54 protein-coding genes, 2 pseudogenes and 1 riboswitch (1 of these 57 cut by a window edge) are annotated in these 55,158 nt (G+C 67.5%); of the genes and pseudogenes, 25 read left to right on the top strand and 31 right to left on the bottom strand.

Features of this window, described 5'->3' with window-relative positions; genetic code table 11:
* Together pdxR and ACZ3HV_RS26815 are read left to right on the top strand one after the other, a co-directional pair.
* On the top strand, positions 1–1,257 hold the 3' portion of the coding sequence (pdxR, locus tag ACZ3HV_RS26820) for a MocR-like pyridoxine biosynthesis transcription factor PdxR (protein ID WP_465687821.1). Its footprint begins 186 nt before the window's first position; 1,257 of the gene's 1,443 nt are visible here — the last part of the coding sequence; its start codon lies off the left edge, out of view; the stop codon is at positions 1,255–1,257.
* A 51-nt stretch (positions 1,258–1,308) separates the two neighbouring features.
* On the top strand, positions 1,309–2,043 hold the full coding sequence (locus ACZ3HV_RS26815; RefSeq protein ID WP_360366641.1) for a GNAT family N-acetyltransferase: 735 nt from the start codon (positions 1,309–1,311) through the stop codon (positions 2,041–2,043).
* Here the strand turns inward: ACZ3HV_RS26815 and ACZ3HV_RS26810 are convergent.
* Positions 2,033–2,968 carry an MBL fold metallo-hydrolase gene (locus ACZ3HV_RS26810; protein WP_465687819.1) on the bottom strand — a complete coding sequence of 312 codons (936 nt, stop codon included), beginning with the start codon at positions 2,966–2,968 and terminating at the stop codon, positions 2,033–2,035. The genes ACZ3HV_RS26815 and ACZ3HV_RS26810 overlap by 11 nt on opposite strands.
* Before the next feature lie 138 nt (positions 2,969–3,106).
* Between ACZ3HV_RS26810 and ACZ3HV_RS26805 the strand changes: the two are divergent.
* Positions 3,107–3,232 (top strand): annotated as a pseudogene (locus tag ACZ3HV_RS26805) (helix-turn-helix domain-containing protein); the annotation flags it as partial.
* Here ACZ3HV_RS26805 and ACZ3HV_RS26800 read toward each other — a convergent pair.
* On the bottom strand, positions 3,233–3,733 hold the full coding sequence (locus ACZ3HV_RS26800) for a hypothetical protein (protein ID WP_465687865.1): 501 nt from the start codon (positions 3,731–3,733) through the stop codon (positions 3,233–3,235). It abuts the pseudogene before it with no gap.
* 252 nt (positions 3,734–3,985) lie between these two features.
* On the opposite strand from ACZ3HV_RS26800, the gene ACZ3HV_RS26795 reads away from it, so the two are divergent.
* Positions 3,986–4,858, top strand: coding sequence for a serine hydrolase (locus ACZ3HV_RS26795; RefSeq protein WP_465687861.1), 873 nt, complete (start codon positions 3,986–3,988; stop codon positions 4,856–4,858).
* Positions 4,859–4,940: 82 nt separating this feature from the next.
* Here ACZ3HV_RS26795 and ACZ3HV_RS26790 read toward each other — a convergent pair whose 3' ends face one another.
* The 4 genes from ACZ3HV_RS26790 to ACZ3HV_RS26775 form a co-directional block, all read right to left on the bottom strand.
* A complete protein-coding gene (locus tag ACZ3HV_RS26790; RefSeq protein WP_465687817.1) occupies positions 4,941–5,333 on the bottom strand; it encodes a RidA family protein in 393 nt (130 codons plus the stop codon).
* Positions 5,334–5,489: 156 nt separating this feature from the next.
* Positions 5,490–5,969: a hypothetical protein gene (locus ACZ3HV_RS26785; protein WP_360366631.1), complete on the bottom strand. Its 480-nt coding sequence runs from the start codon at positions 5,967–5,969 to the stop codon at positions 5,490–5,492.
* Positions 5,970–6,132: 163 nt separating this feature from the next.
* The gene (locus tag ACZ3HV_RS26780) at positions 6,133–6,900 is read right to left on the bottom strand and encodes an ABC transporter permease (protein WP_465687814.1); all 768 of its coding nucleotides are present in this window, start codon (positions 6,898–6,900) and stop codon (positions 6,133–6,135) included.
* Positions 6,893–7,621: an ABC transporter ATP-binding protein gene (locus ACZ3HV_RS26775; protein WP_465687812.1), complete on the bottom strand. Its 729-nt coding sequence runs from the start codon at positions 7,619–7,621 to the stop codon at positions 6,893–6,895. Before ACZ3HV_RS26775 ends, ACZ3HV_RS26780 begins: the two co-directional genes overlap by 8 nt.
* 95 nt (positions 7,622–7,716) lie before the next feature.
* Between ACZ3HV_RS26775 and ACZ3HV_RS26770 the strand changes: the two genes are divergently transcribed.
* Together ACZ3HV_RS26770 and ACZ3HV_RS26765 are read left to right on the top strand one after the other, a co-directional pair.
* On the top strand, positions 7,717–8,376 hold the full coding sequence (locus ACZ3HV_RS26770; protein ID WP_465687810.1) for a response regulator transcription factor: 660 nt from the start codon (positions 7,717–7,719) through the stop codon (positions 8,374–8,376).
* A 3-nt stretch (positions 8,377–8,379) separates the two neighbouring features.
* Positions 8,380–9,687 carry a sensor histidine kinase gene (locus ACZ3HV_RS26765; RefSeq protein ID WP_465687808.1) on the top strand — a complete coding sequence of 436 codons (1,308 nt, stop codon included), beginning with the start codon at positions 8,380–8,382 and terminating at the stop codon, positions 9,685–9,687.
* Here the strand turns inward: ACZ3HV_RS26765 and ACZ3HV_RS26760 are convergent.
* Positions 9,665–10,735, bottom strand: a complete 1,071-nt coding sequence (locus ACZ3HV_RS26760; RefSeq protein WP_465687806.1) for a dienelactone hydrolase family protein — start codon at positions 10,733–10,735, stop codon at positions 9,665–9,667. The genes ACZ3HV_RS26765 and ACZ3HV_RS26760 overlap by 23 nt on opposite strands.
* Positions 10,736–10,792: 57 nt before the next feature.
* On the opposite strand from ACZ3HV_RS26760, the gene ACZ3HV_RS26755 reads away from it, so the two are divergent.
* On the top strand, positions 10,793–12,673 hold the full coding sequence (locus ACZ3HV_RS26755; RefSeq protein WP_465687804.1) for a DUF6807 family protein: 1,881 nt from the start codon (positions 10,793–10,795) through the stop codon (positions 12,671–12,673).
* Here ACZ3HV_RS26755 and ACZ3HV_RS26750 read toward each other — a convergent pair.
* Both ACZ3HV_RS26750 and thiS read right to left on the bottom strand, forming a co-directional pair.
* On the bottom strand, positions 12,648–13,421 hold the full coding sequence (locus ACZ3HV_RS26750; RefSeq protein WP_465687802.1) for a thiazole synthase: 774 nt from the start codon (positions 13,419–13,421) through the stop codon (positions 12,648–12,650). The two genes, ACZ3HV_RS26755 and ACZ3HV_RS26750, sit on opposite strands and share 26 nt — an antisense overlap.
* A gap of 1 nt (position 13,422) precedes the next feature.
* Positions 13,423–13,629, bottom strand: coding sequence for a sulfur carrier protein ThiS (thiS, locus tag ACZ3HV_RS26745; RefSeq protein ID WP_465687801.1), 207 nt, complete (start codon positions 13,627–13,629; stop codon positions 13,423–13,425).
* Positions 13,620–13,730, bottom strand: a riboswitch (TPP riboswitch). (Overlaps the previous gene by 10 nt.)
* Before the next feature lie 86 nt (positions 13,731–13,816).
* Here thiS and ACZ3HV_RS26740 point away from each other — a divergent pair.
* The gene (locus ACZ3HV_RS26740; RefSeq protein WP_465687799.1) at positions 13,817–14,719 is read left to right on the top strand and encodes a hypothetical protein; all 903 of its coding nucleotides are present in this window, start codon (positions 13,817–13,819) and stop codon (positions 14,717–14,719) included.
* A 23-nt stretch (positions 14,720–14,742) separates the two neighbouring features.
* Positions 14,743–15,750 carry a LacI family DNA-binding transcriptional regulator gene (locus ACZ3HV_RS26735; protein WP_465687797.1) on the top strand — a complete coding sequence of 336 codons (1,008 nt, stop codon included), beginning with the start codon at positions 14,743–14,745 and terminating at the stop codon, positions 15,748–15,750.
* Here the strand turns inward: ACZ3HV_RS26735 and ACZ3HV_RS26730 are convergent.
* Positions 15,747–18,302, bottom strand: coding sequence for a glycosyl hydrolase (locus ACZ3HV_RS26730; protein ID WP_465687795.1), 2,556 nt, complete (start codon positions 18,300–18,302; stop codon positions 15,747–15,749). The genes ACZ3HV_RS26735 and ACZ3HV_RS26730 overlap by 4 nt on opposite strands.
* Before the next feature lie 82 nt (positions 18,303–18,384).
* Complete coding sequence (locus ACZ3HV_RS26725; protein WP_465687793.1) at positions 18,385–19,347, bottom strand: DUF5937 family protein; 963 nt, start codon at positions 19,345–19,347, stop codon at positions 18,385–18,387.
* 135 nt (positions 19,348–19,482) lie between these two features.
* Here ACZ3HV_RS26725 and ACZ3HV_RS26720 point away from each other — a divergent pair, with 135 nt between their 5' ends.
* The gene (locus ACZ3HV_RS26720; protein ID WP_465687791.1) at positions 19,483–19,917 is read left to right on the top strand and encodes a hypothetical protein; all 435 of its coding nucleotides are present in this window, start codon (positions 19,483–19,485) and stop codon (positions 19,915–19,917) included.
* On the opposite strand, the gene ACZ3HV_RS26715 is transcribed toward ACZ3HV_RS26720, so the two are convergent.
* On the bottom strand, positions 19,863–20,738 hold the full coding sequence (locus ACZ3HV_RS26715) for a deoxyribonuclease IV (protein WP_465687789.1): 876 nt from the start codon (positions 20,736–20,738) through the stop codon (positions 19,863–19,865). The genes ACZ3HV_RS26720 and ACZ3HV_RS26715 overlap by 55 nt on opposite strands.
* Positions 20,739–20,796: 58 nt before the next feature.
* Between ACZ3HV_RS26715 and ACZ3HV_RS26710 the strand changes: the two genes are divergently transcribed.
* A complete protein-coding gene (locus ACZ3HV_RS26710) occupies positions 20,797–21,366 on the top strand; it encodes a TetR/AcrR family transcriptional regulator (protein ID WP_465687787.1) in 570 nt (189 codons plus the stop codon).
* 165 nt (positions 21,367–21,531) lie between these two features.
* On the opposite strand, the gene ACZ3HV_RS26705 is transcribed toward ACZ3HV_RS26710, so the two are convergent.
* Together ACZ3HV_RS26705 and ACZ3HV_RS26700 are read right to left on the bottom strand one after the other, a co-directional pair.
* Entirely contained in the window at positions 21,532–23,532 is a 2,001-nt protein-coding gene (locus tag ACZ3HV_RS26705) for a hypothetical protein (protein ID WP_465687785.1), read from the bottom strand.
* Positions 23,533–24,114: 582 nt separating this feature from the next.
* Entirely contained in the window at positions 24,115–24,606 is a 492-nt protein-coding gene (locus tag ACZ3HV_RS26700) for an Hsp20/alpha crystallin family protein (protein ID WP_465687783.1), read from the bottom strand.
* Between the two features lie 216 nt (positions 24,607–24,822).
* Here ACZ3HV_RS26700 and ACZ3HV_RS26695 point away from each other — a divergent pair, with 216 nt between their 5' ends.
* Positions 24,823–25,116: a hypothetical protein gene (locus tag ACZ3HV_RS26695; protein ID WP_465687781.1), complete on the top strand. Its 294-nt coding sequence runs from the start codon at positions 24,823–24,825 to the stop codon at positions 25,114–25,116.
* Positions 25,117–25,528: 412 nt separating this feature from the next.
* Here the strand turns inward: ACZ3HV_RS26695 and ACZ3HV_RS26690 are convergent, their stop codons facing one another.
* The gene (locus tag ACZ3HV_RS26690) at positions 25,529–25,825 is read right to left on the bottom strand and encodes a helix-turn-helix transcriptional regulator (protein WP_465687779.1); all 297 of its coding nucleotides are present in this window, start codon (positions 25,823–25,825) and stop codon (positions 25,529–25,531) included.
* Between the two features lie 125 nt (positions 25,826–25,950).
* On the opposite strand from ACZ3HV_RS26690, the gene ACZ3HV_RS26685 reads away from it, so the two are divergent.
* A complete protein-coding gene (locus ACZ3HV_RS26685) occupies positions 25,951–26,268 on the top strand; it encodes an antibiotic biosynthesis monooxygenase (RefSeq protein ID WP_465687777.1) in 318 nt (105 codons plus the stop codon).
* A 191-nt stretch (positions 26,269–26,459) separates the two neighbouring features.
* Here the strand turns inward: ACZ3HV_RS26685 and ACZ3HV_RS26680 are convergent, their stop codons facing one another.
* Both ACZ3HV_RS26680 and ACZ3HV_RS26675 read right to left on the bottom strand, forming a co-directional pair.
* Positions 26,460–26,633 carry a hypothetical protein gene (locus tag ACZ3HV_RS26680; RefSeq protein WP_465687775.1) on the bottom strand — a complete coding sequence of 58 codons (174 nt, stop codon included), beginning with the start codon at positions 26,631–26,633 and terminating at the stop codon, positions 26,460–26,462.
* A 316-nt stretch (positions 26,634–26,949) separates the two neighbouring features.
* Positions 26,950–27,942 (bottom strand): tyrosine-type recombinase/integrase, encoded by a 993-nt coding sequence (locus ACZ3HV_RS26675; RefSeq protein ID WP_465687773.1) that lies wholly within the window; start codon positions 27,940–27,942, stop codon positions 26,950–26,952.
* A gap of 83 nt (positions 27,943–28,025) precedes the next feature.
* Between ACZ3HV_RS26675 and ACZ3HV_RS26670 the strand changes: the two genes are divergently transcribed.
* Together ACZ3HV_RS26670 and ACZ3HV_RS26665 are read left to right on the top strand one after the other, a co-directional pair.
* A complete protein-coding gene (locus tag ACZ3HV_RS26670) occupies positions 28,026–28,166 on the top strand; it encodes a hypothetical protein (protein WP_465687771.1) in 141 nt (46 codons plus the stop codon).
* A 109-nt stretch (positions 28,167–28,275) separates the two neighbouring features.
* Entirely contained in the window at positions 28,276–28,893 is a 618-nt protein-coding gene (locus ACZ3HV_RS26665) for an Hsp20/alpha crystallin family protein (protein ID WP_465687769.1), read from the top strand.
* 855 nt (positions 28,894–29,748) lie between these two features.
* On the opposite strand, the gene ACZ3HV_RS26660 is transcribed toward ACZ3HV_RS26665, so the two are convergent.
* Genes ACZ3HV_RS26660 through ACZ3HV_RS26650 form a run of 3 tightly spaced genes read right to left on the bottom strand, consistent with a single transcriptional unit; the run spans position 29,749 to position 32,125 of the window.
* A complete protein-coding gene (locus tag ACZ3HV_RS26660) occupies positions 29,749–30,690 on the bottom strand; it encodes an acyl-CoA desaturase (RefSeq protein ID WP_465687767.1) in 942 nt (313 codons plus the stop codon).
* A 27-nt stretch (positions 30,691–30,717) separates the two neighbouring features.
* On the bottom strand, positions 30,718–31,716 hold the full coding sequence (locus ACZ3HV_RS26655) for a fatty acid desaturase family protein (RefSeq protein WP_465687765.1): 999 nt from the start codon (positions 31,714–31,716) through the stop codon (positions 30,718–30,720).
* Between the two features lie 49 nt (positions 31,717–31,765).
* Positions 31,766–32,125: a helix-turn-helix transcriptional regulator gene (locus tag ACZ3HV_RS26650; RefSeq protein ID WP_465687763.1), complete on the bottom strand. Its 360-nt coding sequence runs from the start codon at positions 32,123–32,125 to the stop codon at positions 31,766–31,768.
* A 713-nt stretch (positions 32,126–32,838) separates the two neighbouring features.
* Between ACZ3HV_RS26650 and ACZ3HV_RS26645 the strand changes: the two genes are divergently transcribed.
* The gene (locus ACZ3HV_RS26645; RefSeq protein ID WP_465687761.1) at positions 32,839–33,348 is read left to right on the top strand and encodes a YcxB family protein; all 510 of its coding nucleotides are present in this window, start codon (positions 32,839–32,841) and stop codon (positions 33,346–33,348) included.
* Positions 33,349–33,410: 62 nt separating this feature from the next.
* On the opposite strand, the gene ACZ3HV_RS26640 is transcribed toward ACZ3HV_RS26645, so the two are convergent.
* On the bottom strand, positions 33,411–33,866 hold the full coding sequence (locus ACZ3HV_RS26640) for a GNAT family N-acetyltransferase (RefSeq protein WP_465687760.1): 456 nt from the start codon (positions 33,864–33,866) through the stop codon (positions 33,411–33,413).
* Between the two features lie 163 nt (positions 33,867–34,029).
* Positions 34,030–34,209 (bottom strand): hypothetical protein, encoded by a 180-nt coding sequence (locus ACZ3HV_RS26635; protein ID WP_465687758.1) that lies wholly within the window; start codon positions 34,207–34,209, stop codon positions 34,030–34,032.
* 263 nt (positions 34,210–34,472) lie between these two features.
* On the opposite strand from ACZ3HV_RS26635, the gene ACZ3HV_RS26630 reads away from it, so the two are divergent.
* On the top strand, positions 34,473–34,697 hold the full coding sequence (locus tag ACZ3HV_RS26630) for a hypothetical protein (RefSeq protein WP_465687756.1): 225 nt from the start codon (positions 34,473–34,475) through the stop codon (positions 34,695–34,697).
* Between the two features lie 913 nt (positions 34,698–35,610).
* Here ACZ3HV_RS26630 and ACZ3HV_RS26625 read toward each other — a convergent pair.
* The gene (locus tag ACZ3HV_RS26625; RefSeq protein ID WP_465687754.1) at positions 35,611–35,814 is read right to left on the bottom strand and encodes a hypothetical protein; all 204 of its coding nucleotides are present in this window, start codon (positions 35,812–35,814) and stop codon (positions 35,611–35,613) included.
* A 154-nt stretch (positions 35,815–35,968) separates the two neighbouring features.
* Positions 35,969–37,696, bottom strand: a complete 1,728-nt coding sequence (locus tag ACZ3HV_RS26620; protein ID WP_465687752.1) for a prealbumin-like fold domain-containing protein — start codon at positions 37,694–37,696, stop codon at positions 35,969–35,971.
* Between the two features lie 1,140 nt (positions 37,697–38,836).
* Here ACZ3HV_RS26620 and ACZ3HV_RS26615 point away from each other — a divergent pair.
* Positions 38,837–39,304: a DUF6573 family protein gene (locus ACZ3HV_RS26615; RefSeq protein ID WP_465687859.1), complete on the top strand. Its 468-nt coding sequence runs from the start codon at positions 38,837–38,839 to the stop codon at positions 39,302–39,304.
* Positions 39,305–39,944: 640 nt separating this feature from the next.
* Here the strand turns inward: ACZ3HV_RS26615 and ACZ3HV_RS26610 are convergent.
* The 3 genes from ACZ3HV_RS26610 to ACZ3HV_RS26600 all read right to left on the bottom strand — a co-directional run bounded on the left by ACZ3HV_RS26610 (position 39,945) and on the right by ACZ3HV_RS26600 (position 43,423).
* On the bottom strand, positions 39,945–40,442 hold the full coding sequence (locus tag ACZ3HV_RS26610) for a hypothetical protein (protein WP_465687750.1): 498 nt from the start codon (positions 40,440–40,442) through the stop codon (positions 39,945–39,947).
* Positions 40,443–41,299: 857 nt separating this feature from the next.
* A complete protein-coding gene (locus ACZ3HV_RS26605) occupies positions 41,300–41,776 on the bottom strand; it encodes a hypothetical protein (protein ID WP_465687748.1) in 477 nt (158 codons plus the stop codon).
* 396 nt (positions 41,777–42,172) lie between these two features.
* The gene (locus ACZ3HV_RS26600; RefSeq protein ID WP_465687746.1) at positions 42,173–43,423 is read right to left on the bottom strand and encodes an amidohydrolase family protein; all 1,251 of its coding nucleotides are present in this window, start codon (positions 43,421–43,423) and stop codon (positions 42,173–42,175) included.
* 135 nt (positions 43,424–43,558) lie between these two features.
* On the opposite strand from ACZ3HV_RS26600, the gene ACZ3HV_RS26595 reads away from it, so the two are divergent.
* The 5 genes and pseudogenes from ACZ3HV_RS26595 to ACZ3HV_RS26575 all read left to right on the top strand — a co-directional run bounded on the left by ACZ3HV_RS26595 (position 43,559) and on the right by ACZ3HV_RS26575 (position 46,445).
* Positions 43,559–43,879, top strand: coding sequence for a hypothetical protein (locus tag ACZ3HV_RS26595; protein ID WP_465687745.1), 321 nt, complete (start codon positions 43,559–43,561; stop codon positions 43,877–43,879).
* Between the two features lie 103 nt (positions 43,880–43,982).
* Positions 43,983–44,108, top strand: a pseudogene (locus ACZ3HV_RS26590) (hypothetical protein); the annotation flags it as partial.
* Between the two features lie 19 nt (positions 44,109–44,127).
* Complete coding sequence (locus ACZ3HV_RS26585; protein ID WP_465687863.1) at positions 44,128–44,364, top strand: hypothetical protein; 237 nt, start codon at positions 44,128–44,130, stop codon at positions 44,362–44,364.
* 445 nt (positions 44,365–44,809) lie between these two features.
* Positions 44,810–45,745, top strand: a complete 936-nt coding sequence (locus tag ACZ3HV_RS26580; protein WP_465687743.1) for a hypothetical protein — start codon at positions 44,810–44,812, stop codon at positions 45,743–45,745.
* Positions 45,746–46,028: 283 nt separating this feature from the next.
* Positions 46,029–46,445, top strand: coding sequence for a class F sortase (locus ACZ3HV_RS26575; protein WP_465687741.1), 417 nt, complete (start codon positions 46,029–46,031; stop codon positions 46,443–46,445).
* Between the two features lie 488 nt (positions 46,446–46,933).
* Here the strand turns inward: ACZ3HV_RS26575 and ACZ3HV_RS26570 are convergent, their stop codons facing one another.
* Together ACZ3HV_RS26570 and ACZ3HV_RS26565 are read right to left on the bottom strand one after the other, a co-directional pair.
* A complete protein-coding gene (locus ACZ3HV_RS26570; RefSeq protein WP_465687739.1) occupies positions 46,934–48,790 on the bottom strand; it encodes a hypothetical protein in 1,857 nt (618 codons plus the stop codon).
* A gap of 475 nt (positions 48,791–49,265) precedes the next feature.
* The gene (locus ACZ3HV_RS26565) at positions 49,266–49,658 is read right to left on the bottom strand and encodes a site-specific integrase (protein ID WP_465687738.1); all 393 of its coding nucleotides are present in this window, start codon (positions 49,656–49,658) and stop codon (positions 49,266–49,268) included.
* A 38-nt stretch (positions 49,659–49,696) separates the two neighbouring features.
* Here ACZ3HV_RS26565 and ACZ3HV_RS26560 point away from each other — a divergent pair, with 38 nt between their 5' ends.
* Entirely contained in the window at positions 49,697–50,575 is an 879-nt protein-coding gene (locus ACZ3HV_RS26560) for an alpha/beta hydrolase (protein WP_465687736.1), read from the top strand.
* Positions 50,576–51,029: 454 nt separating this feature from the next.
* Here the strand turns inward: ACZ3HV_RS26560 and ACZ3HV_RS26555 are convergent, their stop codons facing one another.
* A complete protein-coding gene (locus ACZ3HV_RS26555; RefSeq protein ID WP_465687735.1) occupies positions 51,030–51,293 on the bottom strand; it encodes a hypothetical protein in 264 nt (87 codons plus the stop codon).
* 403 nt (positions 51,294–51,696) lie between these two features.
* Here ACZ3HV_RS26555 and ACZ3HV_RS26550 point away from each other — a divergent pair, with 403 nt between their 5' ends.
* On the top strand, positions 51,697–54,162 hold the full coding sequence (locus ACZ3HV_RS26550) for a winged helix-turn-helix domain-containing protein (protein WP_465687733.1): 2,466 nt from the start codon (positions 51,697–51,699) through the stop codon (positions 54,160–54,162).
* Between the two features lie 50 nt (positions 54,163–54,212).
* Here the strand turns inward: ACZ3HV_RS26550 and ACZ3HV_RS26545 are convergent, their stop codons facing one another.
* Positions 54,213–54,560 carry a DUF7144 family membrane protein gene (locus ACZ3HV_RS26545; protein WP_465687731.1) on the bottom strand — a complete coding sequence of 116 codons (348 nt, stop codon included), beginning with the start codon at positions 54,558–54,560 and terminating at the stop codon, positions 54,213–54,215.
* Positions 54,561–55,158: the final 598 nt, after the last annotated feature.

The raw sequence follows: 55,158 nt of genomic DNA, 5'->3' as shown, positions 1-55,158 counted from the left end.
GGCGTCGTTGTCGAGGCCTATCAGCAGCTGGTCGCGGAGGGGTACCTGATCAGCCAGGGTGGCGGCTACACCCAGGTCGCCGATATCGCGGTGGTCGAGGCCACAACTTTGAAGGCTTCGGTGAGTGGTTCGCCGCGGATCGACTTCCGCTACAGCCGGCCGGACGTCTCGCAGTTCCCGCGTGCGGCCTGGCTCCGGTCGATCCGCCGGGTCCTGAACGAGACGCCGTACCGCAGCCTCGCGTACCTCGACGGCCGCGGCACCATCGAGCTCCGTACGGCGCTCGCCGACTACCTGAACCGGGTGCGCGGTACGGCGGCCCGCCCGGAGCACATGCTGATCTGCAACGGGTTCGCTCAGGGATCGCGGTTGCTCCTGCAGGTCCTGGCTGCCCAGGGCTATCGACGGCTCGCGGTCGAGGACCCGTCCGACAACGACCTACGGGACGTCGCGGCGAAGGCCGGCCTCGAGACGGTCGGCGTACCGGTGCTCGAGTCGGGGATCGATGTCGGCGCGCTGGAGCGGTCCGGGGCGGACGTCGTACTGGTGACGGCGGCGCATCAGTTCCCGACCGGGGCGGTGGCGTCGGCCGAGACGCGAGCGGCCTTGGTGGCGTGGGCGGCGCGGGGTGACCGGCTGATCTTCGAGGACGACTACGACGCGGAGTATCGGTACGACCGGGAGCCGATCGGGGCGATGCAGGGGTTGGCGCCGGATCGCGTGGCCTACGCGGGTACGGCGAGCAAGACGCTGGCACCCGGGTTGCGATTGGGGTGGCTGATCCTGCCGGCCCGGTTGGTCGAGCCGATGGCGGACGCGAAGCTGATGGACGATCGTGGTTCGCCGGTGTTCGATCAGCTGGCCTTTGCGGACTTCGTTGCCCGGGGTGAGTTCGACCGGCATCTGCGCAGGATGCGGCCGCGGTATCGCTTGCTGCGGGACACGCTGGTGGACCGGTTGGCGGCGCGGTTGCCGGAGTTCAAGCCGGTCGGCGTGTCCGCCGGGTTGCACGTGATGGCGTTCCTGCCGCCGGATCTGGCCGAGGAACCACTCGAGGCGGCCGCCCGCGAACGCGGGCTCGGGGTCTACGGGCTGGCGCCGTACTGGGTGTCGGCGCCGGGACCGGCGGGGCTCGTCTTCGGGTACGGCTCACTCACTCCGAATGAAGTTGTCGAGGGCATCGATCTGCTGGCGGACACGATCTCGACGCTTCGACGTTCGCCCGCCTCACTCACGCCGCAGGCCGCCTCTGAATAGTTATCCAGTCTATTGCAATTCAATCCGGAGGCTTCTACTCTTGGCTGAGTGATGACCGCTGCTCGGATCAACCATCTGATGAACCAAGGCTGGCCCGCCGCGCACAGCGCGGAACTGGATGGCTGGCTGGTGCGACGCAACTCCGGCGTCACCATGCGAGCGAACTCGGTGCTGCCCGCGCGTGCGCCGTTCGACCTCGGAAAAGCCTTGGATTACGTGGAAAGCCTGTATCTGGCGCACAGCATCACGCCGTGCTTCCAGATCAGCCCGGCTGCTCAGCCGACCGACCTGGACGCTCACCTCGAGGCGCGTGGCTACCAGGTGCGAACGCCGACGCTGGTGCAGTGCGCGGAGATCTCCGAGGTCCTCGCCAACCTTCCCGCATCGACCACCGAAGTGAATATTTCCTCGGAGCCGTCCGATGCCTGGATGGATTTCTGGTGGAGTGGCGACGGCCACGGTGGTGGCCCCGTCGAGCAGGCGGCCGCCCGCCAGATCCTCGACGGTGGCCGGGCCCTGTATGCCCTCGTCCCTGACGTGAAGGCGATCGGGCGGCTCGCCCTGGTCGACGACACCGCCGGGTTGTACTGCCTTGCCGTCGACGAGCAGTTCCGCCGGCAGGGCCTCGCGCTCGCCGTCATCCGTGCTTTGTTGCAGGAGGCAATGACTGGCGGGGTGCGCTGGGTCTGGCTGTCCGTTGTCGAGGACAACGAGCCGGCCCGGGCCCTGTACGACCGCCTGGGTTTCCGGACCGTCTCGCAGTACCACTACCGCGTCAAAGCGTGATCGTCTCCAGGTGATCGAGGACGACGAACTCGGCGCCGGCCTTCTCCACCGACGCGCGGACCGGCGCCAGGTCGGTCCAGGGGACGCTCGGCTTGTCCAGCGGCTTGTCGAAGTCGTCCCAGTGGGTCGCGATGACCTTCTGGACCTTGATCGTCTGCAGCAGCCTGTCGGTGATGCCCGGTTCGCCACCTGGTGCCGCGAAGGCCACGTCGACCTGGAGTCCGCGCAGTGCGTTCGGGTCGAAGTTCGCCGTACTCAGACTGAGGAAGCGCAGGCCGCCGATCGTGATCACGTAGGCGAGCGTGCCGCCCTCGACCAGGTCCTCGATCACCCGCGGGCGAGGCGGTACGGACTCCAATCGGTAGCCCGGGTACGCGTATGTGTGCCGCTTGCCGCTGCACGAGTGGAGCGACGGGAACACCTCGACGGTGAAGCCCTCGAACGGCAGGTACTCGCCGCCGCGCACGGGTGACAGCAGTTCGGCGGGCGTGCGCATCGCGCGCAGCAGGTTGACGTGCGTCTGGGTGCCGAGAACGGTCGCCTGCGTTTTCTGCGCGACGTACGGCACGTCGGCCATGTGGTCGTAGTGCCCGTGGTGGACGAGGATCGCGTCGGCCGTGGTGAGGTGGCGGTCGATCACGTCGGGCTTGATCACCAGCTTGGTCTTCGGGTCCGCGCCCTCGGGGGTGAACGTGCCGGTCTTGAACCGGGTGAGCCAGGGGTCGGTCAGTACGACGCTGTTGCCGGACCGGAGCTCCCACGCGTGGGTCCCGAACCAGGTGATCTCCACTGGCGTCCTTGGTGTGCCCTGGGTTGCTTGGGTGTCCGCCTGTGTTGCTGTTTGGGTGTCCGCCGTGGCTGCCTCCTCGCGGGTCGCCGCACCGATCACGCCGGCTGCTCCGACCGCGGCCGCCCCCGTCAGCATGCCCCTCCGACTCACCTTCACCCTGTCTCCTCTCGTCGTACCGGAGCCCATAGTCAAGGCGAGGCTGCTGGAGGGTGTCGAATATGCTCTTACGCATGCACCGATTGTCTGGAGATATAACCCCAGGTCAGCCGGGTCATGCTAACTGAACGGCATCTGCAGATCTTCATCGCGCTCGCCGAGGAACAGCACTTCGGCGATGCGGCCCGTGTCGTCGGCATCACCCAGCCGCCGCTGTCGCAGGGCCTTCGCCGACTGGAGGCACTAGTCGGCGCCAAGCTGTTCGAGCGCGGCCAGGGCCGGGTCGAGCTGACCTCGGCCGGTGCCGCCCTGCTCCCGTACGCGCGGCGCGCACTGACCTCGATGGAGGAACTGCACCAGGCCGCGGTCGCCCGCGATCCAGAAGGCCCCGAGATCCGGCTCGGCCTCGCCCCGGAGGTCCCACCGTCGGCCGGCGCCGCTGTGGCCGCGGCCAGTGGTGCGGTGATCCCGGGCAGCCGGGTGACGGTCGTGTCCGCGCCGACCAGTTCGCTTGTCGGCCAGGTGTCCGCGGGCCGGCTGACCCTGGCCGTCGTACAGCATCCCGCCGTACTGGACGGCCTCGAAGCGGGCGCGATCACGCTCCTGCCAACCTGGGCGCTGGTACCCACCTCGGCGATCCCAGACGATGGCGCCGATGTGAAGCTCCGCCAGTTGAGTGGTCTCCCGGGTAGCCGTCCGCCCGCGAGCCGAAGCGCCCGCGGCCCGGGATCTCTTCCTGGACACGCTGGCCCTACACCGCCCAGACGGCGGAACAGTCGTAGTCACCGACGAACGAGCCGGCTTGGCAATGGCCGCCGCAGGCCAGGTAATCGTAGTAACAGCCGATCCCGCCCTGTCCGCCCCCGGCGTAGGTCGCCACCGCCTGCTCGACGACCCACTGCCGCTCCGACTCCGACTCGTCTGGTCCCGAACCCGCACCCCCTTCCTCCGCCCAACAGACGCAATGACCCAACTAACCAACGCCCTGGCGACCGCATGAACGCCCGGATCCGCGCGGTCTTCGAGGACGCCGGCGTTCGCGGCTGGTTGCACGCGGTCGCCCTCGACGCACCGGACTCGACGATCGCGGTGGACGCAGATGACGTCGTACCGATGGCTTCGGTCTACAAACTGCCGCTGCTGGCTGGCTTCTGCCGACTCGTGGACGTGGGTGAGGTGGACCCGCGCGAGCGGCTCACGCTGGATCCGTCAACGCGCACAGCCGGCCCGACCGGACTGTCCCTCTTCGCCGATCCGGTCACATTGTCGCTGCGGGACCTGGCGGTATCGATGATGACCGTGTCGGACAACGCCTCGGCAGATGCACTCCTGGACGTCGTCGGATTGCCAAGGCTGGCCGAGCTCCTGAAGTCCTTCGGCCTACAACAAACCTGGGTACGCCGGGGGACCGCCGGGCAACTGCGTCACCTCCAGCGCCAAACCGGCGTGGACAGCGCTGACGCCGCCCTCGCCGTACTCGCCGACAACGACCGCACCGATCCAGCCGGCGTCTACGACGCAGCGAACGCATCGGCGAGCACTACCCGCGACATGACGTCGCTCCTACGGCGATTGTGGGCAGGCGACCTGCTGTCACCCGAGCAAACCGCCTTCGTGCAGGCAACGATGCGGCGCCAAGTGTTCCTCCACCGCCTGGCATCCGGCTTCCCCCACGACGCCGTACGCATCGCCGGCAAAACCGGAACCTACGGAGCCCTCCGCCACGAGGTAGGCGTAGTAACCCTCCCCGGCAACGCAGCCTTCGCCGTAGCCATCTTCACCCAAGCCGCCCGCGGCGACCTCCGCCAACCCCGAGCAGACAAAGCCATAGGCGAAGCCGCCCGCATAGCAGTAGACCTCCTCCGCTAACCCCACCCCGCCGACCGCACCCACCCGCGCTCTCTGGCCTCGAATGCTGCTGGCGGTCGGAAGGTGACGTGGAGGAGTGGGATCAGGCGATTACTGCGTAGGCCTCGACCTCTAGGAGGGCGTTGGGGCTGAAGAGGGCTACCACCTGGACGGCGGTGCTGGCGGGTGGGTTGGTGGTGTCGACGTACTCGTCGCGGGCTGCGCGGATGGCGGGCAGGTAGGCGATGTCGGTGACGTAGAAGTTCAGCTTCACCACGTCGGCAAAGGTCGCGCCGGCGGCCTTCAGGCAGGCGTCCAGGTTCGCGAACACCTGCCGGGCCTGCGCCTCCGGATCACCGACGCCGACGAACTTCCCGTCCGCATCCAGCGCGACCTGACCGGCAATCGCCACCCACTGTCCCGGCCCGGTTACCACATGGCTGTAACCGTTGCCCGGGGCAACACTATCCGGCCGCGGAAACGAAAGCTTGCTCAAGAGTTCCTCCGAAGAGTTGTCGGTTCCCCCATCCTCCCAGGGCGTACCGACGGACGGGAGGTGGTCGGCCGGCGCGGGGACGTCCAGGCGGGAGACAAGGTCGCCGGCCGGCGGTGGTGCCCACCACTACCCGTTCTTCGGTACGGCGGCTACCGGTCACCGTGCTGTTCGGCGGCGGGTTGCGAGGGTGGCGATGGCGAGGAGGGAGGGGACTGCGATGGCGACCGGTAGCGCGCCTCCGGTGTCGAGGGTCTGGCGGCGGGCGACGGTGATCCGGACCGGTGGGCCGGCGACGAGTGGGCCGACAACCGATCGACCGGGGACGGCGGGGCCGGAGGTGGGGATCAGTACGACGTACACGGCGAAGTGGCCGGGGTTGACTGCTTGGAACTCCCAGTCCAGTTGGGTTTCCGGGCCGGCCGGGACCGGTTGGGTGACGTCTTGGGTCCAGTCCTCCAGGTCGACGTACACGCCGTCGAGGCTGACCACGTTGAGGTGGGCGATGGCCGGGCCGGAGGTGCTGACGACCGACTCAACGGTCAGGGTCTGGCCGATCTGGGCGGTCAGTTGATCGTGGTTCATCGTGATCGTCGGGTCGGCGAGCAGGACGGTGGCGATCAGGCTCAGCAGGTCCATCGCGACCCCGCAGTCAGTCGGGCGAGGCGTTGGGTGGCGGTCAGGCTCCGTGACCCCGCAGTTGGTCCTGCGAGGCGTGGGGTGGCGGTCAGGCTCAGGGGGTTCATCGTGAACCCGCTGGCGGTTGGACCGGGGTGCGGGGTGGTGGTCAGGGTCGGGGGGTTCATCGTGAACCTGCGGTTAGTCGGACGAGTCGTGGGCCGGCCGCGAGCAGGGCGGTGACGACGAGCAGGGTGAGCACGAGGGGCGCGGCTAGGTAGGCGAGGTCTTGGGTCCAGTTGCGGTGGTTCACGAGGATTTGGGAGATGTAGTGCAGGGATGAGCCGATCGGGTTGATTCGGGTCAGAGCCTGGCCGAAGCCGGTCTTTGGCAGGGCGGGCAGCTGGGTGGGTGCGAAGAGGACGAGGAGGAGTAACAATCCGCAGGCGAGGCTGGTTTTGTTGGAGTTCGTCCAGGCGCTGAAGAGGAGGCCGAGACCGCCGAGTCCGATCGCGACGAGGGTCCCGACGACCAGGGCGAGGAGCGCGGCTTGCCCGGCGCCCGCTACGCCGCGTCCGAGCACCCATAGGTAGGGGAGCGTCACGATCAGGCAGGCCAGCCACATAGTTGAGGCGGCCGCGAGTTTGCCGACGATGATCGCGCGGCGTGACACGGGAGTGAGCAGCAGGCCCTCGAAGGTGCCGCGTTCGCGTTCACCGCTGATCGCGTCTGCGCTGACCACGACCGTGAGCAGTACGCCGACCGCGAGTCCGACCTGGACCGTGAGGTTGACCGCCTCGCGTTGCTCGAGGAAGTTCATCGCTTGGTTGGTCGCGACCAGGTACGTCATCGCGCTGAGTAGAACGCTGAACCCGAACACCAGCACCGGCCCGCGTCCACCGATCCAGAGGTCCCGGCTCTCCTGCTCGGCGACCACAGTCCACCTATTCACGACCGCCCTCCTCGGTGAGGTTGAGGAAGGCGGCGCTCAGGCTGCCTGCGCCCGCGATGACGTCGGCGAGCGGGCCGGATGCCCGGAGCTTGCCGTGGTCGAGGATGAGCACGGTGCCGCAGACTTGCTCGACCTCGGTCAGGGTGTGGGTCGACAGCACGACCGTTGCCCCGCGCTCCCCGGCGATGTCGGCGATCGTGGCCAGGATCTCCCGCTGGCCGGCCGGGTCCAGGCCGAGGGTCGGCTCGTCCAGGAAGACGACTGTCGGATTGTTGACAAGCGCCCGGGCGATCCCGAGCCGCTGCTTCATCCCCCGGCTGTACGTCGCGATCCGTGCACCCGCCCGATCACCGAGACCAACTTCGGTGAGCAACCGATCGGCAACCGCAGACGCGTCCCGGCGGCTCTGGCCGAACAGCCGCGCCGCGTAGCGGAGGTACTCGGCGCCGGTCTGCCGTCCGGGATAGCCCGCGCTCTCGGGCAGCACACCGATACGTGGCCTGATCCGGTCCGGTTGGTCGCCGGGCACGCCGGCCACGGTGAACGTTCCGGCGGTCGGTTCGAGGATGGTCGTGAGCAGGCGGATCGTGGTCGTCTTCCCGGCGCCGTTAGGCCCGAGCAACCCGATCACCTCGCCCGGCTCCGCGGCGAATGTGAGCCCGTCGAGCGCGTTGCGCGCGCCGTACCGCTTGCTCAGGCCGATCGCCTCGATGCTCGCCATGGCCCGACGGTAGGTCCGCGGTGCTGAATCCTCGCTGAACGGTGCATTCAGCCGGGATTCAGCGACAATGAGAAAGGATCGCCTGGAGGTGGGTGATGCGGGCACTGGTGGTGGAGGACGAACCGTGGTTGGCCTCGGGCCTGCGGAACGGCCTGGAGGCCGAGGGGTACGCCGTTGATGTCGCGCTGACCGGGACGGACGGGCTCTGGTTCGCCCGCGAGCACGGGTACGACGTCGTCCTACTGGACCTGATGCTGCCGGAACTCGATGGGTTCGAGATCTGCGCGACACTGCGGGCCGAACGGGTGTGGACACCGATCTTGATGCTCACGGCAAGGAACGCCGACACCGACCAGGTCCGTGCGCTCGACACCGGCGCGGACGACTACCTGACCAAGCCGTTCTCGTACGCCGTCCTGATCGCAAGGCTGCGAGCCTTGGTACGACGAGGAGCCGCCGAGCGACCGCCCGTGCTGGAGGCAGGCAAGCTGCGGATGGATCCCGCGGCCCGGAAAGCCTGGCTCGGTCAGGTCGAGCTGGTATTGACGGCACGCGAGCTGTCGTTGCTGGAGTTCCTGATCCGGCGGCGTGACCAGGTGGTGTCGAAACGGACCATCCTGGACCACGTCTGGGACTACGACTTCGACGGTGACCCGAACATCGTCGAGGTCTATATCCGTCGTCTCCGCATCAAGCTGGGCGCCGGGTGCATCACCACGGTCCGCGGTGCCGGCTACCGATTGTCCGAGGTGTGAGCCGTGCGTGTGCGGGTGACTCTGGCGGCGGTACTGGTGGTAGGTCTTGCGCTGGTCGCCGGTGCCTTGGTGCTGGTCGCATTGCTCGGGGCGGTGCTCACCGATCAGGTGTGTCAGGACACGCGAGAGCGAGCGGTGCAGCTGGCGTCGAGCGCCACCACCGAGCGGCCTTCCTCGACTAGCACCGAGCTGATCCAGTGGACGGATCGCCCCGGTGATGGCCAGCGGTTGGCCTCGCCAACAACTGACTGTGTCGCGGTCGAACCGCCGGGTCATGGCGAGGATTTCGCCTTCGCCGCGGCCAAGCTGGAGTCGGGCGGCGAGGTGATCGTGGGCCGGCCGCTGGTGGACGTTCTGGACTCGACCCGGTTCGTGCAGCGGGTGCTGGTGGTCGGCGTACCGCTGATGATGCTGATCGTCGGCGGGGTGACCTGGGTGGTGACCGGCCGCGTGCTGGCGCCGGTGACCGCGATCCGGCGGGAAGCCGACGAGATCACCGCGTCCGAGCTGCACCGCCGGGTTCCGGCCACCCGCAAGGACGAGATCGGCCGGCTCGGCACGACGATGAACCGGATGCTCGACCGCCTGCAGCGGTCGCAGGAATCCCAGCAGCGGTTCGTCTCCGACGCCTCGCACGAGCTCCGCTCGCCGATCGCGGCGATCCGTCAGCACGCCGAGGTGGCCCAGACACATCCGGACCGTACGACCGTCGACGAGCTGGCCACGACCGTCCGCGCGGAGGGCCTGCGGATGGAGCATCTGGTCGACGATCTCTTGTTGCTGGCGCGTTCCGACGAGAAGCACACCGACCCGCCGGGTATGCCGGTCGACCTCGACGACCTGCTCTTCGCCGAAGCCCAGAGGTTGCGCTCAGCAACAAACCTGACCGTTGGCACGGCCGGGATCTCCGCCGGTCAGGTCCGTGGTGACGAGGCCGCACTGGCCCGGATGATCCACAACCTCGCCGACAACGCCGCCCGGCATGCCCGGACCGAGATCACCTTCGGCCTCACCGAATCCGACGGCGCCGTCGTACTCACGGTCTCCGACGACGGACCCGGAATCCCCCCGGACGATCAGGCCCGCGTGTTCGACCGGTTCGTCCGGCTCGACCCCGCCCGCACCCGCGACACCCGCGACACCCGCGACACCGGCGACACCGGCGACAACCGCGACACCAGCGGCGCCGGCCTCGGCCTGGCGATCGTTGCCGAGGTCATCGAACGCCACCACGGCACCATCCGCATCACCGACGGCTCCACCTTCGAAGCCCGTCTCCCGAGCGCCGCTAAGTACGCAACGCCGAGCTGAAGAAGTGCTCGACGATCTCCTGCATCTGTCCGTCGAAGCGGTGAGGGCCGGGGAGGAACGTGCCTTGGTACGTGCCCGGGCCGGAGTTGAAGTAATCAGTGAGTTGGCGGTCGGCGTCGCGCATGCCTTGTGGGCTGAAGAGTTCGTCGTCCTCGGCGTAGACGACGAGCTGGTGGTGGGCGGCGCGGCCGGCGGTCAGGGCCGGGTGGTCGAGGTGCCGGGCCAGGCCGGGCGTGGTGGCGAGCCACGAGTGCGCATCGAGGTACGCCGGAACGAGCGAGTCGAAGGTGAACATCATGCAGACCACCGCGGACGCCGCGATCACCGGATCGAGCGCGGTCAGCGCGGCGGCCCGGCCACCGCCTCCGGAGAATCCGAACACGCCGACCCGATCGACGCCTGCGTGCGAACGCAACACGCTCAGCGCGACGAGATCGTCGTACGCGACCATCCCGGCGAACGACGTACCGAGCAGGCCGGCCGCCTTCGCGATCGTGTGTTCGTGGTGACCGGCGGCGACGTCGTACCAGTCGTCGTCGACCGGGACGTCCTTCATCACGTCGCGCAGCCGCCACGGCATCGGGTCGAAGTCGAAGCGGCGGGATCCCCAGGCGAACGTGTCGTGGCAGAGGACCGTGAAGCCGGCGCGGGCGAGTTCGTTCGCGACCGCGCGGTCGCCGTAATGCGCCGTACGTTGCCGGAGAGCTCGTGCGCTGGGCCTTGGGGTGGCGACGAGACGCTCGGCGCCGATCGACTTCACGCCGGCGTGGCAGTGCAGACCGAGCAGCCCCGGACCTGGGGGAGCGTCGGCTGGTCGCACGAGCCAGGCACGCGTCGGCGGACCGAATGGATGACTCCACTCGAGCTCGGATCCTTGGACTCCGTCGGCGTTCCATTCCATGATGGTCCGCACAGTCGGCAGCCCGCCGGGCGACGGTACGCCGAGGAGCCCGGCGACCTGGGTGGTCAGTTCGTCCCCCGTCAGTGCCGGGGTGTCACGGACGAACTCCGGCCAGTCGTCGTACCCGCCCAGTGCGCTCGGTCGCATGGCCCACCGCTCCGATCAGGGTTGAGAAACCGGTTTCCATCGCGAGAAGATACCGCAATGGGCCGGACACCGAAGGACTCGATCACGATCGCCGACGTCGCGCGGGCGGCGGAGGTGTCGCGGGCGACCGTGTCACGGGTGATGAACGGGGCCGCCACCGTCGCGCCCGAGATCGCCGAGCGGGTCCGAGCCGCCGCCGACCTGCTGAACTACCGCCCCAGCGACCTCGCCCGCAGCCTCTCCCTCGGCCGGACGAACATGGTCGCGCTGATGGTCCCGGATCTCGGCAACCCGCTGTTCCAGCAGATCCTGCGCGGGATCACGAACGCCTCCGCCACGGCCGGCTACCGCGTGCTCGTCGCGGAGACCGTCGAGGATCCGTCCGCCGAGGCAACCATCGCGGTGGAGGCGCGGCGGCGGTGCGACGCGCTGATCATGGTGTCGCCACGGCTGCCCGAGGACAGCCTGCTCGAGCTGCTGCCGCAGGTGCAGCCGGTGATCCTGGTCAACCGGCAGGGTCCGCCGGAGGTCTCGTCGGTGGTGGTCGACTACGGGCGCGCGATACGGATCGTCGTGGATCACCTGGTCGGCCTGGGGCATCGGCGGCTGGCGTTCCTGTCCGGGCCGCCGGCGAGCGCGTCCAACGTGGCCCGGTTGCGATCGCTCGAGGTGGCCGAGCGGGAGATCCCCGGGCTGGAGCTGGTCCGGCTCGACTGCGGTTGGTCGATCGAGGACGGGTACGCCGCAGTCGAGCGAGTACTCGAATCACCGGTGACGGCCGTGGTCGCGTTCAACGACCTGGTCGCCTTCGGCTTGCTGGCACGGCTCAACGAGGTCGGCGTCGCCGTACCCGCTGATCTGTCGGTGACCGGGATGGACGACATCGGGTTGTCGCGGTTCGCCGTACCGTCGCTGACGACTGTGCGGGTGCCGCAAAAGGATTTGGGGGAGCTTGCGTGGCAACGGTTGCACGCTGCGATCGCGGGAACGGATGTCGAGGCGGACGGCGTACCCGAATTGCGGCTCGCGGTGCGGGCGAGCACCGGGCCTGTGCCGCAGGCGCCCCGGCTGCAAGCGTCGGCTGGGCGGGTCGGGTGGCAGCGGCAGGGGGACACGTTTGAGCTCGGCAGTGACACCGGGATGCTCGCGCGGTACGAGTTCGGGCGGCGGATGCCCAGTGTGCACGCGCCGCGGCCGTACCTGCATCCCGTACGGACGCTGGGCGGGCAGCCACTGACGGAGGTCAGCCCGGTCGACCATCGGCATCACTACGGCGTCTCGTTCGCGGTGGCCGGGGTCAACGGCACGTCCCACTGGGGCGGCCGGACCTTCGTCCAGGGCCAAGGCCCGACCCTGCTCAGGAACCACGGCCAGCAACGCAGTCGGGGTACCACCGCCGACGACGCCCTGACCGACGACATCACCTGGTACGACGAACAAGGCCGACCGCAACTGATCGAACGCCGGCAGCTCCGTGGCGCGCTTGCCGAAGACGGCTGGCGGCTCGAGTGGCACAGCGTTCTCACCGCGCGCTACGGCCCGATCCGCATCGACAGCGCGGCAACCACAGGCCGCCCGAACGCCGGGTACGGCGGGATCTTCTGGCGACTGCCGTCCGCGGACACCACGACTGTGCTCAGCTCAGCAGGCGAAGGCGAGGAGGCGGCCTACGGATCGCTGAGTCCGTGGCTCGCCTTCGTCCAGCATCGCGGGGATGCCGTGACGACCCTGCTGCTTGTGCAGCCGGGCGACGTACGGCCGTGGTTCCTGCGATCCAGCAAGTACGTCGGTGCTGGGCCGGCGCTGGCGTGGGACCGCCCGCTGAACCTTCAGCCGAACCAGGATCTGCCTCTGGCCCTCACAGCACTGCTGCTGGACCGCCCGCTGGATCTGGCCGAGGCCGCTGCCTTGTCTAGAACGTCGGTAGGCCAGTCGTAGGCGAGGACGCGTGGGCCGACTGCCAGCGGCGGGGGACGCGGCCGGCCAGGCGGGCGGCTCGGCCGGCGGAGACGGCGTCGCGCATGGCGGCGGCCATCAGGGCCGGCTTCTCGGCCCGCGTGACCGGGGTCGCGAGCATGACAGCGGCACAGCCGAGCTCCATGGCCAGCGCCGCGTCGCTCGCCGTACCGATGCCCGCGTCGACGATCACCGGCACGTTCGCGGCCTCGGCGATCAGTGCGATGTTGTGCGGATTGCGGATGCCGAGCGCGGAACCGATTGGTGCCGCCAACGGCATCACCGCCGCACAGCCCGCCTGCTCCAGCCGGCGCGCGAGGATCGGATCGTCGTTGGTGTAGGGCAGCACGGTGAACCCGTCGGCCACCAATGCGTCCACAGCGTCGAGCAGCTCGATCGGATCGGGCAGCAGCAGGTGATCGTCGGCGACGACCTCGACCTTGATCAGGTCGGTCTCCAGCGCCTCGCGCGCGAGCTTCGCGGTCAGCACGGCCTCGGCGGCGGTGTGGCAGCCGGCTGTGTTGGGCAGGACGTCGATGCCGTGTTTCTTGAGGACGTCGAGCACCGAGCCTTCATGGCCGGTGCCGAGCCGGCGCATCGCGACCGTGGTCAATTGGGTGCCGGAGGCAACCAACGCCTCCTCCATCACTTCCAGGTTGGCCGAACCGCCGGTCCCCATGATGAGGCGCGAGCTGTACGTGCGCCCGCCGAGCTCCAGTGGATCATCCATGTCAGCCTCCCTGCACCGCGCTGACGATCTCGACCCGATCGCCGGGCTTCAGGGCGGTCTGCGCCCACTCGGCCTTCGTCAGCACGTTCTGATTGAGCGCGACCGCGATCCCGGTCGTGCGGTCGGAGTACTCGTCGACCAGCTCGGCGACGGACTTCCCCGGTGCGGCGTCGGTCGCCGTACCGTTGACCCACACAGGCTCCTGCATCGCTTCCTCCCTACGCCGGAATTACCCGATTCAGGTTCAGCGGTCGGCGACAGTTCGGTCGCCCTCTCAGCCCGCTCCTGCGAGCTCCCGCGGCGGTTTCGACTCTAGCTCACGTCTTCCGGCGACGCTAACGCGCTCCACGGACGCCGGAAACGGCTACCGTGAGTACAGGGAAAGGTGAGCAGTGATGGGGAACATCGATCGGGCTCACGGGGGTACGAGGCTTGGCGTGCTGATCGCCGTCGCAGTGGCGATTCTGGCCGTGCTGTCGGTGGCCGTGGTCGCGCTGAACGGATCCGGCCCGGGCGACTCCGGTCCGCCGGTCGGCACTCCGGGGACGTCCAAGCCGGCGGCGACGTCGGCTCCCACCGGGCAGCCCAGTGGGACGCCCACGTCACGGCCGACCGGTCCGCCGACGAGTCGTGAACCTACCTCGCGCGAGCGGTACGAGCAGGCCGCGAAGCGGGAGCTCGAGCAAGGCCTGGTCGCCTACAACCCGCCTGCTCAGGCGCGGGTGCAGGACGACTTCGAGGTCACCGTGCGGGTGCAGCGCGGCACCGCGACGGTGTCTCCGTCGTTGCGAACTCTGCCCGGCACGGCTCCGGTCACCATCGAGCCCCTTCCTGTCGGGACCTACATGCGGGCGGAGCTCCGGGGATCGGGGCTCGACGTCCAGCCGCTCAGCGACAAGCTCCAGCTCATCGACGGGGTGACCGAGTGGGCCTGGCGGGTGACACCGCGGGCCGATGGTGTGCAGACTCTCCGGCTGACACTGGTGGTGGAGCTGAACGACCTGCCGCTCAGCAGCCGCACGTTCGCGCGGGTGATCGAGGTCGACGTCGAGAAGCAGCCGGCGTGGTATCAGCGGGCGTGGGGGTTGCTAGACGTCGCCGGCGTGCTGACGGCGCTCGTCATCGCCGCGATCCTGGGATCCGCCAAGCTGGCACGCATCTGGTGGATACGCCGGAAGGCGGAGGAGGACGCGGCCGGCATCGGCACTCCGCCTGAGGCTCCGGACGCGCCTGCCCCGACGGTGAGCGCCGACGGGAAGCCGACGGCCGCCGCCAACGGGAACAAGCCGAATCCGTGAGTACCAGCGGCTATCGTGACGGGGTGGGGACTGGGAAGCGGGTCGACATCTCGGATGTCGCCGCTCGGGCGGGGGTCAGCCCGACGACGGTCTCGCACGTGATTTCGGGGCGGCGACCGGTGTCGGAGGCGACGCAGGCGCGGGTGCGGGCCGTGATGGACGAGCTCGGCTGGGAGCCGAACCAGGTGGCCCGGAGCCTGCGGATGCGCCGTACGCACACGATCGCGCTGATCGTCCCGGACATCACCAACCCGTTCTATCCTGCGGTCGCGCGCGGTCTGCTCGACGTGGTCAGCGAGCCCGGGTACCAGGTGCTGATCGGCATCACCGAGGGGGAGTCCGCGGCCGAGCGCGCCGCGGTGACGCAGATGGTGACCAGAAGCGTCGACGCGATCGTCTTCGCCGGCTACTACAGCAAGGCGAGCGACGTCGAGGCCGCCGTCGCGGCGGGGATCCCGGTGGCGTTGATGGGCGGCCGGAAGGCCGAGCCCGGGATCGACGTCCTGTCGTCGGACGACCTGGCCGCGGGGGAGATCGCGACCCGCTACCTGATAGGTCGCGGCTATCGCCGGATCGGGTTCATCACCGGGCCATCCGGTGAGGGGCCGCCGGCTGATCGGGTCAAGGGGTACCGGCACGCGTTGTCGGAAGCAGGCATCCGGTTCAGCCGCGAGCTCGTCGTACGTGGCGAGTTCTCGCGGGCCGGCGGACTGCAGGGGCTGCATGCATTGCTGCAGTTGACGAAGCCGCCGCGCGCTGTGTTGTGCACGAACGACGTGGTCGCGATCGGCGCGCTCGATGCTACCCGGGAGCGCGGCCTGCGGGTTCCGGACGACATCGCGGTGATGGGCTTCGATGACATCGAGGCCGCCGCGATGATCTCGCCGTCGCTGACGACGGTCTCCGGCGATCCGCGGGAACAGGGTCGCGCGGTCGGACAGGTGTTGCTCGACCGGCTGGAGGACGGCGCCTCCAGCCGGCCGCAACATATTCTGTTCTCGCCTTCCGTCGTACCGCGGGATTCCGCCTAGGGTGCGGTGACCGACGTGACGGTCAAGCCGGCGATGTACGTCGGCCAGACGCCGACCGTCACCGTGACCTGGCCGCTCGCGTTCGGGGTCAACGTGTTGGACAACCCGTACTGGCTGGTGACCGTGATCGGACCTGTCGCGTTGACCGTCACGCTCGTGTTGGCGCCGCTCGCTGCCCAGATCGCCCGGAACGGTGTGCCGTCGTTCGCGGCGAATACCTGGTCGATCAGCCCGTTGCCCGGGAACTCCTTGCCCAGGAACGTCGCGCCTCGGAGTTGCCGGGCGGCTGTGGCATAGGCGACGTACGACGGTTTGGGCGTGTAGGCACCGAGGGCGTCGGCCGGGTTGTGCACGAGGCCGAAGTTGTTCTCCTGCGCGGCCGGGTCGATGCCGTCGTTCATGAAGTCGTAAACGTAGTAACGGTCGACGCCGTGGCCTTGGATGCCGAGTTGGGCGCGGGCTTGGTACATCGCCTGTGTCGGCTCGTCGACAGAGGCTGTGGCCGTCCCGGTGAACCAGCCGCTCTCGGTGATCCAAATCGGTTTGTCCACGCCGCCGTTGTACTGCCGGATCGTCGCTCGGACCTGGTCGATCGCGGCGCCGAGGCCTTCGGGTGCGTGCAGGAAGTTGTACGGGTGGATGGACACCACGTCGAGGTACTTCAGTCCGCCCAGCTGGCAGAACGTCTGGAACCAGGCCTGCTGGGTCACGTCGGTGTCACCGCCGCCGACGATGGTGAGATCCGGGTGGGTGGCTTTCAGTTTCGTATAAGTTGCCTTGAGCAACGCCAGATAGCTGTCGGGGGTCTTGTTCGCCGGGCCGGCGGCGTTGACGTCCCACTCGTTCCAGACCGCCAGGTTGTGGACCTGCGGGTACTGGTTGGCGAGCGCGTTGGCGTAGTTGGCGAACGCGGTCCGGCCGGCATCGGTGTACGGCGCGTTGAAGAGCTGATCGGGGCAGTCGTAGAGACAGTTGCCGTAGTCGGCGACGAGCAGTGGGTCGATGCCGTTGGTCTGGTAGGCCTGCAGGTAGTTGGTGACCTTCGCGGGGAACGCGTACGTGCCGGGTGTCGTCTCGGCGCTCGACCAGTACGCCTCGTCTCGGCCACCGCGTGCTCCGGACTGCGCGAGTACGGGCACCAGGTCCGTGCTCCACGATCCGCCGAAGTGGGTGCCTGCGCCGATCAACGATGCGGACGTGGTCGCCGTGACCGTGTCGATGTTGACGGTGGCCGTCGTACCGCCACCGATGATCAGGCTGTGATCGAGGGTCAGCATGATGGCCTTCGCCGGACCGTGCCAGATGCCGTCGTCGGCGCCGCCGAAGTGGAGATAACCGGTGCCGCCGTCGAAGCGGCTGACGGTGAGCTGCTGCCAGGCGCTCGATCCGGACAGCGTCAGCCGCTGCTGGTGGACCTGACCGGTGGAGTCCGTCAGCCGTAGTCCGATTGCCGACAATCCTGTTGTCTTCACCCAAAGGCTCAGGGCGTTCAGGTTGACGGGCGTGAAGGTCCGCTGGATCGCGACGTAGTTGCCGCCGCCGGAGAAGTTCGCGGAGACCTTGGCCGATTGGGCGCCGGTCTGTGGGCCGACGGTGTCGAGCGCGAGACTGCCGGTGGCGCCGGGGAATTCGCTGCCTGGGTAGAAGGTCCAGCCCTCCGCTGCGCTCTCGTAGTCGCCGAGTGGAGTGGTCGGCATCGTCGCCGGTGCATTGACGGTGAAGTCGTCGAGGTTGACGCTGCCGCTCGTCGCGCCGGGTATGGCGCCCTTGTCGAGGATCACTTCGACCGCCTTCGCCGGACCGTGCCAGACGCCGTCGTTGACCCCGCCGAAGTGCGAGTACTGCTTACCGCCGTCGAAGCGGGTCACCGTCAACGGTTGCCAATCAGTTGCCCCCGACAACGTCAGTCGTTGCTGGTGGACCTGGCCGGTGGAGTCGGTCAGGCGGAACATGAGGAACGACAGGTTCGCAGTCTTGGCCCAGAAGCTCACGCTGGTCGTGTTGACGGACGGCAGCGGCCGATTGACGCTGACGTAGGCGCCGCCGGCGCTGAAGTTGCCGGATAGCTTCCCCGATCCGGTGCCGCTGTGGTTGTCGGTGGTGTCGAGCGCGAAACCGCCGGTCGCACCGGGGAATTCGCTGCCTGGGTAGAAGGTCCAGCCTTCGGTGGCGGCCTCGAAGTCGCCGACCCGGGACGTGGTGAGGCCGGCGACTGCCGACGTACTGACTGGGCTGAGGATGGCGAACGTGGTCTGAGCCGTGGTCGTGCCGGCTTGCACCGTCAGCTTGTACCAGCCGCGGGTGGTGACGGTGATCTGCAGAGTGGTCGCGGCGGCTTGGCTGCCGCTGGCGACCACGGTGCCGTTGACGTCGGCGGCCGACCAGGTGACTGAGGCCGCGTCGGTGTTGAGGCCGAACTTCACCGCCTGACCGTCGGTGAAGACGTTGCCGCGGGTGATGGGGGTGAGCGTCAGGACCGCGGCCTGCGCGGGGGTGATGGTACCGAGGCAGAGGAGGAGAACTCCGAGGGCGATAGCGAGGGTGCGTCTCATGGCGGGCTCCATGCTCTTGTTTCAGGCATGCAAATCGATTTGTATCGGAACTATCACCTCACGCTCGGAGGGTGTCAACAGCTCAGTCGGGGTCGGATCCGGTGAGCAGGACGGCCAGTTCGGTCGGCTTGTAGAGCACCTGCTTGCCCGTACGTTGCGGCTCGACCAGCCCGGTACGACGAAGCAGTTGCAAGTGCTGACTCACGGCCGACGGCGTCACCTTCAGCTCGGCGGCCAGGTCGGTCGTGGTCCGGGGATGCGTGAGCAGGGCGAGGATGTGGGCGCGCGGCGTACCGATCAACTGGGCCAGATCCCTTTGTGACGGTGGTTCCACGACGGACCACAGGTGCGCCTGCCCGCGCGGCGGATAACCCAGCAGCGGCTCCGCGCCGATGTCGAACGGGATCACCGCATGCGGCCCGAACAACGTCGGCTGCAGCACCAGCCCACGCCCGTCGACCTTCTCCGTCCGGCTCGGATCACTCACCCGATCGACCTTCAGCAACCCGTCGTCGTACGTGATCGCCGGCCCGAGCCCGTTCAGCATCGCCCCGGTCCCATGCTGCGTCAGCACATGCCCGCGATAGCTGATGTCCGCCGAGAGAATCGTCCGCATCCGATCCCAGTACGGCGCCATCACCGCCTCCCAGTACTCGCGGAGCGCATCAACAACCCTGGTCACGCCGTCCGCACCGGCCAACTCGGCGGGAAGCTCCTTGTTGACCGCTGCGAACTGCCGCTCGAACGTCGCCCGATCCACCCCCGCGATGATCTCGAGCTCGTCAGCGATCTGCGTCAACGGCGAGGTCGGCCGCGGCGTCAGGAAATCCGGACTCCCCATCGTGTCGTTCACCAACCACCGCAACACCGACCAATCGAGGTCGTCCACCTGCGGCTGCACCGCCCGCACCCACGCCAACTGCAACGGAAACCGCCCCGGATCCCGCAACGCCCGCAACGACAAAACCATCTCCGCCACCGGCGAAACCGCAAACCGAACCCCCTCCAGATCCCGCGAGTCCAGCTCGTAAGTCAGCACACCCATCCCTCCACCGATGTAGCCAGATCCTAAATCGTCCCTCGCCCCTCGCGGTCGCTAGGCTGCCTCAGGTGACGGGAGCTGAAACCGCCCTGGCCGTCGCCGGGGCCGACTGACATGGCGGAAGAGTTGCCCGCGGACATGGCAGCTGAGTCGCCCGCTGCCACGGCGCAAGAGTCGCCCGCCGTCTGGTGCATCGTGGCCAACGTCGCCGACGAACGCCCGTACGGACCTGGCGGCGCCGAAACCCACCACGGCCTGAAGATCTTCTCTGCCGGCGCAAAGCTCTACGTCCCCGACGGCTTCGGCGGCATGGGCTGGGAAACCGTCGAGGTAGTCGGCCGAGGCCGCGGATCCGCCCGCTACGTGGCAGCAGCAGTCCAGACTCACCAACTCATCAACTGGCGAGTCAAAGCCGTCCACAGCCCAGCCGCCCTACGCCAAATACAACGAATCCGAGCCAACCGGCCCGGCTTCTGGCTCCAGCCCGCCACCTACAACGACCTAACCACCCAGGCCTACTACGACGCCCTCCTCGAAATAGCCACCGAACTGTCGGAGCGTTCAGGGGTCTGAACGGCCCGCAGTTCTTTGAGGAGCGCGACGTCTCGGCTATGCGTCGGGGTCTCAACCAGCAGCGGAACTCCGCGCAGTGCGGGCACCGAGACCAGCGCCTCGGCGCCGGCCAGACCGATCGCGCCGAGCCCGATCGATTCATGCCGGTCACGGCGAGAACCGACCGGATCGCGGCTGTCGTTGACGTGGATCAGGCCGATCCGGTCCGCGCCGAGAGTCGCGGACACCTTGTCGACCGCCCGCGCGATCGCGAGCGCGTCGGTCATGTCCTCGCCGGCAGCATGAAGGTGGCAGGTATCCAGGCACAGTCCGATGCGAGCGTCGTTCAGAGCGAGCATGTACTCGATGCTGGTGTCGATAGTCGACGCGCCAGCCTCACCGGCGCCGGCGGTGGGCTCGATCAGCAGTCGCGCCCGAGCGCGGTCAACAATCGGTACGACGAGATCACGCAAGCCGCCCAACACCTTTGCGCGACGCCCCTTGGCCACCAACGCCCCGGCATGTACGACCACCGCGGTGGCCCCGATCGCCTCCGCCCGCTTCATCGTGACCTCGAGAGCGGCCACAGATCGACTCAGCACCAGGTCCGACGGTGAGCACAGGTTGATCAGATGAGGCGCGTGCACCACAACCGGGATCCCCCGCTCAGCGCACGCCGCCCGAAACGCGTCATCCCCGGTCGGATCAGCAGCCCGTGGCGCCCAACTCCGCGGATTCCCCGCAAACACCTGGATGATCTCAGCCCCAACCGCGATCGCTTCGCCCAACCCGCTCTTCACCAGGCCACCGGCCACCGCGACATGCGACCCGATGAGCGTCATCCCTGTCCTCCACCGTCGATTATTGACTTCAGGGTACAGAACTCGTAGCGTCCCACGCATGGCCCGGCCGATGACGTTCGATGCAGAGGAAGTCGTCGACAAAGCGGTGGAGGTCTTCTGGCGGCAAGGCTTCGCCGCGACCACCCCACAGAACCTGGTCGACGAGCTAGGCATCGGCAAAGGCAGCCTCTACAACACCTTCAAGAGCAAGCACCACCTGTTCGCCCTCGCGATGCGCCGCTACAGCGCCCGACGCGCAGCCGAGCTCGCCGACGGCCTCGAAGGCCCGGGACCAGCACTCCCAAGGCTCCGAGACGCAATGCAAACACTCGCGGGCGTAGGCGAGCACCAACTCGGCTGCCTGATCGTCAACTCGGTCGCCGAACTAGGCAACTCCGACGAAGCCGTCGCCGAGGTAGCCAAAGATCTCTTCGCCCAAACGGAAGAAGCCTTCCGCTCCGCCATCGAACGCGCCCAAACCACCGGCGAGATCTCCTCCCGCCGCACCCCCACCGACCTGGCAAGCGCCCTGCTGGCCGTGGTGATCGGCGCCAACGTCTTGGCGAAGGCAGGCAGCGATCCTGATCATTTGAGCCGGATCCTCGACACCGCCCTCCAAGACGCCTGACTCGACGCCGAGACCCACGGTCCGGCATGCCGGCTTCAGTCCGTCTGGTCGCACTGGTGACAGTCCGGGTCATCCGCTTTCGCGCCGGGACTGGCAGGTCGTCGGTCTCGTGCGCTGCCGGTGGACCCGGAGCGATGCGTCCGGGGCCACCGGCAACCAATCAGGTCACTGACTGAGCTTGGTCAGCCGGGTGAACCAGTTGCCCAGGCTCGTGCGGGTGCCGCCGCAGCTGCCGAAGTTGGCGAGCGTCGGCGATGGGAAGTACTCCTCCAGCGTGCACGTTTGGCCGATGTACTCCGAGGCGAGCCAGATCGACGTACCGTCGGTCACCGCGGCCCCATAGTCGCCCCAGCGCGTCCGCGGCGGATCACCGACGAACGCCTTGTACGACGTGAAACCGTCCGCCGGCCCGAGGCCCGTCGCGGCGAGGTGGATCGGCCCCACCGACCCGCTTTCGGTGATCCGGACGTAGCCGGCACTCGGGAAGAACGTCTCGCCCATCACGGTGAACGCGATCGCGCCCTGCCCGCTCGGAGTGAAGGCGATGGCCGGCATGGTGAGGTTGTTGTTCGCCAAGGCGATGTAGCCCTGCTTCTTCACCGTGCCCTGGATCTTGCCGGCGCCGTTGATCTTCGGGCTGACCGCGAACCAGGCGATACCCGCTTTGAGTTCACCGTTGACCCGGACCGCGGTCCCGGAGGAGCCCCAGAGCATCCCGTTGACGTACCAGGTCTGCTGCATCCGGGAGTCCAGCGAGTCCGGCGTGGACTCGACCTCGTCGTGCGCCGGTTCGTCCGCCGGCAGGAAGAAGACCTGCCAGCAGCCCGGGCCGAACGGGGTCGGCATCGTTGTGTCGTTGACGCACTCACCCAGCGGGATGTCACCGGCCTTCTGGTCCGACTTCGGCGGGAACACGTAGGTCTGGCTGTTCGTCAGTCGGCTGGTGATTCCGAGGTTCGGGGCGGCTGTGTCCAGCGACGCTGTGTTCGTGATCCCCCAGATCCCCAGCCGCCGCGCGGTCCCGGTCGGGTTGCCTGTCTCGCTGCCATCACCGGCGATCGTGCTCAGCGCGTATTCCGTGCCGTTGCGCTCGCTGGAGTACTCGCCCGCCGGCGAGTTGGCCGGCCACACGGTGAAGCCCGGCGAGCCGTCGACGGCGAGGTTCTCGATCAGGGTCACGTTGACGCTGGCCGGGTGAGTAGCGAGCTGCGCCTTCGAGAACGCGAAGATCTGCGCGGCGTTGAAGTTCGGGCCGAACAGGTCGTACTCGTTGGTCGACACGTACACGCCGTTGGCGTCCTGCCCGATGTGCGGGTAGTCCTGGAAGCAGGGGCCGTGCTCGACGCCGTCGGTGGTGCAGCCGTGGTCCGGCGTACCGTCGGTCCCGTCGTTCTGGGCCGGGACGTGGTAGATCGTCCAAACGCCGCGCGGGTCCCCGGTGTTGGAGACGGCGACGTCGATCGTGTTCTTGCCGGTGAAATCGCCGTTCGGCTCGCTGCCCAAGGTGGTGAGGGCGACCATGAACCGTTGGTGGTCAGGGTCGTACAGGCAGATCGGGTCAATCACTTGCGGGCCAATCACGCCGGTGACGCGATTGAACGCCGCCGGGTAGCCGAAGAACGTGTTGAGGTCCTGGACGCCGGTCAGGGCGGCGCCGTTCGCGGCGCTCCGCACCCGGATCACGCTATTGACCGCTTCGACGGTGAACCCGTTGCCGACGCACAGCGCCTGGTCCGGTGGCTCGAGCGAGAACTGGTTCCCGCCGTTGGCCAGCCGCTGATCGCGGTGGGTCAGGCCGTTCACGCTCGCCAGAAGGTCCGGGTTGGAGCCGGTCACCGCACTGGACGGGACGACCGGCGCGTCGAGCGGCTTCTTCGGGAACTTGCCGTTCTTGAACCCCGGGCGCGGCCTGGTGAACTCACCGGCCTCGCCGCCTTCTTCCTCTTCCCGGCCGCCGGGCCTCAGCTCGGGCTGCTGGAGTCCGTCCACTCCCAGGGGCCGGGCCTGGATGCTCGTGGTGCCGCCGCTGGGAATCGCACGGGTGCCCCCGTCCGTAGTCGCGGCCGACGAGGCCGCCGGTGCTGCCATACCCGTCGCCGCGATGAGTAGTGTCGATGTCGCCAGACCAATGACGCGGTAGCGCGTGGTCTGAAGCCTGAACCTCATGGGTTCCCTCCCTGCTGGTGGTCGCTTGCCACTGCAGTGACGAGCGAGCAGCAAGGCATGCAGGGTCTCGCGATGCTCGACAGACTCCCCCCGAGGCGCCCGTTCGCCAGAGCTTCACCAGCCATTGGAGACCCGTCTCACGACCAAGCGCAAGAACTCGGGCCTCCTTCCGCAGAACTCCCGACAATCAACAACAGCCGTCGTCAGCCAACCGATGTCTTCCGACGACCTCCTGGCCACAAAGTCGCCAGGAGGTCGGCCCTTCCCGCGAGGCGCACCGTCAATCGATCACTCCGAGGAGCAGCCGAAGGTCCGCAGGGCCTCCCGACTCCACCTCGGCCCGAACCTGCCGATCGCCGTCCCAAGCAACTCAACTTCAACGTCAATGCCTGCGGGAAGCTCTGATCTGCTGGGCCTGGCCCGATCTCCGGCGCGCTGGTGCAGGTCGATCCCCTGCCACCGACCTGACCGTGGAGGCCACGCCAACCAGGCTGAGCCCAGCTCGAGTCGCCTGTGGATAACTCCGGCCGGGCATGCGCAATCGGTGCACCCTGTTGTTGAGACCTCCGGGCCGCCGCGCCTTCAGCCGGGGTCGCCCGTGCTACCGGCGGACGCGTCGCCCTGTTCGACGGTGCTCGAGATGGTGCGGCTACCGCCGGTCGCATGGGTGATCTCGACCCGGCGTGGCTGACTCCGCGGCGACGCAGGGATGGTCACGTGCAGGACACCGTCGGCGTAGTCGGCGGTAAGGTTCTGCGAGTCCACGCCCTCGCCGAGGGAGAGTCGCCGGGCGAACGACCCCTGGGATCGCTCGGCGACAATGACCTGCTGGCTCTCACGGTAGGGCGGGGTGCGCTCGGCCTGGATCGTCAAGGCGCCGGAGTCGACGGTCACCTCGATGCTAACAGGGTCGACGCCGGGCAGGTCGGCCTCGATGTGGTAGCTGCCGTCCTCGCCGCGGTAGACGTCCAGCGGCATCCCGAGGGGGCCGCGCGTCCCGCTTACGGCCATCGACATGAGCCGGTCGAGCTCCCGGGCAGGGTCATGGAAGGGCTCAAACCTGAACACTGACATCGCTGGCCCCTCCTCGTGAGGTGTCGGCTCGGGGACCACATACCGCCTCGGGCGACGCTGTCTCTCTCGGGACATAGTAGTCCTCCTGGGACTCCGCATTCATGTCTCTCGGCCTCGGATCTCAGGAACGGCGAGGCCCCCCGAGGAGGTTGGTCGAGTGGGCTGGCTGTGCTTGTCAGTGGTGACCCGAACCCTTAGCTGTGTCACGGTGCAGGTATGTCCAGGCACGTCGTCCGAGACCACGACGGCATCCGGGAGTCGGATGAACCGCCCACAGATGTTCAGGTCGCTGGGACGTTGGACGTAACCACGATCGACGGGCGCCGCGTGACGTTCCATATCGTCGTAGGGCTGGGCGAACTGCGATACATGGTCGGGCTCGGTGGGGCGCTGCACGTTCTCGCCGGTGAGCAGATCATCCAGACGTTCGGACCCGGCTACTGGGCCTTTGTCACTGGCGAGGCGGTGCAGGTCACGGGCGACGAAGGCTATCGGCCGAGCCGGGGGTAGGGCCCAGGCCGGCCGCCGGATGTGGCTAACCTGTCAGTCAGAGTTGAAGCCGCGCCTGGAAGGGAGCGCCGTCGAGGGGTAGCACCTCGATTGAGGTCACCTCGACCAGCAAGGCGCCGTACACGGGGTTGGTGCCGCTGATGTGCAGGGTGATGCCGGTCTGCGCGTCCCGCAGTCAGATTCCTGACTGTCGGGTGCCAGAGGTCGAACCAGTCGACATCTCTGCCGAACAGCCGTCCGAGGCGGGATCGGCGCCGGATCCGCCGGGCCCTTCCGAACACCTGCTCCGCACAGTGCGCGTCGTTTAGACGCTGACGCCCGACCTTGCGGGGAGGTACCTACGCGCGGGAGCGCGCGGCCACAGACCGCCGAGCCGTCCTTGACGCTCCCGCATGACGGCAAGTCAGTGAGCTCAGGCGTGGTCGCGGGTGCCCAGTTCGGTGCGGGCGAGGAGCTCCACCAGTTGGCCGACCGTTCGCTGTCGCAGCAGAGCCTCTGGCAAGGGTTTGTCGACCTGGACTCCGTACCGGTTACGGCGGCCGTTCTTGTCCTTGACCACGTATCCGGCTTTCACCAGATCGGTGACGATACCGAACGCCGCGCGTTCGGTGATGCCGAGCGTGCTCGCGATCTCCCGCAGCCGCACGCCCGGGTCGTGCGCGATGCACAGCAGCGCCTGCGCGTGGTTCGTCAGGAAGCCCCAAGCCATGACACAGAGCATACCGGATGATCAGATCTAGGAATTTTATTGCCAGTATTGGAATACCAGCGTAGGTTCAGTTGCGGAACTGGTCTGCGGGTTACGCAAGCCGCTCCACCACAGGAAGGCACACCATGCGCTGCACGCGCGTCGCGCTCTATGACATCAAGACCGGCACCTTCGACGAGGTAGTCAGCCAGGCGAAGTCCGGGATGCTTCCCTTGTTCAAGGACAGCAAGGGCTTCGTGTCCTACGAAGTTGCCCAGATCGCCAAGGACGCTTTCGTCTCCATCAGCACCTGGGAAACCCGGGCGCAGGCTGACGCAGCCACCGCAAAGGCCGCGGACTGGGTGAAGGCCAACAGCCGGGATCGTTTCACCCTGCGCGACAACTACGTCGGTGACCTCGCGATCGACACCGGCCATCGCGAGCCGGCGCCGATCGCCCACTAGACCGTCCAGGTAACGAGCCCCGCCGCGCATCACGGCGGGGCTCGCGCCGTTCCGCCTGTCCGCCGCCAAGGCGCTGCGACGTGCTGACGTCGACGTCACCGCATCTACCGCACCAACCCCGGGAACTCATGACCCAGCTCAACACCGCCCAGGCTGTCCCAGCCTGAACCACCCGCCAGAGAATCGGTTCGCTACGGCCAGAACCGACGCCAGACCTGGCGCTTGGCTTCAGCGAGAGCATCGACCACGTTTTGCCCGGTGTCGGCCTTCTCGGCGACCCCGAGCGCTTGGCCTACCTCCCGCCATGAGACGCCTCGCGCACGAGCCTCGTGGAGGGCCTCACCAAGCGCCTTGTCAATCGCCATCGATGCTCGACAGCACTCGCGCACAGCATCTAGCGGATCCTGCTCCCACCGGCCACGCTGCCGCAGCCGGAGGCGCGCACCGTGCCCCGAAAGGCGGATCCGTGGCGACCGTGCCAACACGGCGATCACCTTCCTCGGTCGACCACTTTTCAGGGTAGACCTCGTACGTCAGTGTCGCCGGGCGCACCTCGCGACAAGGATCGGCGACACCAGACTCCCGCTGGGTTACCATCGCTGACCGTCCAGCAGGTTGGCGCCAATCGGTCTCCCGAAGCAGGCCCGAACCGACAAGCAGTGCGCTGGCGGGGTCAGGTGGTCAGCGGTCGACGGTGAGTCGGGCGACGGCGGCGTCGAGGTCGTCCTCGGTGGGCAGGGTGTAGACCCGGGTCGAGTCCAACGAGGCGTGGCCGAGGAGTTCGGCGACGGTGACCAGGTCGGTGCCGGCGCGGACCAGGTCGGTGCCGAAGGAGTGTCGTAGCACGTGTGGCGTGACCTGGTCGGCCAGGCCGGCGGCGCGCGCGATGCGAGCGATCATCGTGTCGGCGGCACGCGCGGACAGTCGGCCACCGAACCGGTTGAGGAACACCGCGGGGGTGGTGTCGCTGCCGGGCCAGCTATGACGCTCGGCGAGCCAGGCATCGAGTGAGGTGCCGACCTCGGTGTGGATCGGTACGCTGCGTTGTTTGCGGCCCTTGCCGCGGATCTGCAGGCGGCGGCGCCGCTGGGTGGTGGGCAGGTCGTTCAGGTCCAGGCCGACGGTCTCGGCGATCCGGGTGCCGGCCAGCCGCATCATCGCCGCCACCGCGCGTTCCCGCGGCGGCGCGGACTGGGCGGCTCGCTGCCAGCGCAGGTCGTCGTGACCGACCAGCGCCCTGGGGGCCCGCCGGGCGGGGAGGTCGATGCGGGCGACCTGGTCGCCGTCGAGCCTGCCGAGGCCGCGGCGGATCGCCAGATCCGATACGGCCGCGAGCGCGCCGTTCACGGTTGCCGGCGCCCGCTTCAGCGTGCCGTAGAGGTAGGTCTTGTAGTCGCGGGCGGCCCAGGTGGCCGCAGCCGGGTCGGTGAGCGGGTCGCCGTCGACGGCGGCATCGGCCAGCCAGGATAGGTACATCCGCACCCTGGACAGGTAGGTGCGCCGGGCCTGCGCTGTCAGGTCCGCCCGGGCGAGCTCGCCGGCGTACTGGTCGAGCACCGCCACCAGCGTCGTCGGCAGCGACGTTGGTCTGCGACCCCGCCGCCCGGGCGCCTTGCTCTCTGAACCGGTTGCGGGTGGTTCAACCGATGGCGGGGTGGTGTTCTCTGAACTCACAACAGCGATCGTATTAGAGAATCCATATTCTCTGAACCGGCGTAGGATAGCGGTGTCCGGAACGACGACACTCCACTCCTGAGGTGCCAGCCACACCGGCTCCCCGCAAGAACGACGCCATGTCGTCCGCGGCGGCGGCCCGGCGCGGCGCACAAGTCCTGATCGCCTGCTGCGGGCGCCTGGTCTGGATCGCCGCCGCACGGGTCCGCAGACCACAACACTGACCACAACATCATGACCTTCGCGGCCAGCCGCAGGCCAAACCGCCGACCCGGGCAGACCTCGCGTCCGGAACCGACGGCTCCGAAGACCAGCCGAAGAGGTGACACCACCATGGCGCGACCGCTCCACCCAATCCGAGGCCACAGCAACCGGGCCGACCAACCCGACCAGCCCTCCCAGCAGAACCAGGACGAGACCGGTGGACAGGACCGGCCGGGTCCACCGATGCGCTGGCTGCCGAGCGAACCGTTCGCCCACCTCGAAGACATCTACCGGCGGATGAACCAGATGATGCGCAACCTGGCCGAGGACGTCGACCTGCGCTCGTGGCGTTCCCCGGTCGACATCGAGGAGACCGACGACGCCTACCTGGTCGAGATCGACCTGCCCGGCGTGCCACGCGACACCCTCACCCTCAGGTGGAACGACCGCCAACTCACGCTGCACGGCGAGGTCAAAGACCGAGAACGGACCGGCATCCTGCACCAGCAGGCCCGCCGCACCGGCCCATTCGACCACACCATCACCCTGCCCGGCGCCGTCGACGGCGACACGATCCAGGCCACATTGACCAACGGCGTCCTCACCGTCCACGCACCCAAGGCCCAAGCCGCCAAGGGCCGCCGCATCGAGATCACCGACACGCCACCACCAGCAGCGTCATCGACAGATGCGACCAAACCGACGGGAGGCGACTCAGCCGGCGACCCGCCACCCAACGGCGGATGAGCCGAAACGCATCGACTTCGGGAGGCAGTAGCCACGATTGTGCTCGCACTGACCCGCAGGGGTATCCGCTCCCGCTCCTCCGCGAACACTCGCAGCCGGGTGCTTTGGCCTGGGTCGGTCGGCGGCACGCTCAACGCGTCCAGCGCATCTCGCAGTACCTCTCCTGCCCGTTGCAACGCGCCCAGCGCCTCGCCGCCTGTCAGTGCCGTCGGCAACAACTCCGGGCCCGCTTCCGCCCGCCGCGCTCTGCTCGACTCGCGACAGCCCTTGCAGCAAGTTCTCGGCGCGCCGGAACATCAGCGCGAATGCCGCGTCATCGGGCACCAACCGCCAAGTCATCGCCGGACCCCTTTCAGCGCTCGATGGTCGCCCACCGCTATCAACGCTGCGTTGCAGCACGCATGCTTCGAGCGGCGCTCCATAAGGGTTGCGGTGGCTGTCAGTCGCTAATGCCGGGCTTGGCTCCATGCCCGGTAGCGGGCGATGATCAGCATCCGGTTGATGCGGGTCTCGGTCGAAGCCTTGTGTGGCGGCGGAACGGAGTTGGGCTGCGTCGGCGTGGTGGTGGCTGGCCGCCGGTGGAGGTGACTGGAGTGTCGTCTGTGCATGGCGAGTCCCCTCGTTCGGGCACTGCATAGGGCGCTTTCAGCGTGCGCCGTGATCCCGCGGTCGTCACCTTCGGGACAGGCACGGCTGGCCTGGCGCGACGCGGCTCCGCATTCAGGGTTATGGCACGGGTCTCAGTACGAGCCGAAGTACGACGGCTTCCTTTCCCTGCACTGGTTGAGGGTCGGCTCGTGTACCTCAGCCTGTGGGGCCCGGCGTCCGTATCGCGGATGGGTGGAGCTCACCAGGTCAAGCGGCGGCCGCGCGCTTTCTTTGGAGGCGTTCCTGGTCTGGCCATTTGACGTCGTACGCCCAGCCGAACCGTTCGAATTGCTTGATGAGCCAGGCGTTGATGTCGACCTGTCCTTTGAGTACGCCGTGGCGTGCGCAGGTGGGGTCGGCGTGGTGGAGGTTGTGCCATGACTCGCCTTGACTCAGGATGGCCAGCCACCAGACGTTGCCTGACCGGTCGCGGGATGCGAAGGGTTTGTCGCCGGTGACGTGACAGATCGAGTTGATCGAGAACGTGACGTGGTGCATCAGGGCGATGCGGACCAGGGTGCCCCAGAAGAATCCGGTAGCGGCGCCGTGCCATGACCTGTCCCACAGTCCACCGATCAGCGCTGGTGCTAGCAAGGAGATTGCCGCCAGTCCACGGAAATGCCGCGAGATGGATACCATGTCGCGGTCGTTCAGGAGGTCTGGGGCGTAGTGCTTCGGGTTTGCGCGATCTTCACCCCACAGCACCCATCCGACATGGGCGAAGATGAACCCTTTGGTCACCGCCCACGCGGTGGTGCCGTAGCGCCAGGGTGAGTGTGGATCTCCGTCTCGGTCGGAGAACTTGTGGTGTTTGCGGTGGTCGGCGACCCAGCGGATGACCGGACCTTCGAGAGCTAGACTCCCGGCGATGGCGAGTGCGACCTTGAGGCCGCGCTTGGTCTTGAAGGATCCGTGGGTGAAGCCGCGGTGGTAGCCCGCGCCGATGCCGGTCGCGGTGAGCACGTAGAACACGACCAGTAGCACGATGTCGCGCCAGTTGATCCATCCGCCCCACGCGAAGAAGATCCCTGGCAGCAGCGCGAGCGTCGGCACGACGATGAAGACCCAGATGAGTCCGCGTTCGAGCTTGCCGCCGACGGGTTGGAACTCGCCCGGAGGCGAATCATTGGAACCTGCAGTTGAAGTCATGGTCCACTCCTAGATTCCGGACGACACCTAAGCACAGGTGGGGCTTAGCGAGCCCCACATGGGCGGCCCAAGAACCGGGCGTCGCGAACCCGGCCTTCCTTTATCCGGCGGCGATCGTCCGCGCTCGGCGCAACTCGGCCCGACATCACGCAGGTGGCGGATCACCACGCCGTACGACGCGAACGCCGAGGCCTCCACGTAGTTGAGGCCGCCTAGCACGAAGTCGACGAACGGCCCGCCCCGGACGCTGCGGGAGGTGAGCACCTGCCGCAGCAACGGGTCGGCGGCCTGCTCGGCGGTCCCGATCGGGATCCCCTTGTGGTTGGGGGCGAACGAGCAACCGAGATAGACACCGAGCAGCCCCTGGTGGATGACGAGAAACACGCTCGCCTGCAGCCAGGTCATCGTGGTGACCAGCAAGACCGCATAGCCGCCGAAATGGACGCCGAGCAGCGCGAGCTCCGTGGCTCTGGCCCGGATGCCCGGCCTCAGCAGGGCGCGGACGCTGGAGACATGCAGGTTGAGTGCCTCAAGCAACAGGAGAGGAAAGAGCAGCAAGGCGGCCGCGCCCTTCCTCGCGACGGCCTGGACCGCGTCGAATACCAGGATGCCGGGCAGGACGTCCGGATCGGCCTCGAGGTCGTTCGGATGGGCGTTGTGGGCATTGTGCTTGTCGATCAACCAGCCGTAACTGAGCCCGTTCAACAGGTTGGCGTTCAACAGGCCAAGCAGCATGGTCGGCACACGCTTGCGGGCTATCCGGTGGTGGCCGGCGTCGTGGCCGAAGAAGCCGATCTGCGCCGACATGATCGCCGGCGCGACCGCGAGCAGCATCAGCCACCAGGAATCGCGCAGCAGCGCCATCGCGGGGACGACGCCGGCGAGGGCGATCAGATTGGCGAGCAGCAGGACGGCGTAGAAGCCCGGCCGTCGCTGCTGCAGGCCAAGGCGGCGGATCTCCCGGGCCAGCTCCCTGTAACCGCTGGTGGCCGGGGCGGCATTGGTACTTCGCAGGCTGATGGACATCCCTGGACTCCGTTGGTCCGCGTCCTCGCCACCGGGTCCGGGGCAGCCGTTATCTCAGCGTACGCCGGAATAGCTCAGGCGAAGGCCGCCCTGTACCTGTTCCTCTGCGTGGATTCGCGACCAGATCGGTCGGGCGGGCAACGCCTGTGCCCCGCCCCGCCCAGCCAATGATCAGACACACCGGTCCTGTCGCCAACGGCCCGACCCGATGAGCGCGGTACAGAATGCCGTCCCCGTCCCCTTCCTCAGCGTCAGCCGACCCGGCGTGGCTAGTGCCGGGGGTTTGGGCGTGCTGCGGTGAAGTACGCGCCACGGTCGACCGGTCCACGCCGAGATGCTCGGCCAAGCGCTCCTGGCTGTACCCAGCAGCGCGTCGCCACTCGGCCAAACGGCTTCGCTTGCCTGCCACCGTCGTTTCTCCATCTCCCCAGCGGTTGCCCGGCAAGGTTCCGCGACCGTGCGGCGTTCTTCAAGGATGCGCCAGAGATGCCACAAACGTGCGCTGTCGTGTACCCAGCGTAAGCGATGCAATGGATCTGGGCCGGACATGTGGTGTCGCTGGACCCCGCCAGCGGTCGTCTATCTCATGACACATGAACCCTTCGACGCCATCAAGGTTGGGATCGCACTGGACCGATCCGACCGGATCAGCGACGATGACACACGTTGCCGTACCTCATCACTGCCTGTGCTCTTTAGCTTCCTTCGCTCGAGTCCACCAACACGCACGAGAACGCGGACAGCAGCACGCGCGACGGCGAGGACTACAACGAGGATGGGGGCCTGGGGCAACGATGACCACGAGCAAGAGCAACAGCAAGAGCAGCAGCGTCGGCGCGAGGACGGTGATCCGGTGGAACTTGCGCCAGGTCATGGCCGAGAACGGCATCTTCGCCACGACCGATCTGGTGGAGCCATTGCGTCAACGGGGTGTCGAAATGTCCCGGCAGATGGTGCATCGGGTTGTCACCACGACCCCGCAGCGGATCAACGTGGACCTGCTCGCGGCGCGTGGTGTGGTCGCCGGAGCTGAGCTTGCCGTCGCCCACGCCTGGCGGCTGGGGCCCGGACCGACCTCGGCGGCTCACGGGTTCGTGTCCGACGACGGTACGCTCTGCGGCCATGGTGATCGAGACGCACGCAGACGCGATCATGTTGCGGTGGACGCCGGAGAAGGAGGACCTGCGGGAACTGGCGCGCCGGCCGGCCTATCGGCGGCAGATGGCCAAGCCGATGATTGTTGCCGGGATTCTCCTCGCCGTCGGCCTGGTTCTGGAGATGACCGTCCTCGCCGTCGTGGGAGGTGTGCTGCTCCTGTTGCTTGGCCTGCTGTCAGGGCGAGCCCGGCAACTGCGGTGGAACAACGACCCGCTCGTGCAGGATCCAGTCGAGTATGTGGCCGACAAGGGGGGTCTGTCCCGCCGGCAGCAGGACTTCGAGTGCTGGTGGGGATGGTCCCGGATCCGCGACGTCGAGGAGAGCAGCCGCGCATTCATCCTCAGGCTGGGGGTAGGGCGTGCATCCGACGGGCCTTTCCTGATCCTGCCCAAGCGTGGACTGGCCAGCGCGGCCGACGAGACCCGTCTGCGCGAGCTACTGGACGCCCAGGTACGGCGCCGCCAGACCTCCTAGCGGCAGGTATCGGTCCATAACGATCTACGGCTGTCGTACTAGGCGCGGATCGCCAACGCCCGTCATCGCTTCAGTTCGGCGGCCATGAGGTCTTTCCCAACGGCCCAACAACCTGCGTTACGTGTGCAATTGACACCGCGCAGGTTCTCCTCGGCCCTGCGGCTGGCTTGGGCGTGCGGTGCGAGGTTCGTCTTCGGGAACGCGTCAAGAGCGACGGCGCCCGAATCTCGCGCATGGTCGATCGCTGCGTCCAGCAACGCGCTGGCTACCCCGGTTCCCCGGACTTCGCGATCGACGTAGAAACAGGTGACGGCGAAGACATCATGGTCCCCAGGCATGGGCCCGTACTGCCGAGACCGTTCAAGCCTGCTGTGGTCCTCACGCGGCGCGACGGCGACCCAGCCAGCCGGACGGCCGTCCAGGTAGGCGACCAGCCCTGGGTATCGGCCTTGATCGACGGTGGCCTTCAGCGCCGCCTTGCGGCGGTTGGTCGGCCCCTGCTCGTCTCGCCAGAGCATGCACCAACAGTGGCCCGGAATCGGCACGCCGCCGCGTGGGCCCTTGCGTTCGAACAGTTGGACTAGGTCGTTCCAGCGGTCGGGGGTGACCACGTGAACGTCCACGTGGGACAGGTGTCCCGTGGTGTCCTCACGGTGGACGGGCATCGGAGGGCTCCCAGTGTCAGTCAGCGGGCAGCCAGCAGATGCAGAAGGGGTGGCCTGCAGGGTAGGCGTAGGTCTGAACTCCTCGCGCGGCCGTACGATCGTTGGCAGCTTTCAAAGCCGGCAGCCCAGCCCAGAAGGCGCTCTCGGCGCCAATGTCCGCGGCGTCGAACACCATCATCCGGTGTTTCACGTCCATCTGGAGTCTCCACGGGTCGAGGCGGACTCAGGCTGGTCAGCGCTGTTACGCGTGACCCTACTGGTTGAATCTCGCCCCGAGTTGAACCTGTTGGCCGATTTCCCTCAGGCCCCGCACCAGGAACTCCGTATTACAGGCCGGAGGCCCACTCGGCGGTAGTCGGCAGCGAGTCGAGCCAGACCCTGTAGCTGAGTGGCGGTGGACCGAGGTCGCCGGGCGGGGCGACGAGGACAATCGTGCGTCGCCTTGCCAGGTCACCATCCATGGCGCTGCAGCCAGTCGGCCACCAGGGCCGTCGCCGGGCTTTCAGGATCGCCGAGACCGCAGCCGCCGTGATCAAGACCAGCGAACTCGGCGACATCGCCAGTCTGCCGTTTGAGCAGTTGTGTGCGCAGTACGACTGGCAGCCGCCGTGGCTAACAAAGCGCGAGGACATGATCCAGCCAGCTCAGGCGAACGAAGGCGAAGCAGCGCCAGCGAAGTCCTAGTCGGCTAGGGCTGGGACTGAGGCGGGTGGTGCCCTCGAGGTGCCCCGGAAAGGTCTTGAACAGCCGTCAACGACCCCCGGTCACTGAGCACGCACTGCTCAAGGTCGGGGTCGTCGCGTGGTTGGGGCTCAGGGCAACGGACTCGTAATGAGAAGGTCGTCGGTTCGATTCCGACGCCTGACCTCCACCCGAGCACGATTTCGAGATGATCGTGCGGGTAGCTGGCGACCAAGCGGTGCTCGCAACGTACGTCGCTGCGGCACCGTGAGCAGCGACGAACGGTGGCGAACCGATTCGGACGTCGGCAGACCTGACCCCCATGGCGACCCTGCAAGTCCCGGGCTCCACACAGCCCCGGTGTTCCGGTCATCGCCGCGGGAGTCGACATCCGAACCGTCGCCGGCCGTCGCGGCCGCTGAGGCGGCGGCACCACCACGCTCCGCGTCTGCACCGTCTTCGTCTCCGAAGCCGACCAGCGACCCGCAACCGTGCTCTTCAATCGCCTGCCGAGCCGACACGGACAGCTCAGCGAGCGCGAGCGGATCAGGCGCAACCCGCGTGCCCCTACGAAGGCGATCGCCGGCTTCTCTGCTGCACTCGCCAGGACTGGTGACGGTGTCGGCCGGGCTGCGGGACCATGCCGGCGACCAGCGATGCCACCTTCAACCCGCCGTTGGCGCCCCTGCCGGGCGGCACGCTCAGGTGCTCCTCCGCCGGCCCCTGAAGGACGGCCGAGCGGGCCAAACGCCACCACCGGCACCAGGCCAGCCGACGACACAATATTCGGGGTGGTTCGTGCCGACTGCGTCGGCGCAGATGTTTCGGGGTTGCCCCGCGACGACCAGTTCGGCCGCCGGACACCGCAGGCGGCACCGGCGCGACCAAACCGTCGCAACGGAGGGCGGCGGGCCGGTCAGCTCGGCAGATGAATGCCGGTGCCCGACAGGGGCCGGATCTGATTCCTTTGCACGGCTATACCAAGGCAGGGGACCGCGGCCTGCGGCGTGCTGCCGAGGGCAACCGTCTGACCGACGTACGGCGAGTCGTCGCAGTCGGCCTTGTTGTTCACCGTCACGTTCTTCGTGGTGTCGCCATCGGCCGCGTTGTTCGCCGGCACTGTCTCGGTGACGGCGTACGTGCCGACCAGCAGACAGTCGACGCACGGTTCTCCGTGGGTTCATACACAGAGCCCAAGGCGTGGGCCTTGGGCTCTGTGCTGTTGCTGTTTCGTTGGTTGCGGCCGAATGACCTAACCGCCGATCAACGGCCGATCACGGGTCGATCACGATCGTGCAGTGGACGGTCGTGGGTGCCTCTACTCCGGTGACGGTCCGGGAGGTGTCCCAACCCGTCGCGGGAGTGTCGCTGCCGGTACCCGTCGTGTTGTCACAGGTGATCGTGGCCGATGTCTCTCCGGAGCCACCGTCGCGGAAGTTCACCTGGATGTCGGACAGCGGCGGATCGGTGAACGTCACCACAGCGGACCCGGTTGGCGGGTTGGCGCCGCAGTTGGTCCCTGTGACCACGGTGACCGTCTCGGGGCCCGGGTCCGTGGGGAGGCCGTAGCCGGGCGGCGCCGACGTCTCGGTGACGTCGTAGTCACCCGGGAGAAGCCCGGAGACACATACCTCGCCGATGGTGGGATCCTCGTCCCCTGCACCGTTGTCCGTGACGCTAGAGCCGTCATACGAGAAGACGGCACCCGCAGTGGACACTAGTCCGCCCTTGGTGCTGTTCTTGACGATCGCCAAGGCACCTACCTGCAACGTGTTGGTGTACGTGCAGTCGACGATGTCGTTCGCCGCGAGGTTGAAGCTGACCGTTCGGGTGGTCTGGTTCGTGGTGATCGTCGTACCGTCCGATGTCTCAGAGGCCGAGCAGTCGAGGTTGGTAAACGCGAACGTCGGGGCCGGGTCGGTCTCGGTGACGCTGTAGCTTCCCGCCTGGACCGCAGGGCCGTAATCACGGAACTCGCCGTTCTTCAGACCGAAGGAGGCCGGGTTCAGATCACCGGTGGTCGTGTAGTTGAAGGTGGTGTCCGTCGGGTCCGGGCTCGGGTCGGTCACCTTGCGGATGATGACCTGGCCACAGTTGGCGATGTTGACGTTGCCTGGACCGACCAGGTCCTTCATCTGCGCCTGCGCGGAGTTGCCGGACGACCGGCTCACGGCGTAAGTCTTGCCGAAGGCCGTGCAGACACCCGGCTGGAACACACCGGCGTCGGTCAGGTTGATGATCGCCTCACCGAACTCATTGACCCCAGACGTCGACGACACCGACGTCGTTGCCGGTGGTGTCGGCGGCGTGTTGGTGTCCAAGACCGAGGCTGTCGTGTTCACCCTGCCCTCGGCGAAGCCGCCTGCGGTCAGGTTGGTCGCCGTTCCCCAGCATGGCGGGCTGTTGGTGGTGACCTCACAGGATCCGGAGGTCACCCAACGCCGCAGCGTGAGCACCGGGGCATCGCCGGCGCCGCCCTCGAAGTCGTACACGATCAGCATGTCACCGGCGGTACGTTGCACCAGGCCGTTCGAGCCGGACGGACACGGGGTGGTGCCCTGGTTGAACTCGAAGCCGATGTGAGCAGACGGCGACGTGGTGTTCTGCGGGATGCGCGTCCAACTCAAGCCCAGGAACACGTCACCGTTCACGGTCTTGCTGGTCACGTAGACCCGTTCCAGGTCGTCCTTGTTCGGCGCCTTCCCGGTATTCACTGTCGCGCAGTTGTTGTCCTGCTTCGTCCCGCCGGCGAACGCGTCGTCACTGGTTGTGGCTGCTGCGTCCTCCAGACCGGTGAACGCCCAACCCGAAACGGTCTTGGCGGCCGTTCGGTCCGGCGCAGTGCCCGTCCAGGTAGTCGGAGCGAAGCTGTTCCAGTCGAAGTTGATCGGGGCCTGCGGCGCCAGGTTGCCGTCGTCGCCCTCGAATTGCGCCGCATCGGAGACGGGACCCGCAAACGCCGGCGACGAGGTCGCTACCAGACCGAGTGTTGCCAGGGACACGACCGCCAGACCGATGATTCCGCGCCTGTGCCGTAGCCCCCGACCATGAGCGTGCTTACCGCTCTTACGTTGTCGAATCATGCTGATGCTTCCCTTCGATTCGTCGATTCCCCGAGTCGAGGCAGCCGCTTCGCGAACCGTCTTGTCACACGTGTCGGCCTGTGCACAGCCAGACTCAACCGGTCGAGCCGGCTATGCCGCAGCCGCGTCGGCGGCGATCTTGGCGGTCCCGGTCCGGCGCGCAGGACTGCGGGCAAGCGGTTACTCCGCCGTTCGCCGAAATGTTCGAAATCCCCCACTGCATCCCCCACGACAGAACGAGTCACCCATACACATCAAGCAACTAGCGGCGCTGACTGAATCGACCTACGCACGCCGCGCGGGAGCGGCAGCGAGTCCGCTGGATATCAGCACGGCACAGTCCAATGCCCGTCTGCTTTCGCCGCAGTGGACTGCCTGCAGCGCGCACGCCGAAGCCACGCGATCGGCACATGTCTCCCCCTCAGGAGATCCAGCTCACCGGGCCTGGACCGGCCCGGCGCGGTTCCTTCGTGGCGCCGCGGATCGGCGCATACCTCCCCCACAGACCATCCCCCGGGACGCCGCGGCGCGGCGTTGGATTCACGGCACCTGAACCCGTACTCAAAACCTACGCCCGTGAGTCTCGTATCACAATTGCCTAACAGAGGTTGACTTTGCGGCACATCCGCGCTGCGTGCAGTGACGCGGCCTCTGGGCCACGTTGCACCGGCGCCCGCCCTGCCTCGTCAACATCTACCAGGTGCTGCACTGCGACGCGGAACAGTGCGTATCCGGGTAGCGGATGCGTGGACTTGAGTTGATGACCCGATCCGCCCCGGGGACGGGCGCGACGGCTGCCACCAGATGCGGGCCTGCGAGCTTGCCGTGGGCAACGAACCGAGTGTGACCCGCGGCGCGGATCGCACGGCCGGGACGTGCGCCCTGGGACCGTCGGCGGCGCGTCACTTGTACCCGGCGACGCCGCCACGGGGGAGTCCCAACAGGACTGCAGTGGTTCGGGCAGCCCGGCCGATAGTGGCCGATGTGCATGCCGGGCACCACCAAGAGCGCGACACCCCACAGCGCATGGCAGATCCGGAGCACCCACCATGAACCGGCATCAACAGCCCAGCCAGCACAACGAAAAACAGCGACGGCCGCGACCTAGCGGACCTGTTCGGTGCGGCAGAGGTGATCCACGTCTACAGCCGGGCCGACGCGATCGCCGACGGCATCCTCATCGATGTCACCGAGACCGCCCGGGAGGCCGGGTTCACCGTCCCGGTCGCCCTGACCCAGGAGACGTGGTCTGACTGCGTCGCCTGGAGCGACGCGACTGATGCCGCTAAGGGTGACGACACCGGACAGAGCGCGGCCGGGCGGCTGTGGGACGTGTTGTTCATGACCCGCGACGCCATCCAGCGCCAACCACCGACAGGTACCGGCTCGAGGGATGGAAGCGGCCGCCGGCGCCGGGCTGACTTGCTGCCGGCACGCCCGTGGTGCCGTTCGTGGTGCGAGATGGAGGCAATCGGTGCGGATCATGGGGCGTGGTGCGGCCACCCGCGTTGGTATTGGGGCTGGTAGAGGCCGTATGAGGCGGTGTACGACCTCCGCGTAATGAGAAGGTCGTCGGTTCGGTTCCGACAGGCGGCTCCACCTAGCGGTCCCCGGCCGCTGGGGCGCTGCGGGTGTGCAGCCTGACCATCGATGTTTCGTTGCTCTGGGCACTGTTCAACCTTCGCAGAGTAATCAGCCACCTCGCGTTGAATCCAGCCGATTACACCTTGTTGCAACGGCTCCGTCGCCTTCGCGTCGTGGCCAGTCCAGCACGCGACGTTAGGACGACCGGGCGCCTTGCTACAGGTTGCCGGTGGCAACTGCGAACCGTCACTGCGGTGTGGTGGATCCGAACGCGCCGCTGGAGCTGTACGGACCGCCGCCCGAGCAGTTCACCGCCGCCCACAACGAGCTCTCCCGGGCGCTCCGCGACGCCGGCGAGGCCGCCGACAGCGCGTCGGTCGCGCCGGGTGCTGGCGGGTGGGCATGGCGAGGAGGATACGACAGCAAGTGGATCTCCCAGATCCCTCATCCTCCTCCTCCGTCTTCGTTGACAGTTACGGGTCAAAGGTCGGGTTGCGTATCTGCCGCACTGTCCACAAGTAAGGGGACGCGCCGAGTGGCGCGCCCCCTTGTCTGTTGGGGCGAGTCGCAGAGGACGATGCGGCTAGCAGGTGAGCAGGATCGTCCCGCTGAACGGGTCGGTGGCGGAGCAGTTGAAGATCACTGTCCCCGGTGGTTGCTCGATGACGAACTGGATGGACGTGACCGTCAGGACCGGGTTGACGCCGGTCCAGTTCGGGTTCGGACAACCGGCCTCTGCCCCTGTGACTGTCGCGGGTGCGGTCAAGGTGGTCGAGACCGAGACTGTCAGGTTGCCGTTCTTGATCGCCGAGGCTGGGAAGATGACCGGTGTGGTCACCGGTCCTACCAGCACCTTGTTCTGGCCAGGCGCGGTGTTGCCGCCACCGTTCTGGCACTGGTAGACCGCGGTTCCGCTAACCGTCTGGGTGACCTTTACGTCCTCGTTGCCGAGGCCGGCGAGGGTGGCATTGCAGGTGACGGTTTGACTCGCAGCTGTGCCCGAGATGGTACAGGCGGGCTCGCCGTTCTTCTTGAAGTGCGGGCTTGCGGCCAGCGCGGTCGGAGCGGACAGCGCCGACACAAACAACAGCGTAATGAGAAGCAGGACAATACGGCGCATGATTACCCCCTGGGTTGCGCCGGAAATGCAGTTTTGCTGAAATCACCATGTCGGGGATTTCGTGTGCTGATTCCTGCCGCAAGACATGATGCGGCTAAGCGCGCGATGGGTGGTCCGCGAGCCCGAGAGCACGCTGACGGAACCATGACTCTCCCAAGGCATTCAGGAGTCGGCGTAGTCGGCTGGGGAGTTCTCCCCAGCGGTGCTACGCCTGGGCGCGACCAGATGACGTCCCCAGGCCGCCTTGCCCCCAGGGCACCCCGGACCAGTTGCGCCTGTTCAGCGTTGCCCGGGAGTTCGCCCGTGAATTTACGCCTGCGACTATGGGCGGGCAAGGGCATAGCGCCTATTGCGTGGTCGTATAGATTGAACGCTTGTATCGGTCGCGCGCTTCGTGGCCGGTCCGATTCTCATTGTTATTGACAGCGATGTTCCCGGACGCGATGATGGCGGACCGTATTCCAGTGGCCCCGGACAGTCGCGTGCTAGTGCCTCTCCCAGAAACGTTGGGGTTCTAACCGGGTAGGCGACTCCAAGAAGCGCCGACCCGATTACCTACCCGCCGTTGCCTGACGAGGCACTAGTCGACATCCACACCCCCGATGCGCGCAGGCGCGCGAGCCCGTTACTGGCTGTGGCGACGCGGCCACCGGGTGCTGTAGGCAACGATCAGCTCCGGCACGCCCGCCATACCGAGCCGGTCGCGTTCTGGTCGGTATGGCGTGGCACATGTCGGGACCCTGACCAGCGGGTGAAGCTGATAGTGACTGTGGTGTGGCCGTGAGCCCCACGATGACGGTGTTCACCCGGGACTACTACTAGTCCTCGGGTTCCTCGCAGGTGCCGAAGTCGGCCTCGAACTCCTTGACGGTGCCGTTGACGAGCGTGACGTGGGACGTGACGTTCACGCTGTCGACGGTCCCGGAGCCCTGGCTCACCACCTGCAGTTTGCCGGTGTCGGTAAACACCATCGTCCCTTGCTGCGCGTTGACTGCCCCGCCGAACCAGAACGCGCCGCGGAGGCTGTAGACGTTGCCTGCCTCGTCGGTGGCGACAACGGCTTGCGGTGTGAGCGTTCCGGTGACGTTCTCGTTGCCCGAAGCGCTCGTGCCCTCGTGGATCGTGATCTTGAGCGTGCCCGATGTGATCGTGTACGTCGTCGATTCACAGACGATCTGATCGCCGGTGACGTCCTCGCTCGCATGCTGTGCCGGGCTGCTCGCCACCGCCGGCGCCGCCCCGACCAGCGCCCCTCCAACCACCAAAACCGCCGCGATTCGTGCCGCTCGTCGCATGACGCCCCTCCTCATTCGAGCTGTTGGCGGATGTAGTCGACGCTACGACCGCGGCGGGCGCTGTCAAGGCCCGCGTAGCTTCAGGCACTACGCGGGCGAGCAGGTGGCCGCGCCGCCGGCATGGGCCTGCGCAGGACCTTGATCGCTGCACTGCCGCGGACGACGCCATCGTCCTTGGCCGATTCGCTGGCGGGTTCCGGGCTGAGGCGAAGTCGGCCGGCCGTTTAGCTCCACGGCGACCAGGTCGAGGTCCATCCGATCCACGCCGCGCGAGCCAGCGCGCCGGTAGCAAAAGGTGGCCCGAGGCGTCGCGACTGGTTGTGGCGACGCCGCCACCGGGTGTTGTCGCCCACGATCAGCACCCGTGCTCGCTGCACCGAAACGGGCGCATGCCTGCTACGCCGATGACTCGATCGGTTGGCCGCGCAGCACGACCTGGCGCACCTCCCGCAGCGCGGTCACGTCCCGGGCCAGGTCACCGGCGACCACGATCAGGTCCGCGTCGTAGCCAGGTGCTAGTCGTCCCTTGCGCTCGCCCAGCCCGCAGACCTGTGCCGCGATGCTGGTCGACGCTGCCAGTGAGTCGACGACACCCGTCACCGCGGCGAGTTCGACGACCGACTCGGCGTACAGGCCGTGGGCCTTGTTCGGCCCGATCCCGGCGTCGGCGCCGCCGACCAGCCGGACCCCTGCCTCGTGCATCCGCCGGACCAGATTCTGGCGTTTCTCGACCAGCTCCTCGGGGCCTACGCCGGCCTCGCGCAGCCGCTGCTGCAGCGCCTCCGGCGCGCGGCGTAGCGCCTCGACGGTGAACCCTCCGATGGTGGGGCACACGGCCATCCCGCTCTCGGCGAGCGCCCGGAGCTGTGCGTCGGAGGCAGTGATGTCGCGGAGCGCGGCCAGTCCCGGCGCCACGGAGTCGCCGGACCGTGTGAGAAAGCCGGCGTGTTCGAGCCCGTCGGTGCCGACCGTGACTGCCTGGTCGACCGCCAGGGCCGCGTGCGCGTGGGCGGTCACCGCCAGCCCGGCGCCGTGGGCCGCGTCCACGAGCAGTCGTAGGTCACCGAGGGCGAACTGGGGTGCATAGATGTCGGTGTCGGGTGTGTTGATGCCCCCGCTGGCCATCACCTTGACCACGTCGACCCGTCGTTCGACCCGCTGCCGGATCGCGGCGTGCAGGTCGTCGGCCCCGGCGGCTTCCCCGCCCAGGTACCAGCAGTGCCCGCGGGGTGTCGTGATCGGCGGGCCCGAGGCCACGATCCACGGCAACGCGTCGTCGCGGGCGCGCTGTGCGTCGCGCCGGTCGACGACGTTGAAGTTCCGGTCGCCCAGGTCGCGCACCATGGTCACCCCGGCGACCAGGTGCCGGCGCAGCGCCTCGGTCACGACGGACTCGATCTCCTCGTCGCTGTAACCGCCCACCCGGTCCAGCGCCATCGGCCCGCTGTCGGCCACCAGGTGCACGTGAGTGTCGATCAGACCGGGTAGGACGGTCGCGTCGCCGTGGTCGTGGAGCGCGCAGTCGGTGGGGAGGTCGTACGCCGCGGGCTCGACCCCAACGATGCGGCCTCCCTGGACCAGCACGGTGGCGCCTCCCGCCACGAATCGCTCACCATCGAAGCAGGCACCCGCGCGGACCGCATACATGGGACCGGCCTACCTCCTTGAGTCGCACGTTGACAAGCAACGGCCGCGGGCTCGGCCGGCCGGGAGATAGCGGCGGCTGCGCCACAGCCACGCGAGTCATGATCTCCACAGATCGATTGTTCAGCCTCGCCGGGTGTGATGCCCTTGCGGACCGCCGGCGACCTGCTGATCCAGTACGACCTGTCCAACGACGGCGTCAACCCGACCATCTCGGTCTCCAAGTGGGTGACCACCGGGACCAAGGCGAACTGCGAGGCGGCCAACAACGTGCCGTGCTGGGGTCCCAAGACGCCACTCGGTGCCGACGCGGCCGGTTCGATCAACACCTCGACGATCCCGCGGGCGACAGTGATGGCCTGGGCGCCCAGGACCCGCGGACGTTCGGCGAGGCACAGCTGCGGTTGTCCGCGCTGTTCCCCCCAGGTAGCTGCTTCTCGTTCGGATCGGCCTACCTGAAGAGCCGCTCGGCCGACACGTTCACCTCTGCACTGGAAAGACTTCGTGCGTCCGGCAAATGTGAACATCACCAACTGTGGTTCGGTCAAGATCATCAAGACCGATGATCTGCGTGCGCCGCTCGAACGGGCAAGTGTGCTTCGACAATTTGCTGTTCGGTAGCTACTCGGTGACCGAGACGGCGCCGGCCGGCTACGCCGCGGACGGGGCGACGACCAAGACCGTTGTGGTCGACAACAAGGCGGCCTGTGGGGCTAACGTACCTGGGGGAGACGGTCTCCTTCGGGAACACGCCGCTCACCAACCTGTCGGTCTCGGTGGATTCCCAGATCGACGGCGGTACGGCGTCCACGATCGTCTGCACCGGTCCGAACGGGCAGGTGGCCAGTGGCTCCACCGGCGCCAACGGTGACGGCTCGGCCTCGGCCTCGGCCTCCGACCTGAAGCCCGGAACCTACACCTGCACGGTGGTGATCGACCCGTGAACCCTGGCGATCCTGGGAAGGTGGACCCGCCGGCCACACACCCCCGGCCGGCGGGTTCCTCTCACCACGCGCGACTCTGGCCAGGTTGGCACGACGGCGTGCACATCGACGCTGACACGGGTAATGGCATGCAAAATGATGGTTGTGGACAGTTCCGCCTCGGCCATCGGCGGCTGGCTGCTCACCGCGACTCCATCGCGGCCGTCCGCCACTCGGCCTGACCACCTCGCGACGAAGGGCCGGCACCGTGGGATGGCGGCAACGATCCGGCCTTGCGCCGGCGAACCCGAGAGTCCGCCGCGCAGCGCCCGGTCAACCGTTATGCACAGGCCTGTGGACAATTCCCGCGACTTGGGTGGCCAATCGTTACCGAACGACCTTGACTGCTGTGACGAGACCGAAATACTTCTCGTGGACCACTCCCTTGCACCGTTTGAGGATGGACATGACCCACGTGGGTATCCGCTCCCGTGCCGCGAGCATCTTCGCCGCGGCGGGAGCGTTGTCATTGATGCTCGGAGCAACAGCTCTCCTGGTAGCGCCCTCGGCCAACGCCGACCAGACGGTCGGCGCCAACGGCCACGGCAATCCGCCAGGCAACAACGGAACGATCAAGATCGAGGGCGCCGACATCCAGAGCGGCCCACCGGACAACAACCCGCACCAGGGCTGCACGTTCGTGGTCGAGTTCTACAACTTCGACAAGAACGACTCGTACAACGCCACGGTGACCTTCGAGGACCAGGCGCCGACCGCGGACGGCGGCCTCCAGGTCGCGTCCGGCAACCTGCATCCGTTCATCGGTGAGGATGCGGCGGGTGGTGGTACGGACCTGGATGCCAGGGAGACGTACACGCTGTCGTTCACCGGCCAGCCGCATCCGCAGCAGGGCTTCCACGTGAAGCTCACCGTGAACGCGCCCGGCTCGATCGGCGCGGACGTCAAGCACAAGGTCTTCTGGGTCGAGGGCTGCAACACTCCGCCGACGACGCCTCCGACATCCCCGTCGGAGTCTCCCACCACCAAGCCTCCAACGACTCCGCCGACCACGCCAGAGACGACACCTCCGACGACTCCGCCGACCACGCCGGAGACGACCCCGCCGACCACGCCGTCGACGAGTCCGTCGGAGAGCGCGACGGTCTCGCCGACCGCGACCTCGTCGACCCCGGCCACCGTCGTACCGGGGAACTCGGAGTCGCCCACTCCAGGTGTGCCGACCGCGGTCAATGCCGGCCTCGACGGATACTCGACCAATTCGGTGGCTGGTAGCAACAGTCCGTTCGGCCTGGCGGGTGGTCTGCTGCTCGCCGCCGGCGGCCTGATGCTCGCCGGCGGAGCCGTCGTCGCACTTCGCCGACGCGGAAGGCACAGCGCCTGACGTGAGTTCTGCCCGCAGTTGCGGCCGTCGCGCTCCACTCCGGTGGAGCGTGGCGGCCGCGGTCGCAGGTGCGTGCGTGCTTGCCGCCGGCGCGTACCTCCAGTTCGGTGACAACCACGTCGGTACGACGTCGTCGCCGACGGACTCCACTTCGTCGGCAACAGTTGGTACACGACGCTCGATCAGTTCGGTCAGCGAGCCACGTCGCCCGAGTCCCTCGACTGCTGCCACGGCCTCGTCGACCGGCCGTGTCCCGACGATCCGCTCTGGGCGGCCAACGAGAGTGACCATTGCGCAGCTGGCCGTCAATGCTCCAGTCGTCGCCATCAAGGCGGCGCATGGTGCTCTCACCCCGCCATCCGATCCGTCGACAGTCGGCTGGTGGTCCGGTGGGGCGCAGCCTGGCGCCAAACGTGGTTCGGCCGTCATCACCGGGCACACGGTGCACAGTGGGGATGGGGCCTTCGACAACCTCGACCGGATCGTCCCTGCGTCGGTCGTCGTGGTGTCGACGCCACGTCGTCAGCTGCGCTATCGAGTTGCGACGGTGACGACGTACCGGAAGGCCACGCTGGCGAAGCGGGCGGCGCAGCTGTTCGACCAGAGTGTTCGCGGTCGGTTGGTTCTCGTGACGTGTAAGGACTGGAACGGCAAGGTCTACCTCAGCAACGTTGTCGTGGTCGCCCTGCCGATGGCGTAGCCTGCTCGGTCGTATCACTGCCCATGGGTAATCCCGGCACGGGCAGCAAGGCATGACTCGTGGCACAAAATCGCGGATACTCATGGGGATTCTCGCGCTCGCTGCGGGCGGCCGTGTTGCTACCAGCGCTGGTAGAGAGCAGATGCGGACGCTGTCGTTCCTTCTCGTGATGAGAACGTCCTCGGTTCGATTCCGACAGGCGGCTCCACTCCGCGGCACCAAGAAGCCCCAGGTCAGGCACCACATGACCTGGGGCTCTTTCAGCTCTCGATCCCGTCGGAAGCTCGGGCGGAGCACGTCGTAAGCACTGCACAACGCGTCCCACCGGGATGAGTGCACCTCTCCCGGCGTCGCGTCCGACATGGTGAGGGGAGCTCCTGCGCGCTCGTCCGCCACTCCGTCCGAGGTCACATGGACCGCTGCGCCGCTACCGACGGCCGCCTAGGTGGGCGGCCGTCGGGCTTGTTGTGGCTGCGGCTCGGACGGGCTCAGGAGTCGTCGCTGAAGGTTCCGCCGAAGATGTCGGAGTTGCCGAAGGTTGCCGGGCAGTCGTTGTTGGGTCCTGGGCGCAGGTCCGTGGAGTGCGTGGCCGGCAGTTCGGCTGCCGCGTTTTGGTCCTCCTTCTCGTCTCCCACAATGGGTTCAGTGGTGCCGGCCAGGACGTCCTCGACGAACGCCTGGCGGTAGACGTTGATGGCGGGGCAGACGGCAGCGTTGCGCATGTCGTTCCAGACGCCGGAGCCGTAGTCCCGGGTGGCGACGGCGTAGTTGTAGTCGCCGAGGAACTCCGAGGTCAGGCCGTTGGCGCTGGACGCGCGCCCGTCGCCTACTGCGCCACGCAACACTGTCGTGAATGCGCCGACGGTGTGGGCCGCGCCGGCGATGTCGGCGTGCCGGACCACGCCCAGCACCCGGCGCGCGGAGGTCGTGTTGTCGCGCCACGGGTCGAGCCAGGCGTTGTAGACCAGCCATGCGTCGGTGCCGTCGGGCGAGATTGCCACCGCCGGGAAGTTGGCTCGGTCGCTGCCCTGGCTGACTACCACCTTTGCCGAGTAGGTGCCGCCCCCGTTGGTCGAGCTCGCCAGGAACGCCTTCTCGAGGTTGGTTCCCTGACTGTCGTCGGACCAGGTGAGCAGGATCTGGTCGGTGGCGTCCGCACCGGTCGGTGCACCGTTGGCGATGTCGAACGACGGGAAGGTGTTGGTCCGGGCGCCCGCGATGCCGTCGATGGTGAACCGGCCCTGCGCGGGGTCGAACTGCCCGATTCCGCCAAGCCCCGAGACCACGGCCCTGGGTCGCTCGAAGGTCTGGCCACCGTTGAAGGATCGGGCCTGGAAGAAGACGCCCTGGCGGGTTTGGATGTCGGTGCCGATCCACACCACGTAGACCACGCCTTGGCTGTCGGTTCGGATGGCACAGCCCTGCCGTCCGCCGGTCTGGCTGTTGTTGGTCGCCGCGGACAGTTGGCGCGAGGTCCAGGTGTCGCCGCCGTCGGTTGAACGAGCGAACAGCACCGGTTCGGCTCCGCCGTTCCCGCGGAATCCGACGTTGCAGACGTAGGCGTTGCCGAAGTGGGGGCTGCTCTCGGCGTTGTCGGCCCAGATCTGTTCCTTGTCGCTGAAGAGAGCCTGGTTCTGCTTGGTCACGACCACCGGGTCCATCCAGGCGTCGTTGTCACCGGCGATGGCGCCTGCCAGGTCATCGGTGCGGGACACCGCGATGGCTGCATCGCCGGCAAAGCCGGGATTGCCCGGGAAGTTGGTGGCGATGTTCGCGTAGTACAGCCGCTGCCCGTTGGCCCAGGAGAAGGTCCCCGATGCGTCGGGAACCGGACCGAAGACCAGCTCCGGGTCGCCGTTGGAGACCATGCCGTTGGTGTCGTAGTTGGGCAGCGTGCCGATCGGGCCGTTGGGATCGGGCACGCAGCCGGTGTCGGCGGCCGGGGGTTGGCCGGGCGCGACGTCGGGTGCGCCGAGGCAGGACGGTGTGACGCGCGCCGAGAAGCCGGTGTACGTCGGTTGCGTCCAGGTGCGGCCGGAGTCGGTTGAGAACTGGATGCCGGACACGCCCACGCCCGGGGTGAACGGGCAGGTGCGGTCATCGCCGGCGTTACACGCCTCCAGGTCGATGTTGTCGTTGGCTCCCGCCGCGAGGATCGCGGGGTTGACCGGGTTCACGGCCAGACCCGGCTCGTTCTGCTTGTTCTGCGAGAACAGCTGGTCATTGCTGCCGACGGTGACTTCCGTCGACCCGCCGGGTGTGATCGGCGCGGCCTGGGCGAGAGTCGGCAAGAGTAGTGCTGCGAATGCCGCGGCGACCGTCGCGGCGACGTTGATCCTGCGCATGACGCTCCTCGGGTAGATGGATCGCTTCTGCGCGGCGCGCCCGGGATGCCGGTGAGCACTGTCCGGGTGGTCGCAGTTCCCCCGAGCTACGGCTACACCCGGCACGCAACTCCGCTCCGCGCTGGTTGGCAAGACCTCGACACGCAAATCTGCGACTATCCTGTGCGCGCTCCACGCTGGCATCACCGAGCGTAGGCAATCGGTCCGATTGTGCTGTCATTGGCTGCTTTGCGCCGGAACCGGTTACGCCTTGACCACGACGCCCTTCTGGCCCGACTTGGGTTGTGGACTCGCGGTGGGTGTCTGGATCCGTCTGGGGCTAGCGAGAAGACGAAAGCACGTCGGCGAGCTCGAGCTGGAGTGCCTCGGCTCGGGCGAGAGCGCGTGCCTCGTGTTCGCGAAGCAGTTCGACGGTGTCGGGGTCGAGGGTGATGCGGCGGTCCTGGTGCGCCTTGGTGTCCTTCTCCCACTTCTTCTAGCTTCGTTGGCCGATGGCCTTCTCGAGGTGAAGTACGCCGTTGTCGAGGTCGACGTGGAGCCAACGGATCGCGCACAACTCGCCCGGGCGTTGGCCTGTGATCATCGTCAGCCAGATCAGAGCTCCCCAGTCGGGGTCTTTGAAAGCCTCGTTGATGACGCGAGCGGCTTGGTCGGGACTTGGCGGCCGCGGGTTGCCCTTGGGAGCCGCCGGTGGTTCGGCGTCGGCGATTGGGTTGGCCGTGACCCTCTTCCAGCGGACTGCGCGACGCAGGGCGCCGTACAGGATGAAGTGGATCTGGCGGATCGTCGAGGCCGCGAGCGGCTTGCAGGTGTGCGCCCGGCACCGTTCGTCGCACTCGTGCTTGCGGGTGCGCACTGCGTGGATCACGCGTAGCCATCCACGTGCCACTACGCCAGGGCTGCGCGATGCCGAGCAATCACGGATCCGTCATGCCATCAGGATTCCGGAGAAGCTCGTCGCGGAATACGCTTCATCTCGTCAGCGAGGAGGTGGTAGCGGTGCGAGAGGCTTGGGAGACTGTGACCGCTGGGCCACCGGATGCATCGTCATCGGTGCTGCTGTTGCCGGGTGGGGCGATGGCGGCTCGGTCGTTCCGCCTCGTCATGGACGAGCCGGCTCTGTCAGGGGTCCGTTCGGTGGCCACGACGCTGCCGGGCATGGCCGGCGCGCCCCTGGCTGAGGACGTGTCCATCCCCGCACTCGCTCGTCGCGCTGGCGAACTCGCGAGGGAGCATCATTGCGACGTGGTCGTGGGTTTTTCCCACGGTGCCACGGTGGCCTTGGAGATGGCGCTGTCGGGGCTCTTCGATGGCCCGGTCGTCCTTCTAGGTATCAGCCCGACCACCGCGGATGAAGCCCGGTTCTTCCGCGGCGTCGTGCGGGCATCGGAGAAGGTCGGCGTGTGGCCGATGGCGATCCTGTTTCGACTCATGCCGCTCATGGCCAGGTCCGCCAAGACCACCGAGGTCCACAAGCAGGAACTCCTCGAGGACATCAAGATGAACACTGCCCGCGATGCGGTCCGCGTCTGCAGCGAGTACCTCGACTACATTGCCGCAGACCGCGACCCCGCAGCCGAACTGGCCGCGTCCGGCCACCCGGCGTGGGTAGTCCACGCCGAGAAGCGCGGCGACGGTGGCCTCACCGACGACGAGCGCGCCACGCTCAAGGGCGCACCCAACGTCACGCTGGTGACCATTCCTGGCTCGGTCTTCCTGCTACCGGATGAGGTCCCACAGCAGATCGCCGCGGTGATCGCCACCGCCGTGGCGCATGCGTCGTAACCGCGGCCCAAGGGCACGAGAACGCCGAGGCTCGCGCGACCAGCGCGGTCGACCCCTGGCAACCGCGTCCAACCCTTGCCACCGACAAGGTTCGCGAGACCAGCGCGTCAAGCTGGCGGAATGACGTTTGACATGCCCGGCGGTGACTGGCGCCGACGGAGGACTCAACAGCTATGCCGATGTCCTGAGACATCACAAGATGCCCCCGGCAGGACTCGAACCTGCGACGCGCGGTTTAGAAGGCCGCCGGACCGCTTCGGCAGAGGGGGTCTTGAGCCTCAGAGGCCGACGTGAGTTCGAATCTCATCGACTCCAGCAACGCTGTTATTCGCCGGTTCGTTCCACAAACCGTTCCACAGAGCCGCTGCCGGTCACGCTGAGCCAAGCTGCGCAAACGCGCCCACACCGGCCCCAGTTCCCCTGAACGGCCACCTGGTACTACGCGCCGCGGCGCTCACGTGGGTTCATCGTCTCCCCTGTCCGGATCGATGTCGATCCGCTCCGACGATGACCCGGGGTCCAGGATCCGGCGGGCCTCGACGACCTCGATGCCCAGGGCCCGCAGTCTGGAGAGCAGACCGTAGAGCGCCGATTGATCGGGGATGCTGTAGACAACGGTGTTCACCTGGTCGACAGCCAGTGTCACTGCGCCCATGTCTCGAAGGTCTTGCTCGGGTGCGGCGCCGGCCACGTGGATCTCGTACGTCGCGTCGGCCATCGACCCACTCCGTTCCACAGTGCGCGTTCGACGCTTGCAAAGGGTCGGTGCGCGGCATCACCCCTGTGGGGTGAGCTGCCCGTGTTAGGCGTTGTGCGTGTTTCTTGAGTTCTCAAATTAAGACGATCTCGTCTCGATGTGTCCGGCAATCGGACGGGTGATGCTGGTTTTACAGGCGTTTCCGTGATTTCGTCGAGGAGTGCGGCTCGCCGCGCACCGCCTCCCCAGCGATCAGTGATCCCGCACGTCGCTAGGAGGGGCAATGCCGACCGATCAGCACGCGGAGGCGGACAACCGGCGCAGTACTTCACCGGATGCACCATTCGAAGATCACGCCCGGTCCACGGCCAGGGTCCGGGCGATTCCACCTGGAACAGTGTCGCGACCGCGCCTTGTCGATCGCGTGAGCCTCGGGATCCACCTGCCGCTCACGCTGGTGAGTGCGCCCGCGGGCTTTGGCAAGACGATGGTGCTGGATGCGTGGGCCGCGCGTTATGAAGGGCCGGCCGTGGTCCGGCGCATCGCCTTGGATGGCAGCGATGAAACCGCAACCCTATTGGAGTCCGTCCGCGACGGTGTGGACCACCGCGATCACGACGTACTGGTGCTCGTGGTGGACTGCGGCGATGTGACCATGACGCAGGAGTTCGGGCAGAGCCTCCATCACCTCATCCGCGGCAACGCCGGACGCGTCCGGGTCGTCCTGGCGACGCGGACCGACCCGCCGCTTCCTCTGCACCTCTACCGGTTGGCAGGCACCATTGCGGAGATCCGGGCCGATGAGCTGGCTTTCACGACGGACGAGGCCGCGGCGCTGATGCGCGGGCACAAGCTCGAGCTGACGGCGTCCGAAGTCGCCGAACTCCAGGCCCGGACCGAGGGCTGGCCGGCCGGTTTGATGTTCGCGGCCATGAATCTGGCCGGCAAGTCCGACGCGAAGCAGGTCATCCGGGAGTTCCGCGGGGACGCCGGGAACGTGGCTGCGTACCTGATGACCGAGGTACTGGACGCGCAACCTCCTGAGCTGCGCGAGTTCCTGCTCCGGACCAGCGTTGTGGACGAGATCCGCCCGGGGCTCGCCGTAGCGCTGGCCGGGCCTGCGTGCGGCCTTCGGTCGCTGGAGTTCCTGGCCCACGGCAACTCGTTCATCCAGCCTGTTCCGGACACTGTGGACAGTTATGGCTATCAGCCGCTGTTCCGCGAGTTCCTTCGTGCCCAGTTGCTGTACGAGCGCCCGGCCGCCGTTCCCGCGCTGCATCGCGCCGCCGCCGCCTGGTTCGCCCAGAACGATCAGCCGCTGGAGGCGATCCACCATGCCGTCGCGGCCGGTGACTGGCGGCGCGCGGCACGGTACCTGGTGGAGGATCTCGATGTCGCCGGCCTGCTGGTCGGGCGTCGGCGTCGGCAGCTGATAACCCTGTTCGAGGGCCTTCCCGACGATCTGAACGATTCCGGGGTCGCGATCGTCAAAGCCGGCCGGGCGCTGGCCGCGTTCGATGTCGACCTCTGCAGGTCGGAGCTCGGCAAGGCCCGGCACCTGGTGGACCAGCAGGTGTTGGCTCGAAGCCAGGCGGCAGCGTCGGCTATCAGCGTCCTGCATGCGGTCTGCGCGAGTCTCCAGGAGAACGCCGGGGCCGCGCTGAGCGCGGTCCTGACCGCGGAGGCCGACTTGCGAGCGACCTCGCGGGAATCAGCCATCGCGCATCCGGAACCGAGGCTCCTGGTCGCCGGCTGTAAGGGTCGGGTGCTGCTGCAGCGCGGAGACTTTCCGGCGGCGCTGGCAGCCTTCAGCGAGGGGATCGCGATCGCGGAAGAGGCTGGTGCCCACGAGACCCTGGCTGACTTCCTCGGCATGGTGGCGCTGGTGGAGGCGGTCTGGGGGCATCTGCGGCGGGCCCGCGAGGTCGTCGCGCACGCGACGGCACTGGCGGAGTCTGGGCCGGAGCTGTCTCAGTCCGCGATCGTCGCCGGGGCCTGGGTGCACACCGACCAGGGGAATCTGGCCAGCGCCGAAGAGCTGGTGCAGCGCGCCGCGGAGGCCGCTCCCACCTACGACTGGCGGGTCCTCGCCGCCGCACTCGCGCTGATTCGGGCCAGGCTGCTGCGGGCCAGCGGCGACGTCGACCTGGCCGCGGCCGAGCTGCGGGCGGCGATCAACCGGTACGGCGCACAAGGCGGCTGGCTGGACCAGGCCATGGTCGTCGACGAGGCCAAGATGCTCGTCGCACAGAACCAGCTGCAGAAGGCCATCACGGTGATCGAGCAGTCCCCGGGGCGCGACGAGGTCGGATCGCTGCTGGTGCTGCAGCACGCGGCTGCCGAGGCCGGCCAGCGTCCGCCCGCTCCGCCACCCCCGGTCAGGGATCGCGCCGTCCCGCTCGAAACCCAGGTGGACGGCTGGCTGTTCCAAGCCGCGGAGTCGATCCGGACCGGGGACACTGGCCGCACCGGGCTGTGTCTGGAACGTGCCCTCAGACTGGCCGCTCCCGAGCAGCTCCGCCGGCCGTTCACGGAGGCGCCGCCGTCGCTGCGCAAGCTGCTGCAGCCGAGCGGTGACCTGATGAGGAATCACCCGTGGCTCCGTGCGCCGGGTCTTCCGGAAAGTCGCGGCCGCGCCGCCAGCCGCTGGGGAGTGCGGCGGACCGAGTTGGTCGTCACTGCCTCGTTGACCAGCAAGGAGCACGAGGTCCTGGAGTACCTCGCCGAACTGCTGACCACCGAGGAGATCGCGAGCACCATGTACGTCTCAGTCAACACGGTTCGCAGCCATGTGCGCAGCATTCTTCGCAAGCTCAGCGCGTCTCGCCGCAACGAGGCCGTACGGCGGGCGTGGGAGCTGGGACTGCTGCCCGCACGCCCGGCGGGCTGACCAGCAGGCCTGGCTACGGAGCGCCTCCGATGCCGCCCTTGGGCCGCACCTCACGACCGTGGAAGGTCAGGGTCCAGATCACCAGGATGTCCAGCGATCATGATCGTCGTCCAGCCCGGAGCCGCGGGGAGGAATCCCGCGTTCACCACAATGCTCAGGACGGCGACGATCACACCGACGACCCCGGCCCACACCTGACCGAGCAGGACGGTGGGTCGACACCTGTACTGGGAGCCCGTCCTGGAATGGATGCCTGATGGTTCGGTGGCGATTCCCGGCGGAACCGAAGCGCAGCGAAAGTACTGGAAGCCACCTGGGCATCCGATGGTGGTGGAGTTCCCGCCGATGCCCCCAACTCTTGGCCTGTGGCACCTGCGAAGAGAACGGGCCGAAAGCAACAAATCACGTCAAGGGTGAGCGCTCGACAACTCCCGCCGCAGAAGAATGCCTGGCCGGGAGGCAACGTTGCAGACGGCAACGATTCATGAACCGGGTCAGGACTTCGGTGTTGGTAGGCGGGACTCGAGCCCAGGGGCAGGGGATTATGAGAGCCACGCCAGTTGCCACACTGGTCAACATCCCTGCAGGGATGCGGAAGGTGGCCTCTCTGGCCGGGGCGCGGCCCGCGAGTGTTCCGCCTGACGGCTGACGCCGATGAGGCCTGAGAGTGGCTGGAGCGTTCAGGTCCAGCTGTGTCCAAGGGGCTTGTTGTCAACGGCCCCCTCGACCGGGTACCAGCCCGTGCGCCCGACTGGGTGAAGGTCGATTCTGTCAGGCGCGCGGTGTTCGCCGAGCTCCCGAGTGTGGCTTACTCTGCCGATGCCTTTGTTGCCCAGAGCAACTAGATGGGCCGTGGGATTTGCCGAGGTCTTTGCCAATGGAGCTACAGCACGGCTGTGCATGTGCGCTCAAGTAGAGCCCTCGGGCCCTACGCGCTGTCCGAAGGGTCGTCTGACCCCGCTGTGCTAGTTCTGCGAGGCTTGTCTGACCGTCGTG

The sequence above is a fragment of the Kribbella sp. NPDC020701 genome (genome assembly GCF_055562215.1).
This window is presented reverse-complemented; position numbering and strand designations above follow the sequence as displayed.

Excerpts from the sequence above, each read along its gene's own strand:
- ACZ3HV_RS26580 (WP_465687743.1), top strand. The coding sequence starts at position 44,810 with ATGACCCACGTGGGTATCCGCTCCCGTGCCGCGAGCATCTTCGCCGCG.
- ACZ3HV_RS26685 (WP_465687777.1), top strand. The coding sequence starts at position 25,951 with ATGCGCTGCACGCGCGTCGCGCTCTATGACATCAAGACCGGCACCTTC.
- ACZ3HV_RS26730 (WP_465687795.1), bottom strand. The coding sequence starts at position 18,302 with ATGAGACGCACCCTCGCTATCGCCCTCGGAGTTCTCCTCCTCTGCCTC.
- ACZ3HV_RS26665 (WP_465687769.1), top strand. The coding sequence starts at position 28,276 with ATGGCGCGACCGCTCCACCCAATCCGAGGCCACAGCAACCGGGCCGAC.
- ACZ3HV_RS26680 (WP_465687775.1), bottom strand. The coding sequence starts at position 26,633 with ATGGCGATTGACAAGGCGCTTGGTGAGGCCCTCCACGAGGCTCGTGCG.
- ACZ3HV_RS26720 (WP_465687791.1), top strand. The coding sequence starts at position 19,483 with ATGGCAGCTGAGTCGCCCGCTGCCACGGCGCAAGAGTCGCCCGCCGTC.
- ACZ3HV_RS26645 (WP_465687761.1), top strand. The coding sequence starts at position 32,839 with ATGGTGATCGAGACGCACGCAGACGCGATCATGTTGCGGTGGACGCCG.
- ACZ3HV_RS26605 (WP_465687748.1), bottom strand. The coding sequence starts at position 41,776 with ATGCGACGAGCGGCACGAATCGCGGCGGTTTTGGTGGTTGGAGGGGCG.
- ACZ3HV_RS26795 (WP_465687861.1), top strand. The coding sequence starts at position 3,986 with ATGAACGCCCGGATCCGCGCGGTCTTCGAGGACGCCGGCGTTCGCGGC.
- ACZ3HV_RS26570 (WP_465687739.1), bottom strand. The coding sequence starts at position 48,790 with ATGCGCAGGATCAACGTCGCCGCGACGGTCGCCGCGGCATTCGCAGCA.
- ACZ3HV_RS26750 (WP_465687802.1), bottom strand. The coding sequence starts at position 13,421 with ATGGATGATCCACTGGAGCTCGGCGGGCGCACGTACAGCTCGCGCCTC.
- ACZ3HV_RS26635 (WP_465687758.1), bottom strand. The coding sequence starts at position 34,209 with ATGGACGTGAAACACCGGATGATGGTGTTCGACGCCGCGGACATTGGC.
- ACZ3HV_RS26640 (WP_465687760.1), bottom strand. The coding sequence starts at position 33,866 with ATGCTCTGGCGAGACGAGCAGGGGCCGACCAACCGCCGCAAGGCGGCG.
- ACZ3HV_RS26740 (WP_465687799.1), top strand. The coding sequence starts at position 13,817 with ATGGGGAACATCGATCGGGCTCACGGGGGTACGAGGCTTGGCGTGCTG.
- ACZ3HV_RS26710 (WP_465687787.1), top strand. The coding sequence starts at position 20,797 with ATGGCCCGGCCGATGACGTTCGATGCAGAGGAAGTCGTCGACAAAGCG.
- ACZ3HV_RS26690 (WP_465687779.1), bottom strand. The coding sequence starts at position 25,825 with ATGGCTTGGGGCTTCCTGACGAACCACGCGCAGGCGCTGCTGTGCATC.
- ACZ3HV_RS26560 (WP_465687736.1), top strand. The coding sequence starts at position 49,697 with ATGCCGAGCAATCACGGATCCGTCATGCCATCAGGATTCCGGAGAAGC.
- ACZ3HV_RS26705 (WP_465687785.1), bottom strand. The coding sequence starts at position 23,532 with ATGAGGTTCAGGCTTCAGACCACGCGCTACCGCGTCATTGGTCTGGCG.
- ACZ3HV_RS26630 (WP_465687756.1), top strand. The coding sequence starts at position 34,473 with ATGGCGCTGCAGCCAGTCGGCCACCAGGGCCGTCGCCGGGCTTTCAGG.
- ACZ3HV_RS26700 (WP_465687783.1), bottom strand. The coding sequence starts at position 24,606 with ATGTCAGTGTTCAGGTTTGAGCCCTTCCATGACCCTGCCCGGGAGCTC.
- ACZ3HV_RS26725 (WP_465687793.1), bottom strand. The coding sequence starts at position 19,347 with ATGGGTGTGCTGACTTACGAGCTGGACTCGCGGGATCTGGAGGGGGTT.
- thiS (WP_465687801.1), bottom strand. The coding sequence starts at position 13,629 with ATGCAGGAGCCTGTGTGGGTCAACGGTACGGCGACCGACGCCGCACCG.
- ACZ3HV_RS26810 (WP_465687819.1), bottom strand. The coding sequence starts at position 2,968 with ATGCTGACGGGGGCGGCCGCGGTCGGAGCAGCCGGCGTGATCGGTGCG.
- ACZ3HV_RS26695 (WP_465687781.1), top strand. The coding sequence starts at position 24,823 with ATGTCCAGGCACGTCGTCCGAGACCACGACGGCATCCGGGAGTCGGAT.
- ACZ3HV_RS26815 (WP_360366641.1), top strand. The coding sequence starts at position 1,309 with ATGACCGCTGCTCGGATCAACCATCTGATGAACCAAGGCTGGCCCGCC.
- ACZ3HV_RS26715 (WP_465687789.1), bottom strand. The coding sequence starts at position 20,738 with ATGACGCTCATCGGGTCGCATGTCGCGGTGGCCGGTGGCCTGGTGAAG.
- ACZ3HV_RS26600 (WP_465687746.1), bottom strand. The coding sequence starts at position 43,423 with ATGTATGCGGTCCGCGCGGGTGCCTGCTTCGATGGTGAGCGATTCGTG.
- ACZ3HV_RS26555 (WP_465687735.1), bottom strand. The coding sequence starts at position 51,293 with ATGGCCGACGCGACGTACGAGATCCACGTGGCCGGCGCCGCACCCGAG.
- ACZ3HV_RS26760 (WP_465687806.1), bottom strand. The coding sequence starts at position 10,735 with ATGCGACCGAGCGCACTGGGCGGGTACGACGACTGGCCGGAGTTCGTC.
- ACZ3HV_RS26660 (WP_465687767.1), bottom strand. The coding sequence starts at position 30,690 with ATGACTTCAACTGCAGGTTCCAATGATTCGCCTCCGGGCGAGTTCCAA.
- ACZ3HV_RS26755 (WP_465687804.1), top strand. The coding sequence starts at position 10,793 with ATGGGCCGGACACCGAAGGACTCGATCACGATCGCCGACGTCGCGCGG.
- ACZ3HV_RS26775 (WP_465687812.1), bottom strand. The coding sequence starts at position 7,621 with ATGGCGAGCATCGAGGCGATCGGCCTGAGCAAGCGGTACGGCGCGCGC.
- ACZ3HV_RS26770 (WP_465687810.1), top strand. The coding sequence starts at position 7,717 with ATGCGGGCACTGGTGGTGGAGGACGAACCGTGGTTGGCCTCGGGCCTG.
- ACZ3HV_RS26785 (WP_360366631.1), bottom strand. The coding sequence starts at position 5,969 with ATGGACCTGCTGAGCCTGATCGCCACCGTCCTGCTCGCCGACCCGACG.
- ACZ3HV_RS26655 (WP_465687765.1), bottom strand. The coding sequence starts at position 31,716 with ATGTCCATCAGCCTGCGAAGTACCAATGCCGCCCCGGCCACCAGCGGT.